Genomic DNA, 57,671 nt, shown 5'->3' with positions numbered 1-57,671 from the left:
GTGCCCTTTTTCCGCCAAACGTCAAGTGGGCGAAAATGTCCCCCACCCCTTCCCTCATGTTCAAGGGATTACCCCCCCATCTTAAAGCTTGACAGCAGAAGCAGCGCCGGAGCCCCCTCCCGGCAGCCCGGCCCCTAGTGTGTCCCGGGGTTGTCCGGTTTTTCCGGTTTTTCCAGTTTCTTGAGCCGCTCCTGAAAGGCGCGCCGCTGGGCCGGCGTCAGCTCCGCCTCAATGTTGCGATGCAACTGGCGCAGCGCCTGCTGCAGCTCCTGGCGGGTGTTGGACTGGATGCGGCCCACTTCCTGCGTAAAGGCCTGATAATGTTTCTCGATGGCTTCGGCCTGCTCGGCAGTGGGGCGTATGGCCCGCAGGTAGCTGGCCTTGCGGCTTTCCCCCCAGCGGCGGGTCAAATTATCAGCTCGCGCCGTTTTGTTGGTGGGGGCGGGCGTGTTGACCGCCGCCGGCGGAGGGGACGGCTCCTCGGCGGCGCCCCCACGCCGGGCCACCACCCAGCCCGTGGCCACGCCCAGGCCAAAGAGCGCCGCCAGCGCAAGTCCCGTTTTCCATGCCACCCAGTTGATCACGGCAGGGCCTCCTCAAGCACCACTTCCGCCAAATCAGGCTCCCAATCCGTACCCGGCAGGATGAGCCAGCACAACAACACGATCACCGTGGCCACCGGCAGCGCGCGCACCGACATCTCCCACCACAATTCCAAGGGCACCGTCTGCGCGCGGGCCAGCCGCGACATTACCCGGCCATGAAAGCCCAACGGCGGCGCCCCGGCCGGCGCCGGCCGGGGCCAGCGCCGCCGCGCCACCGTGCTTAGCTGCTGCCACGGGGACAGATCGGTTTTCATAGCCTGCTTCCCAATCGTTGCATCCATTGCCGCAATTTGCGCCGGGCCCGAAAGGCGCGCACCCGGATTGCCACGCTGGACCACCCGGTCAACTGCTGCACTTCAGTGGCCGTGCGGCCTTCCATATCCAGCATCTCAATAACCACCCGCTCCTCCGGCGTCAACCGGGCCAGCAGTTTTTGCGCCAGCTCCACCGTCCCGGTCTGCAGATCCGCCAGCCGCTCCGGCGACACCAGACTATGCTCCAGCGCCTGGGCTTCTTCTTCCGTCAAATCCGCCAGCCGCCATTCCTTCTTGCGGCTTTCGGCCCGCAGATAATCAAGGCATTGGTTGGTGGCGATGCGCGCCACCCAATGCCGCAGCGGCGCGCGTTCGCTCCACGCGCCCAGTTTTTCAAAAAACTTGACCAGCACTTCCTGCGCCACATCCTGCTCCGCCGCCGCCGCAATGCGCCGGGCGCGGATAATGGCCATCACCGTGGGATACAGGGCGTCAATCAACGCCCGGGCCGCGGCCTCATCGCGCCGGCGCAGCCACGCCTGCACCCAGCGCTTGAGGTCGGCCTCTGTCGGTTCTCCATGAGCCGCTGCATCCCGGGACACCCCATCAATCTAACGAGAGTCGCCCCCCAAGTGTTACTAAAAAATCCAGGATGCCCCCCCCTTAACCAGGAGCTGGAATACGCGGGTTTGCCGCACTGACCCGGCAAAACGCCCCCCGGCTGGCTTTCCGCCAATGCGCATCGGCGTCCCACCCCCTCCGGCAGCAGGGGCTCAGCCCACGTCAGGGGGTCTCCACCTCACACCAGCTCCGGAAACGCCTTCTCCGGATCCACGCCCAAATCGTGGATGGCCTGGGTGACCACTGCCGGTTTAATTTTGCCACGCAGGCTCAACGCATACAGCGTGGCAATGACCGTGCACTCGGCGTCCACCTCGAAGAACCGGCGCAGCCGGGCGCGCGTGTCGCTGCGGCCAAAACCGTCCGTGCCCAGAGTAAAGAGGCCGCCCGGTACCCAGGGCGCAATCTGATCCGGCACGCTCTTCATGTGATCGGAAACGGCCACAAAAGGACCGCTTTCTTTCTCCAGCAGAGTCTCCACATACGATTTCCGCGGCGCCGCCTCCGGATGGAGCATGTTCCAGCGGCGCGCCAGCAGGGCATCCGTGCGCAGCTTTTTGTAATTGGTGGCGCTCCAAACATCGGCGCCCACGCCGTACCGGGAGGCCAGGATCTCCTGAGCCTTGAGGGCGGAATGAATGATCGTGCCGCTGCCCAGAATGTGGGCCTTGTGCTTCAAGCCCTCCGGCGCCGCCTTGTACTTGTACAACCCCTTGAGGATGCCCTCCTCCGCCCCGGCCGGCATCGGGGGCATGGGGTAATTTTCGTTGTACAGGGTGAGGTAGTAAAAAATATCCTCGCCCTCCTGATACATCCGGCGCAAGCCATCGCAAATGATGACAGCGATCTCGTACGCGAAGGCGGGATCGTACGTCAACAGCGTGGGGATGGTGCTGGCCAACAGCAGACTGTGGCCATCCTGGTGTTGCAGGCCCTCGCCATTGAGGGTGGTCCGCCCGCAGGTGGCCCCCAGCAGAAAGCCCCGGGCGCGGATGTCGCCCGCCAGCCACATCAGATCCCCCACGCGCTGGAAGCCAAACATGGAATAGTAAATGTAGAACGGCACCATCGGGATGCCATGCGAGGCATAGGCCGTGCCGGCCGCGATGAAGGAGGCCATGGAGCCGGCCTCGGTGATGCCCTCCTCCAGAATCTGGCCATCCCGCGCCTCCTTGTAATACGAGAGCGATTTATGATCCACCGGCTCGTAGAGCTGGCCTTTGGAGGAGTAAATGCCAAATTCCCGGAAGAGCGGATCCATGCCGAAGGTGCGCGCCTCATCCGGAATGATGGGCACGATGTGCCGCCCCAGGTTTTTATTGCGCAGCAATCCCACCAGCAGCCGCACAAAAGCCATGGTGGTCGAGGCCGGCGTGCTCGAGCCTTTAAGAAACTCATTGAAATCACTCAATTTGGGCGTCGTCAGCGGCGCGGCTTTGACCTTCCGCTGCGGCAGAAAACCGCCCAACGCTTTGCGCCGCTCCAGGAGGTATTTGCTCTCCGGACTGTCCGGCGGCGGCCGGTAAAACGGCGCCTCGGCAATCTCTTCGTCGCTGATGGGAACGCCAAAACGGGCGCGAAACTCGCGCAGCTCCTTTTCGTTGAGCTTCTTCTGCTGGTGTGAAATGTTGCGGCCTTCGCCGGCCTCGCCCAGGCCGTAACCTTTGACGGTTTGCGCCAGGATCACCGTGGGCTGCCCCTTGTGATGCACGGCCGCATGATAGGCCGCATACACCTTGCGGCGATCATGCCCGCCGCGCATGAGCTTGCGCAACTGCTCGTCAGTCAGATGATTGACCAGCTCGAGCAGCGGCGGGGATTTGCCGAAGAAATGCTTGCGGATATAGCTGCCGGGCTCGACGGAATATTTTTGCGATTCACCGTCAATGGTCTCCTCCATCCGCCGCTTGAGCAGGCCGGTTTTGTCGGCTTTGAGGAGCTTGTCCCAGTCGGAGCCCCAGATGACCTTGATGACGTTCCAGCCGGCGCCGCGGAAGGCGCTTTCCAACTCCTGGATGATCTTGCCATTGCCGCGGACGGGGCCGTCCAGCCGCTGCAGGTTGCAGTTGACCACCCAAATCAGGTTGTCCAGATTCTCGCGCGAGGCCAGCGTGATGGCGCCCAGCGTCTCCGGCTCGTCCGATTCGCCATCGCCCACAAAACACCACACCTTGGGCTCCTCGCCCTTCAACAAGCCGCGGTTTTTCAAGTACCGGTTGAAACGCGCCTGATAAATGGAATTGATCGGCCCCAAGCCCATGGACACAGTGGGGAATTGCCAGAACTCCGGCATCAAATAGGGGTGGGGATACGAGGACAACCCGCCGCCCTCCGCCAGCTCCTGGCGGAAATGGTGCAGGTGCTGCTCGGTGAGCCGGCCTTCCAGAAACGCCCGCGCATAAATCCCCGGCGCGGCATGCCCCTGAAAGAAGACCATGTCCGCCGGGCGATCCCCGTCACCCCCGCGGAAGAAATGGTTGAAACCCACTTCATACAGCGTGGCGCAGGAGGCGTAGGTGGAAATGTGGCCGCCAATGCCGTCATTGTCCTTGTTGGCATTCACCACCATCGCCATGGCGTTCCAGCGGATGTAGCTCTTGATGCGCCGCTCCAGCTCGGGATCGCCAGGATAATCGGGTTCCTCCTCCGGCGGGATGGTGTTCAGGTAGGGGGTCCGCACCACGTGGGGCACTTCGAGACCGGCCTTGCGCAACCGCTCGATGAACGTGCTCATCACCATGCCGGCCTCTTCCGGCGGTTCTTCCGCCAGCGAGACTTCCAGGAGGTTTTCGCAGCAGGCCATGGCGGCATTCAGCGCCGCCCGCGTGGCCCGGCTCATGCCGGGGACGCCTGCGCCCAGGGGATCCGTTGCTTGTTCCGGTTTCACAGCGTTATCGTGAGGGGGCACCACGTCCGCAAAGAGGGGAAAAGCTCAACACGAGCGCCGTCTGAACGGGCATCGTCCGCCCTCGAGTGCCCCAATATATCCGCCCGGCCGGCGGTTGACAACAGCAGGCCCACCCGCCGCCAGGCCCCGCAGCCGCTTCAGCGCGGCGGCTGCATCTGCTTCATCATCACTCCCTGCATCAACTCCATCATGCCGGGGTACTTGGTATAATCCGCCGGCAGGGCAAACGTCTCGGCGGCAGGGCGGTCCAGCTTGATGTCCTTGTAAAGGATGGTGACTTCGTTGCCTTTTTCGCTGGTTTGAATCTTGACGGGAAAATCCTTGAGTTTGGCCGCCTGCCACACCATGACCTCGCGCTTCTTGCCCTGATCGTCCTCGAAGGTGTAGCGGTATTTGGCGCAGTCGTAGCCTTCAACTTTTTCCTCTCCCAGCTTGGTGCGCTCGATTTTGGGTTCTTTGTCCAGCGCCTCCGCCTGTTCCTTGGGCAGGGGCATGTCCGCGTAGGCTTTGGCGGTGGGATAAATGAGCTGCAGGCGCTTGGTCTGCTTGTCCACAATGGTGGAAATCTTGTCCATGCCCATGGCTTTCAACTGGGCCGCCATGTCCGCGGAAATGTCCGGGCCCTTGATCTGGCCCAGATCCATGTCCAGGCGGATCTTATCGTCCAGCAGGGCAAAATTTGCCAGCAACGTGGTGATGCCCTTGGCTTCTTTCATCGCAATGTCCGCCTTGGCACTGAACCCTTTGATGTCACCGAAGAGCTTCGTAAAGGCGGCGTCAAAGGCGGAGCCGGGACCCGCCCCGCCCACTTGGGCGCGGCCCACCAAAGGCAGGGCAAGGAAACACACTAGAAGGACTGCTGGCCGGAATATCTTTTTCATAAATGTAAGTTTAACTTAGCCGCTTTTTTGGGCCTGGCCAGTAAATTATTGGCCGCCCCGCCGGGCGCCAGCCCCCCTCCGGCATGCTCCCAAATTCGGGGATCCCAAGGCCGGGGCCGGTCAATCCACCTCGCCCACCCGGTAAAAGCGGCGCGGAGCCAGCCGCGGATCCGGCGTGACGTAGTGCATGGGGTTGTTGGTCGCGGTGATCAAGTCCAGGCTCTGCCACGGGCCGGTGATGTCATCCGCATACAAAATCTCGTAGTTGTAAGCCGGGAAGGCCGGGAAGGTCAGACGGAACTGGCGGTTGGTCAGCAGCGTCACCCCGCTGATCGTCTGGTTGGTGGACAGGATTTTCAACGTCACCCCCCCCTGCGCGCCATATTGGCCTTCCACAGAGATGTTGTAAGTGGTGTTGGACGTGACGTTGAGCATCAGGCGGCTGTAGCGGGCGCCTTCCTTGGCAAAATCATTTTGCCCCAGCAGGTTGGCCACGTTGAAGTTGACCCCGCGGAAAACCGCCAGCACGGTGTCAATGCTGCTCCCTTCCGTGGTAAAAATTACCCGTCCGGTAAAGGGCGCCGTCCAGCTCCACCAAACGGAGCCGCCCCCCACCACGCTGGGGTTGGAGTATTCGCCCGTTTCCCGCGTGGCATTGACCGTGGTGCCCGTCACCACCGCGGGGAACCCCACAATCGCCAGGCGGTTGGAAAACATGTCATTGGGGGGCGCCGTAAGCTGCTCCAGTTGCAGGTTGATCACCCCAAAATCCAAGGACGGCGGGTCACTCACAAGAGCCGTGTCCACCGCGATGTAATACGTCCGGCCCACCACAGCCGTGAAGGTCACCGAGCTGTTAGGGGCGAACAGGACATCATCATTATTGGTGGCCACCACCGTCAAAGCATTCAGCGCCGTACCCGTGTACACCGCCAACACTGTGTCCAAGGGCGCCCCGGAATTGTCTGGATGCCAGGACAGGCTGTCGTAGGTGTTGATGGTGGTCACCCCGTTGCCCGGCGCCGTCCAGCGCCACCACAGGGAGCGCCCCCCGGCCACGCCGGCGTGATTGGGCTCGCCAGCTTCCTTGGTCGCAATGAGATTGGTGGCGGTCACCTGCACCGATGAACCGGACAAGGGCGCGGCATTGGCCCAGTTGTCATTGGGCAAAGCCGGCATGGGTTCAAAATACAAATTCACCACCGCCTCGCCGTACTCGCTGGCGGCCACGCCCGTGACCTGAATCTTGTACTCGCGGCCGGGTATCGTGGGAAAACTCACCCGGCTGCGGAAATCGTTGGTGCCATAAACATTCCAGGCCACGAGCTGGTAATCCGTAAAATCAGCATTGTTGCCCGTCCACACCCCCAACAACGTGACAAAACTGCTGTCGGCGGTGTCAATCGTCACCAGGCCGTTGGTGGGCGCCACCCAGCCCCACCAGAGGGTGCGCAAATCGCGCTCCGCGTTGGGCGGCAAGGGCTCGCGGTTTTCCGCATTGGCGCGGCCATTGTAACTATAGCTGGTGGCCCGATGACCGGTGAGCATGATCCGGTTGGCTACCATGTTGTTGTCCGGCACGATGCCCAGCTTGATAAAACCGTAATTCTCCGTGTTCACGTCATACGCGCCATCCACAAAAATGTAATAAGTCTGGTTGGTGCGGGCGTTGGCCAGGGGCACCAGACTGGTGACATCGAAGGCCGAGGCTCCATTATCATCACTGGTATCAGGCCCCACCGCCCATGCCAGGCCGGCGATGGTGGGAGGATTCTGGGAGTTGGTCAGCACGCCTAAAAAGGTGTTGAACATGCTCCCGTAGGTTGTGATTAGATAATTGCCATTCGCCGGCGGGGTCCATTTCCACCAAACCGACTGCCGCGGGAAGAAGCGCGTGTTGAAAGGATCATCCTGCGTGGCGTTGGTTTTGTTTTCCTCCCCATCCTCCTTGGTAGCCAGGCCGTTCATGCCGGTGGCCCGGACCACGGCGCCCGTCAACGCAATGGCCTGGCTCAGGTGGTCATTGTGCGGTTGGATGCGCAGAGTGATCTGGCCGCTCTGGGTATTGGTGACCCCGCCGTCCACCCATTGGGCGCCGTCCACCGCAATCCGATACACATCGGCCGTGCTGGTAACCGTCACCGCGATCAAATTGCCAAACTGGTCAATGGATGCATCCCCCCCCCAATACACCTCGGTATCGGAAGCCACCTTGACAATATTTGTGATGGCCGGGCCGGTGGCCCGATAGACCGAAAGCACCGTCTGGCATGTGCTAGGATAGGTGCTGATCAGGTAATTGCCAGGCGCCGGCGGCGTCCACTCCCACCACAACGATTTCCCGGGGGGATTGGTGCCGCGATTGATCGAGCCGGTGGCGTGGGTATGCTCATAAGGCTCCTTGCCCGCCTTGCCGTTGTAGGAAATCTGCTCGACAAAGGCCCCCCGCACCACCCGCCGATCGGCAAACAAATCGTTGTTCGGCATAATGGACAACCGCACCATCCCCCCGCCACCTGCCCCCACACCGTCCACCACAATTTTGTAGGCCACACTGGCGCTCGCGTTGGTGAGCGCGATCAAATCCCCCATGGGCATCCCCCACGGATCCACGCCGTCATTATCCACCGCCACCAGGCTCAGGGCATTGACACTGTTGCCGGTGAATATGCCCAACACCGTGTTGAAGGAGCTGCCATAGGTGGTGATCAGGTAATTGCCGTTGGTGGGCGGCGTCCACTCAAACCAAACCGTCTGGCGGCTGGCGCTGGGCAGCAACACCGGCTCCCCGGCCTCGGCAGTGGCCCCCAGGTTGTCCGTGGTCACATCCACATAATTCGTGCGGGGCAGCACCCAACGCTGTTGGAACCGATCATAAGCCGGTGCCGCGGCCGCGGGGAGCAGGGACACCAAAAGCACGCATGCCAGCCATCCGGCGGGGTTATGTTTCAGAGCCATCATGTGTCCACCAGCATGGCACAAAAAAGCCTGAATTTCAAACCTTTCCTGCCGCTGGCGCCTCTCCCGCGCATGTTCGCCGCCCTTTATTTGCCCAACCGCCAGAGCTTGGGAAAACCGCCCCCAGACCCGGCCATTCTTCCGCCCAGCCACGGCAGGCAGCCGGCCCATCACCCGCCCCCCTGGAGTTACCGATTGGAGTTTAGACTTGGAATGGCGGCAGGGTGGCGATACCAAAAGGCCATGCAAACCATGACTCCCCGCGAGCGTGTGCGCACCGCCTTGAATCATCGCGCCCCGGACCGCGCGCCCATTGACCTGGGCAGCACCTGGGTCACCGGCATTCACGCCAGCACCTACAGCAAGCTGCGACTGGCCCTCGGCCTGCCCCCCAAACGGGTCAAAGTGGACGAGCCTTACCAAATGCTGGCGGAGGTGGAGCCGGAAGTGGCCGATCTGCTGGGGGTGGATACCGTGACCGTCAAACTGCCCACCACCATCTTTGGTTTCCGCAACCAAAACTGGAAGCCTTTCACGCTCTTTGACGGGACAGAAGTGCTCGTGAGCGAGTTCTTCAATGTGACGGTGGATGAGCAGGGGGATCTCCTGATGCACCCCCAGGGCGATCTCAACGCACCGCCCTGCGCCCGCATGCCCCAGGGCGGAGATTTCTTTGATGCCATCGTGCGTCAGGCACCCGACGCCGAGGAGCATCTGGACCCCCGCGAATTCGCCGAGCAGCAGGTCAGCCGGCACACGGACGAAGACCTGGCTTTCTTGCAGCGGGTGACCGATGACCTCTACCGCCACACCGATAAATCCCTGGTGGGCTGCTGGGGGCAGGGCGGCTTTGGGGACATCGCGCTGGTGCCCGGCCTGAATGTCGCCCATCCCAAGGGCATCCGCGATCCCCAGCGCTGGTATGAAATGCTGGTGGAACGCCCCGATTACATCCGCGAAATTTTCGAAATCCAGTTCGAGATCGTCTTTGAAAACCTGAAGCTCTACCGACAGGCGGTGGGCGACAAAATTGATGTGCTGGTCATCAGCGGCACGGACTTTGGCAGCCAGCGCGGGCCGTTCATCTCACCCCAGATGTACCGCGAGCTGTTCAAACCCTACCACCAACGGCTCAATGAATGGGTGCATCAAAACACTCCCTGGAAAACTTTTTATCACTCCTGCGGCTCCATTGTCGCTTTTTTGGACGATTTCATCGAGGCGGGCGTGGACATCATCAACCCCGTCCAATGCTCCGCCGCCGGCATGGAGCCGGAGAAGTTGAAAAGCCGGTACGGCGATCGCCTCGTCTTCTGGGGCGGGGGCGTGAACACCCAACAAACCCTGCCGTTTGGCACGCCGGACGAAGTGCAGCAGGAGGTGGCCGAACGCCTCCGCGTCTTCAATCAAAACGGCGGCTTCGTGTTCAACACCATCCACAACATCCAGGCCCGCACGCCCGTGGAAAATGTGCTGGCCATGTACGAAACCGTCCTGGGACGCAGCTTGCGGCGCGCGTGAGGTTGGGGCTACCTTCCCCTCGGCATGACGGCGCGCGTGGAAATCATCAATACCGGCTCCGAGCTGCTGCTGGGCCGGGTGCTCAACACTCACCAGCTTTGGCTCTGCCGGCAACTGATAGATGCCGGCTTCCTCGTTCATCGGCAGGTCACCGTGGCCGATACCGGCCCGGAGATTGCCCAGGCCGTGCGCGAGGCCCTTGCGCGGGCGGAAATCGTCATCACCACCGGCGGCCTCGGCCCCACCTCGGACGACCTGACCCGCGACCACGTGGCCCAACTGCTGGGCCGCCGCCTGCAGGAAGACGCCGCTGTGCTGGCCCACATCGCCGCCTGGTTTGCACGCCGTCAGCGCCGCCAGCCCCCCACCACCCGCGTCCAGGCCCTGGTGCCCGAAGGCGCCACCGTCCTGATGAATCAATTTGGCACCGCCCCCGGACTGTGGCTGGAGGTGCCGGCGGGCCGCTTTCGCGCGGAGGGCGGCTCGGTGCTCATCATGTTGCCGGGACCGCCCCGCGAGCTGCAGCCCATGTTTTGCGATCAGGTGCTGCCCCGCCTGCGCCAGCATTTCCCCGGCCGGGAGGAATACGCCGTGGTCACGCTCCGCTCCACTGGCCTGGGCGAATCGCGCGTGGAGGAAATGATCACCCCGCCCTTGCAAGCGCTCCTGCAGCAAGGCCTGGAGCTGGGCTTCTGCGCGCGCCCGGCCGAGGTGGACGTGCGCCTCTCCGCCCGCGGCCCCCAGGCGGCGGAGCGGGTCAGCCAGGGCCGGCAAATCGTGGAAAAACTGGTGGGCCTCTGGATTTTTGGGGAAGGCGATGAAAAGCTGGAGGAAGTGGTGGCCCGTCTGCTGTTACAACAAAAAGTCCGGCTGGCGCTGGCGGAGTCCTGCACCGGCGGGTTTGTGGCGCATCGGCTTACCAACATTCCCGGCATCTCGCAGGCGCTCTGGGGCGGAGTGGTGGCCTACGCCAACGAAGCCAAAAGCGCCTGGTTGGATGTGCCCCCCGAGCTGCTGGCCGCCCATGGGGCGGTGAGCGCCCCCGTGGCCCAGGCCATGGCGCAAGGAGCCTTGCGCCGCGCCCAGGCCGACGTGGCCGTGGCCCTCACCGGCATTGCCGGGCCGGGAGGCGGCACCCCGGAGAAACCGGTGGGCACGGTCTTCCTGGCGCTGGCGTGGCGGGACGGGATTCACGTGCAAGCGCACCTGAATGCCATGGACCGCGAGACGTTCAAATACGTCACCTCGCAACAGGCCTTGGACTTGTTGCGGCGCCGGCTGCTGGGCCTGCCCCTCGAACAGGGGCGCCCATGAAAAAACCCCGTCAGCCGGGCGCTGGCGGGGTTGGATAAAAATCAGTCCTACCGGCTTACTCACCATCACTGCCGATGGCTTCCACCGGGCAGTTGGCAATCGCCTCTTCGCACTGTTTGACTTCTTCCTCGTTTTCCGGTTGTTTGAACACGTAGGAAAAGCCGCCTTCCTCGTTGCGCTTGAAGTTGTTCGGCGCGGTCTCCCGGCACAGGTCACAATCAATGCATTGATTGTCCACGTAATACTTGCCCGGCGCGTTGATCGGGTATTTGTTTGCTTTGTCAGCCATAAAAGATTCCGTGTTAAAAGCGTTAAACTAACGGACAAATCTTGCGGTTTCCCCCCTGCTTGGCAAGCCACTTTTGGCAAAATTTTGACGTTTTTTTGCCGTCTAAAAACCGCTCGCCACGCCCCGCGCCGCCGGGTTATGTTACTGCGGCAAGCCGTATGCGCAAGTCAGGTCCCGCATCTTCCTGGATGGCCGCAATCCTCGCAGCCCTGAGCTGCAGCGCCTGGATACTCTGCGCGGCCGAGCCCGCCTCCCCCCCACGCCCTTTTGCGCTGCAACGCGGCTTGGTGGCCCTGCCCGGAGACCGCGGCGCGCAAACCGCCCTGCAGCTTTGCCGCGGCTCCGAGCTGCTCTGTTATGTGCAGCTCCCCACGGCCGCCGAAGTGGAAACCGCCCGCCAAAACGCCGCCCGGGCCGGATGGTACGGAGTGCGCATTTTCATCGAGGAAGGCCCCCTGGACCGCCTGCACCTGGCCGATCACCTGGCGGATGTCACCCTGCCCTTGGGCGCAGCCTTGAAGATGCCCGAAGCGGAGGCCCTGCGCGTCACCCGCCCCGGCGGGCAGCTCATTCTGGGGCAGAAGACCCTCATCAAACCCTTTCCTCCCGGCGTGGATGACTGGATCCACCCCTATCACTCCCCGGATAACAACCCGGTTTCCCGGGACCAGGTAGCCCGGGGCCCCTATCTCACCCAATTCCTGGCGGATCCGCGCTACGCCCCGCTCCCCCAGGTCGCCGTGGCCGCCGCCGGCCGTATTTTCAAAGCCTTCGGGCACATCGCCTTCAAGGAACGGGAGGAGCCCTGGTTGAACACGCTGGCCGCGTTCAACGGTTACAACGGCACCCTGCTCTGGCGGCGCGAAATCTCCCCCGCGTTGATGGTGCATCGCAATACGCTCATCGCTACGGCCGACCGTCTCTATTTCGGCGATGATCGCTCTTGCAAAGTCTTCGCCGCCGCCACCGGCGAGCTGGTGGACGAAATCGCTCCCCCCGCGGATGTGGCCGGCGGCACTTTCTGGAAATGGATGGCGCTGGAGGACGGCGTGTTGTACGCCATGATCGGCCCCCAGGAAAAGCGGGATCCGGTCATCCGCGCCCGCAGCACCGGCCACGGCTGGCCCTGGAATCCGCTCTCACCCGGCTTCAATCAACCGGAGAATCCGTGGGGCTACGGTCACACGCTGCTGGCCATTCACCCCGAAACCAAGCGCATCCTCTGGCGGCATGTGGAGGAAAAACCCATGGATGGCCGGGCCATCTGCCTGAAAAATGGCCGCCTTTTTCTTTTCAGCCACGGGCAATACCTGGTGGCCCTGGAGGCCGCCACCGGCAGGGTAATCTGGCGCAAAACCCCGGAAAACGCGCCCGACTTGTTTCAAGCGCTCGGGCCTTACCTGGGACGGCAGGACTGGCGCACCAACTGGCGCACCACCGCCCTCATGCGCGCCGGCGACCAGGCCCTTTATTTTGCCGGACCCGCCATGGCCAGACTGGCGGCCGTGTCCACGGACGACGGCCGCCTGTTGTGGACGCAACCTTATGACAATTATCAACTGGTGCTCTATAACAACGCCCTGTACGGCATCAGCGGAGAAATTGACAAGGAAATCAGCCGCAAGTTTGATCCGCTGACCGGCCAGGTGCTGGCCGAGATTGCCATCAACCGCCGCGCCTGCACGCGCCCCACCGCCACCCCCGACGCCATCTTTTTCCGGGCGGGAGAAGGCTCGGTGCGGCTGGACACCACCCAGGACCGCCCCCAGCTCGTTTCCCCCATGCGCCCCAACTGCCATGACGGGGTGACCGTGGCCAACGGCCTGCTCTACTGGTGGCCCTCGGTGTGCGATTGCAATTTGAGCCTCTATGGCATCACCTGCCTCGGCCCGGCGGGAAACTTCGACTTCAATCAACCCGCCCGTGAAAGTGAACGCCTCCAGCGTTTCCGCGCCCCCGGCAATCCCCCGCCTCTGGTGCCCGCCCGTGGGGATTGGCCCGTGTTTCGGGCCGATGCGCAAGGCTCGGTGCACACTCCCGCCACCGTGCCCGAAAAGGCCCGCCAGCTCTGGGAAACAAACCTGCCGCCGCAGGTCATCCCCACCCCGCCCACGGCGGTGGAGGATTTGGTCTTCATCGGCGGCTCGGATGGTGTGGTGCGCGCCTTGCAAACCACCACCGGCCGGGCCGCCTGGACCGCTTTTACAGGCGGCGAATTACGCCTGCCACCCACCCTGGCCGGCGGCCGCGCCCTGGCGGGCAGCGGTGACGGCTGGGTCTATTGCTGGCGCGCCCGTGACGGCGCATTGCTCTGGAAATTCCGCGCCGCCCCCCTGGAGCGGCGGATTCCTGTCTATGGCAAACTCCTGTCCACCTGGCCCGCCGCCAGCGGGGTGCTGGTGCAGGACGGCGTGGCCTTTGTCGCGGCCGGTTTGGCCAATTACGACGGCACGCATGTTTATGCCCTGAATCTGAACGACGGCAGCCTGCGCTGGCAAAACAACACCTCCGGCCATCTGGATCGTGACAGCCGTACCGGCGCCGGTGTGCAGGGGCATCTGCTGCTGCTGGACCAACGCCTGTTCATGGCGGGCGGCAACGCCGTCTCACCGGCCGTCTATGACCTCGCCACCGGCCGCTGCCTCAATGAGGAGGATTTCACCCAGAAACAAAAACGCGGCAATCTCATCGGCTCGGTCAGTCCCCGCGGCTGGGAGCTGTACCTGGCTGGCAACGAAGTCCGCGTCGCCGGCAAGCCGTATTACGCCCACCCCCAGTGGCCGGTGTTCGACGACTGGGTCCTGAAAAAGACCCTCTACGTGACGGCGCAAGGGGTTGACCTGGCCTGGGCCAACACCAGCAAGCTCATGTGCTTTGACGATTTGGGCCAGAACCGCCCCGCTTTTCAACGCGCACAATGGGGCAAAACGGACATTAAAAATCCCGCTCCCCGCTGGAGCCACGACACGCCGGATGGCCGGGCCATGGCCGTGGGCGCCAACGCCGTGGTGGTGGTTTCCGGGGCGGAAATGGTGGCGCTGCGGCTGCAGGACGGCGCCACGCTATGGAAACTGCCGCTGCCCGCCGCCGCCGTGCCGTGGGGCCTGGCCCTTACCCGTGACGGGCGCATCATCGTTACGCTGGAAAACGGCCGGGTGCTGTGCTTTGGGTAGGCACGCAGTTTTTCACCCCCTGCGTTGAATACCCCCTGACAACGGCGGTTATTCCAACATCGCCGGCACGGGAGGGGGGCTTTGGCGGAAAGATTGGTAATAGCGCTCAAGGTACTCCCGCCCGGCCGCCTGACTGGTGATCAGCAGATCCCAATCCATTTCCGGCCGCTGTGGCAGTGGCCGCGGCGGCAGGGACCGGCCCTCCACACAGCGGGACAGCCGGTAAAACTCACGTCCCCAGGCCTTGGTCTCGCCCTGGGCCGTCATCAGCCCGGTCAGCTCGCTCACATCGGTGGCTTCCGGCTGATCATAAAAACCCCAGTTCAGCCAACCGGTCACCAGCCCCGCCGTAACTTCCACCAGCCGGCGGCACCAGCGGGCCTGCTGTTCTTCGTCCGCGGCGGGATGCCGCCCGCCATCAAAACGTGGTTTGGCCCCGCCATACCAGCCCATCTCGGCAATCACCACCGGTTTGCCGGCCCGGGCCACCTCCCGCGCCAGACATTCGGCATACGCCAGATTGCGCCATTCCTCCTCCGCCGAGCGGTATTCATAGGCCCCTTGTGCCAGCGGATAAAAATGAAATTCCAGGAAGTCCAAAAAGGGCGCCTGCCGCAACGGCTTGAAGGCGGAATAATGCCGCATGGTGGGCAAGACCGCCGGGATGCTCCACTGAATCAAGCCCACCGTGACGAGGGCGTTGGGATCCACGCTCTTGATGGCCGCCACCTGCCGGCGCGTCCATTCATCCGCCACGGACTCCCGAAAATGCTGGTAATCCAACAGCCACGCGTTGCGCGGCTGATCCTTGGCCTCCGGTGCCCGCAGGCCGTTGGCAAAAAAATTCTCCGGCAAACCCCATGCTTTGGCGGCCTGGGCAGGCGTGCCATACCGCGCCGTCACCCATCGGCCATAACGCTCCTGCAACGCCGGCGAATCCCAGGGCAATTCCGGCTCATTGAGCAAATCATAAGCAAAAATGACCCCGCGCCCCTTGTACCGGGCGGCAAACAGCCGCCAGAATTCCTCCAGGGCGGCGAGGACTTCCTCGCTGGCCATGCGATCCCGGGCCGCCCACGGCGGCAAGCCTTCCCAATGATCCGGCCCGGTGGGGTGCAGGTAAATCCCAAATTCCTCCCCCAACGCCAGCATTTGCTCAAACCGCTCCAGCCCCTCGGGTGACAACTTTCCCTTCTCCCAATAAAACGAGCCGTAGGTGAGAAAAACGCGCACACAATTCACCCCATGGGCCTTCATGCGCGCGAAATCCTGCCGCGTGGCGGCGGCATCGAATTTCTTCCAAACCTGGGGCGCCCACCCCGTGCCGGGGCGGTAATAGTTCACCCCAAAAGGCACATAAGGGCGGCCCGCAGCCGTGATAAAACCGCGACTGTCGGGCGCAATGCGAATGGCCGGCAACACAGCGGCCCCAGACGCAGCGGCCCCCCCACCAGCCAGGAAAAGGAAGACTGCGCCCTGGAAGATGTGAAGAAGGGCTGATTTACTCCACCGGGACTTTCTTGCTGACACGTTTTTTACGGGCTTTTTTGGCGGGCGCTTCCGCAGCGGCTGACGCGGCCTCCGCCGGGGGTTCAGGTGGCGTTTCGTCAATGTACAAATACCGGCCGCAATTGGCACAAAGCTGAATGTCATCCTGGCGCCGTAACGTGGCCAGAATGCCCGTGGCCACCACCATGTGGCAGCCGGCGCACACCCCGTTGCGCACCGGCGCAATACTCTTGCGCCCCCGGGCGCGCATCCGGTCATGATGGCCGAGGATGTTGGGGATCAATTTCCCCCGGATGATTTCAATTTTGGCTTGGATTTCAGCCTTGCCCGTACGGGCACGGTCCAGTTGCTCTTCCAGTTGGTGAAGTTCCAGCAGATTCTGAATGGTCGCAATGACAACGTCATTCATAACCCCATAGTACTACTCCTGCCTCCGTTGAACAGTCCAATTAAAAAAAGTCCGCCCGCTCCAACCGGGCACCGCCATGCGGCCTGCCGGTCTAAAATCAACAAAATGAACCTCTCACCCCTTGCGGCTTATGGTCTGCAGTACATGCCGGATTTCCCCTCCTTAACCGGCCAAACCACGCAGCGCCTCCACGCGCCAGCCCGAGCCAATTACCTGGCACGTCTGCGGCCGTTCCGGTGCTTTAATCTGGCAGTCTCATCATTTCGTCTCCGGTTTCTGTGCCTCGGGGACGGGACCGAAGTCGAAGAAAATCTTTCGGGGAATCCTGTCCTCCTCGGTAAACCATCCTCCCGTGCGAAATTCCTTCGTCTGCGGCTGCTGCCCCGCCCGGACCGGATAGGCCGTAATCCTGAAGTGATAACTCCCAAAATTATGAAACGTGCCATCCTTGTCCCCGAAAATCTTGATCGTGCAAGGCGCTTTGCCCACGTACTCGTTGTTGACCTCAATGCGGGCGCCCGGCTCGCTGGACTCCACCTCCACCAAATAGGCTATCGTGCCATCCGGTCCCCGCTCCGGCTTTTGCGCGGTGGATTTGGACGTGGCACAACCTGCCAGCGCGAGCAGGCCACCAAGGATAAGACTGGTTATTAATGCTCTTTTCATAGTTAAAATGGCGTAATGCGCCAGGCCCCCACGGCCCGCTGCTCAGCCACTCAGCCCCAAGAACGCCTCAACGGCCGCAGCGGCGCCGGGCACAAGTTCATTGCCGCGTTTGTCGGCTCCAGCTCAGGGCTCCTCGTACTCAATCATCGCGAGCCGGTCAGGCAGCTCGGTTTCCGCAGGAAGCTGCACCTCCCCGAACGGCGTCTTGAGCGGCAGCTCCAAATCGAGGTAGTGAAAGAAAAAGGCCAGCCGCATGTCACCGCTCCAGAGGTCCGGCCGCTTCATTAGTTCAAAGTCATCCGCCACCACTTTGTCCCCGGACGGACTGAGCAGCTTCTCCAGGTAAGGGCACTGCCAATTATCAGGCGGCTCTCCCGGCACTTCCTGGGTGATGTCCCCGATTTTAAATTTGCCCTGGGCTCCGCGCACCCAAAGCTCAACGAGGTGGACGGGCTGTTCGGCGTCAATGGGATAAACACCGATGATTTCGATTTTTGGCATGGCGTCGAGGGTTGGTTGATGGTTTATGGGAACCGGTTTTTAGTCGCGAACAGCATCGCGCCACCCACACCAGAGTCAAGCGAATATTCCCCCCCGGCGGCCCCGTGGGTCTGCCCCCTCCCCCAAGCTGGGCTGCCCCCTGGCAAACGGAGTTGATTTTTTGTTTTGAAAATTGGCCGCACTCACGCCAGCATCCGGCGTTTTGCAGGTTGCATGGCAAGGCCACGCGACCCCCTGGACATGAAACGGACGCATCATTGTAATGAGCTGCGGCGGGAACACGCCGGGCAAACGGTCACTTTGACGGGCTGGGTCCATTCGCGCCGGGACCTCGGCGGGGTGTTGTTCCTCGACGTGCGGGACCGCGAGGGCCGCACACAGGTGGTGTTTGATCCCTCCGACCTGGCCCCCGCCGTCTTCGAGCAGGCGGCCGCCCTGCGCCCGGAGTCGGTGGTGCTGGTCACCGGCAAGGTGCGTATTCGCCCGGAAGGCACTGCCAACCCCAAAATCGCCACCGGCGAAGTGGAAGTCGTGGCGCGCGAGTTGCAGGTGCTCAATCACACCGAGGTGCTGCCCTTCCCGGTGGACGATCCGGAGGCGGCCTCCAAGGTCAACGAAGAGTTGCGCCTCAAATACCGTTATCTGGATTTACGCCGGCCCGAAATGCTCCGCAACCTGCGCCTGCGCCACAAGGTGGCCACCGCCACCCGGCAGTATTTTGATGAGCAGGGCTTCCTGGAAATCGAAACGCCCATGCTCTTCAAGAGCACGCCGGAGGGGGCCCGGGAGTTTTTGGTGCCCAGCCGCACCAACCCCGGCCAGTTCTATGCCCTGCCGCAGTCCCCGCAGCAGTTCAAGCAAATCCTCATGGTGGCCGGCATCGAGCGCTATTTCCAATTGGCCAAATGCTTCCGGGATGAAGACCTCCGGGCCGACCGCCAGCCCGAATTCACCCAGATTGACCTCGAAATGTCCTTCATCGAACGGGAGGACATTTACGCCCTGATTGAAGGCCTGCTCAAGCGCCTGTGGAAGGTGGCCCTGGGCATGGACATCCCCACCCCCTTCCCCCGCATCCCCTTTGTCGAGGCCCTCAACCGCTGGGGCATTGACAAACCCGATACCCGCTTCGGTTTGGAGCTGGTGGACCTCACCGAAACCTTCCGCGGCAGCAGCTTCAAGGTCTTCAGCCAAGCCGTGGCCGACGGAGGCGTGGTCAAGGCCCTCAACGCCAAAGGGCTGGCCTGTGCCACCCAGGGGCAGATGGACACCTTTACCGAGCTGGCTAAAAGCATGGGGGCCAAGGGGTTGGCGTTCATCAAAGTCGAGGGCGGCGAATGGAAATCACCCATCGTCAAATTCTTCACCCCTGCTGAAAAGGAGGCCCTGCAAAACCGGATGAGCGTGGAGGAAGGCGACCTGCTCCTCTTTGCCGCCGGGCCCTGGCTGACCTCCTGCGAGATTCTGGGCAAGCTGCGCCTCTACGCCGCCGAGCTGCTCAAGTCCATGGGCCGCCTCGCCGTCCCGGCAGACCGTTTTGATTTTCTGTGGGTGGTGGACTTCCCGCTCCTCAGTTTCGACAAGGAGCAAAACCGCTGGTACTCCAGCCATCACCCCTTCACCGCCCCCGTGGCCGAGGACATTCCCCTGCTGAAAACCAATCCCAAGCAGGTGCGCGGTCAGCACTACGACATCGTGGTCAACGGCGTGGAACTGGGCGGCGGCAGCATCCGCATTCATCAGCCTGACGTCCAGAAAACCATTTTCGAGGACATCCTGCAAATCCCGCCCGATATTGCCCAGGCCCGCTTCGGCTACATGCTGGAGGCCTTCCGCTATGGAGCCCCGCCCCACGGCGGCATCGCCCTGGGGTTTGACCGCCTCATTGCCATCTTGTGCGGCACGCCCAGCATCCGGGATGTCATTGCCTTCCCCAAGACCGCCAAGGGCACCTGCTTGATGACCAATTCCCCCAGCGCCGCCGAACCCCGCCAACTGCGGGAACTGCACCTGGAGGTCAAACTGGGCCGGGGACATCATGCGCCCGCCCCCAAACCTCCTCCCGCCGCGCAAGGGTGATAAATTACCAACCACTGGTCAAAACTGTGCCAGCAAATCTTGCCGGCCGCGCCAACCTGACCGTGGCCCCGGCAGCCTCCTACCGCCCAAACCCCTTATTTTTGCGGGTTTAAGGCCCCAAACGCCGCCCGGGCGCTCCTGCTCCTCGGGCCCGTGAGGTCCGGCATGGTTTATGCTTGTTACCACTCGGTAACTTGGTTTATGGTTACTGGACTCACACAGTTGCCGCCAACCGCCGCCGCCCTCATGGCGACGGCAAAACGCCCTCTATACCAATCCCCCTGCGTTGGGTCACACCACCCGGCGCCTTCTTCTTTGGGTGAGTAGTTGTCTGGCGGCCCGGCCGGACACCGGGCCGCCAGTTTTTTTTGCCCGGATGCCTCCGCTGTTCCATTGAACAGCCCCGGCCCCGCCTGCAGGCAACAGACTGGCCCTCTACCCACAGATCGCCCCGCCGCACTGCCATTCCTAAGGGGACCGCGCATGGGCATTCCTGGGGCTCCACACGCGGCCTTCGTCCCAAAGTGCTTGAGGCCACGCTTGACGCGCCGCCCGGCTTTGGCTACCAAAGCGGCACTAACACAGCATAACTCATTCGCCGGCGGGCCGGCCTCTTTTGTCCGCCTGCCGGGGGCAATCGCATGAACACCGAGAAAAAAGGTCTGTTTGTAACTGCCGACGGCAGAAATGTCGCCTTCACCTTCGCGCTGGTCAGCTCGTTGTTTCTCCTGTGGGGCTTCTGCAACGGGATGATTGATGTGATGGACAAGCACTTCCAGAACGAACTGAAGCTCACGCTCAGCCAGTCCGCCTGGGTGCAGTTTGCGCACTACCTGGGTTACTTCATCATGGCGCTGCCCGCGGGCTGGCTGGCCATCCGGCTGGGCTACAAAGGCGGCATTATTGCCGGCCTCCTGATGGTGGCGGTGGGGGGCCTCTGGTTCATCCCGGCCACGCACATTGCCAAGTTCTGGGCCTTCTTGCTGGGGGTTTGCACCATCGCCGCCGGCCTGACCTTTTTGGAAACAGTGGCCAATCCCTACACCACGGTGCTGGGCGACAAACGCTACGCGGCCACCCGCATCAATCTGGCCCAATCCTGCAACGGTGTGGGCTGGATTCTGGGGCCGATTGCCGGCAGTTTATACTTTTACGGCACCGACGAAACCGGGCGCAGCACCGGCGCCGAGACGCTCTGGATACCTTATGCCGGGGTGGCCGTGGTGGTGATCATTCTGGCCGTCATTTTCTATTTCGCCCCCATGCCGGACATCAACACGGAAGACGACTACCATCTGGACGATAAAAACAATGGCGCCGAAGCGGCGGTCAAGCCGGCCTCGCGCGGGCTGGTTTATGGCCTACTGCTCGTCAATGTGGCCATCCTGCTGCTGGTCTTTGGCATGATCTCCTGGTTGATCCTCAGCGCCACCGGCGTGGGTGAATCGCTCAAAGGCCTGGCCTCCGCCCTGCCCCACCCCTCCTCGTTCACCATCAACGCCGATCACGCCCTGACGGTGGTGTTGTTCTGGCTGGGCGTGCTGATTTTTGCCGTGGCCGCCGTGCTCATCGCGCCGCTCACCCGCAAACTTTCCCATCATAGCATCTGGTCCCACCCCCATTTCTCCGGCGCCGTGGCGGCGCAGTTTCTGTATGTGGCCGCCCAGGCCGGCATTTTCAGCTTTTTAATCAACTACGTGACCTCGGAAGTGCCGGATTTGCCCGCCGCGTGGCACCGCGAGAGCACCAAAAAATGGATCGAGGTCAACACCTCCTTCACGCGGGATGACCTGAAGGATCTGCCGGCGCTGGCGGCCCGGTTGAAGGCCAAAAGCGATCCGGTGGCCGCGCTGGTGGCGGAAAAACTATCCTCCGACACCCGGGCGGTGCTGGCGGAGTACATCCCCGGCAAAACCAACCCCAAACTTCTCAGCGTGCCGTTGGTGCAGGATTTGAAAAGCATCGTCCGCGGCACCAACATTTACGATGCAAAAATCTTTGCCGGCGTCTCCCTGAGCGCCGCCACCAAGGAAATGCTGGCGCTGCCGGAGAGGGAGCGCAACACCCCCCTGCTCAACCGCCTGTTGTTGACCGATGGCTTCGCCGGTCTGCTCAACTACACCCCCGGCCGTTACTGCATCAGTGACGCCGGGGCGTCCAACCTGGCCTCCTTCGGCTTCTTCTGCTTCCTGGTGGGCCGCTTCACCGGCGCATGGTTGTTGAAGCGGTTTAGCGCCCACCGGATGCTGGGCTTTTACGGCCTGATGAATGTGCTGGTCTGCCTGCTGGTGTTCTTCAAGCTCGGCTGGCTCTCCGTGGTATGCGTGTTTCTGAGCTACTTCTTCATGTCCATCATGTTCCCCACCATTTTCGCGCTGGGCATTTTCGGGCTGGGCGTGCGCGCCAAAAAAGCCTCGGCCTACATCGTCATGGCCATCATGGGCGGCGCCATTCTGCCCAAGCTGATGGGGTATGTGGCCGACCAGACCAACATGTCCCGCGGCTTCATTGTGCCGATGGCCTGCTTTGTGGCCATCGCCCTCTATGGCTTCTTCTGGAGCCGCCTCAGTCAGGCCGAGTCCCTCCACGGCCTCAAAACCAGCGGGGGGCATTAAGCCCAACCGGCGGCGCCAGCTACACCTTTTCCGGCACGACGTAGGGTGCGCGATACTCGCGGGTCAACAGGCGGTCAGCCTCCGGGCTGCCTATAAATCTCTCTTTTTGCGGATCGAAGTTGAGTTTTGGCCCCACCCACAACGTGGCCTTCTCCGGCTCCACGCCGATCGCCCTCGTGTTTTCCAGCACCGTCATGATGCTCTCGCCCACAACTTCGTTGTCGCTGAAATCCTTGGGCTTCTCAAACGGCCGCTCCTTGGCCAGGCGATAGGAGATGTTGCCCAAATGGCAGCAGGCGCTCGAAAAATGGCCTTCCAGAATGTCCGCATGCAGTTTCTCGCGGTTGCGGCTGCGCACGCACTCAAGGAAATTGGCAAAGATATTGCCCGACCGTGACGGCGCATCCACCTTGGCCAGGGGTTCCCCCTCGGTCTTGCCCTTGGGGAAAAACTTGCCGTCCTTGACCACCCCGGCCTCGAAGAAATATTCATTGGCCACTTTGTTGGGATATTCCTTGAGCTTGCCCACCAGGCCGCGCGTTTCAAACAAAAGCAGCGTGCCATCAAAATCCAGCACCGTCACCATTTGATTGGGGGTCTGCCCCTGATCTTTGTGCCCTTCGCCCTCCACGTAGCGCCCGCCCAGGCTGATGACCGAGCGCGGCAGCGTGCCCCCAATAACCCAGCGCGCCACGTCCATCTCGTGCACGCCCTGGTTGCCAATGTCGCCGTTGCCGAAATCCCAGAACCAATGCCAGTTGTAATGCACCAGGTTGCGGTGAAACGGCTGCCGGGGGGCGGGCCCCAGCCAGAGATCAAAATCCAGGCCCGCCGGCGGCTCCTCCACCGGCTTGAAGCCGATGCTCCAGCGCGGTTTGCAACAATACCCCTTGGCCACCAGCAGCCTGCCATACACCCCGCTTTTGGCCAGCGCCACCATGCGCACATCCCCGCCGGCACGCCGCTGCGTGCCATGCTGCACAATGCGGTTGTACTTGCGCGCCGCCGCCACACACTGGCGCCCCTCGAACACGTTATGACTGCAGGGCTTTTCCACATACACATCCTTGCCGGCCTGACAGGCCCAAAGGGTGGCCAGCGCATGCCAGTGATTGGTGGTGGCGATGGACACCACATCAATCTCCCGGCTCTCCAACATCTTGCGCAAATCCTGATATTTCTGCACCCCCTCCAGCTTCTGCGCCCGCGCCTCCAGCACTTTCAAATCCACATCGCACAGGGCCACCACGCGCACCCCGGGCAGTTTGTTGAATTCACTGATGTGACTGGCGCCGCGGCCATTCAGGCCGACGACAGCCACCCGGATGGTTTCGTTGGCGCCGGCGGCCTGCGCATAAATACGTGGCGCAAGCCACACACCCGCCGCGCCCAGGGCGGCAGTTTTTAGAAAGGCACGACGCGAGGAAGACGAGGTCTGTAACATGGCTTTCATGCCCTCACTCTAATCCGCACCAGCCTCCAAGCAATGCCAAAACGAGCAGGGCTCCCGGCGCCACGGCACTGGTGCCCTCCTTTCCCTGGAGATTGTCTTGCAACAAAACTCTACGCCACCTTCTTTAACCTGAAGAAGCCGAAGCTTGGGGAGGCACACCCCCGTTTGGGTATGCATCAAGCGTCACCGCCGGGAGGCACGCTTTGCACCGTTCATGCTTGACAAATTAGAAATAATTTGTCTCACCTTGTCACAACCAAAACCAGAAGCTTATGAAGAGGGCCAGCGTTTTTAACTCTGACGGTCGTTCCATCGGTTCACCTTGGGATGCTTTATTGCAAATCTCAGCCCTCATAGCCCTGACCACCGCCTGGCTGGGGGGCATGGCCATGAATGCCCGCGCCCAGGAACGGACAGCCAGTTATTACCACCATTCGCTGAGTTTGCTGCTGGAACCAGGTAACAGCCCAAACGGCCAGCGCTATTACTTCAGCACCTACGACGGGCGAGACACTTGGGCCCGGCAGGAAAACAATAAATACAGTGGGGAGATCAAGCCCTCCTCCATGTATTCCCAAACTTACCTCAGTGACTACGATGCCTATTATGTGCCGCAAAGCCGTTATTATGGATATGGCACCTTAACCCTCACCGTGCCTTCCACCGACTCTGACCAGGACGATTTGCCTGATTTCATTGACATCCGCAAATCCGCCTCCCTGACGCTTTCCGGCACGGTGCGCGAGACCCAGGTGGGCGTGGGCACCATGACGGCCAGTGTCAGTGGAGCCATCAATCGCTCCGCCAACTCCTATCGGGGCTCCTACAGCGTGACTTCCTCCGAAGGGGTTAGCGTGAGCGGCGCCTTCAACAGCGTCGGCACCCTGGGGACGATTCGCTATAACCTCAACAACCGCACCGTATTCATCTCCGGGGTGCAATTTGACGGCGCCTTGACCGTCAGCGGCACGGCCACGTACCAGATTGTTAATGCCAATCAGCTCACCGTCTCCTCCTTTCAAATGACCAACAGCACCGGACGATCCGTCACGGTTTACGGCTTCACTCTATCCCGGCGCGGCAACACTTACTACGGGCGCTTCACCATGAGCGATGGCAATACGGCTACCTCCTGGGTGGATTACGAATACAACCATTTGCTCATCATTGACAACAATGACACCGACGGCGATGGCATTCCGGATTTATCAGACACCACCAGTGCCAGCCCTCCCCTGATCACCCAGGCGCCGCAAAGCCAGACTGTGGCCGCCGGCCAGGCCGTGACCTTCAGCGTCCAGGTCAGCGGCAGCGGAACCTTGAATTATCAATGGTTCAAGGATGGTGTGCCCATTGCCGGCGCCGTAACCAGCACGTACAGCATCGCTTCGGCCACCCCGGCGCACCAGGGCAACTACACCGTGCAGGTGAGCAATGCCGGTGGCTCCGTGACCAGCGCCGCCGCAACGCTCACCGTCTTGACCCCGCCGCGATTGGAACAGTCCTTGCAAAATCTGACGGTGGACCTGGGACAGCCGGCCACGTTTTCCATCACGGCCAGCGGTTCCTCCCCGTTAAGTTACCAGTGGTTCAAGGATGGGGCTCCCATCACCGGCGCCACGTCAGCCAGTTATCAGATCGCGGCCGTGCGTCTGGAGGACGGCGGCCGGTACAGCGTGCGCGTGAGCAACGCCGCAGGCACCGTTCAATCCGGTGAGGCCTTGCTCATTGTGCGGGCGCCGCCGGTGTTTGCGAGCCAGCCCCAGTCCGCCTCCCTGGTGCGAGGGATGCCCCTCCAGTTGCAGTCCTCGGTGCAGGGCGGCCTGCCTTTGTCTTATTTTTGGTACAAAAACGGCGCCCTCCTGCCGGGTGTCCATACCTCCACCTATTCTGTGGCGGCGGTGGATTTGCCCCATGCAGGCGCCTATTATCTGGTGGCCAGCAATCAATTCGGCAAAGCCACCAGCCAGGTGGCCCAAATCACCGTGCTCGAGTATGGCAGCCTTTCCCGGTTCGTCGTGGAGCTGGGCAACCCTAACGCCTACGTCGGCGAACCCCTCGGAGTGCGCGTCATCGCGCTGGATTCCTGGAACAACCGGGTGATGAATTTTGAAGGCTCGGCCACCTTCAGCGTGCACGGTTACACCCAGGTGAGCACCAACCTGCTGGGGCAGCCGCAACATTCCGGCGCCCTGAACGCCTCCGGGCTGACGCTGGGCTACGCCTTCACCCCCACCAACAATCTCCAGGTAAGCCATGTCCGCCATTATTGCGGCACCCAGGTTTCACTCTGGGATCAGCAGGGCAACCTGCTGTTCTCCCAGCCGGTGACCAGTCAGAACGGCACCTGGAGGGAAACCGCCCTGGCCCAACCCGTCTGGCTCACCGCGGGCCAGACTTACCGTGTCGGAGTTTATATCACCTCCGGTCAGGGCTATTACCGCTCAGACCTTCCCGCCAGCTTTGCGTTTGGCACCATCCAGGCCGCCTACCTGGGCAATGGAAATGTTTTCCCCACCACCGCCGCCAGCAACCTCAAGTGGCCGCTGGTGGACCTGGTGGTAACCGGCGAAAAACTCTCCACCTTGCCCGCCAACCTGAATTTCCCGGCACAGTTTTCCAAGGGATTGGCCGTGGGCACTGTTACCGTGGGCCGGCCCGCCAGTGCCGCGCAAATCCGCGTCGCTGATGGCGCAGCCCACGAGGGCTTCAGCCCCCTGTTCAGTGTGCGCACCGCGCTGCGTTTGCATTCGCCCTCAGACCTGGCGGAGCGCCAGCAAATCCGCACGCACGGCTTTCGCCTGCGGCTGGCCCTCGCCCCCAACAAAACCTACACCCTGCAATATTCCGAGGATTTGGTGCGATGGCAGACCTGGACCAACTTCACCGCCACCACCGATTCCACCGAGCTTCTCGACACTGCCGCGCCCGGCCGGCCACGGCGCTTTTATCGAGCGTTGACCCAGGAATAAAACGGCCCCCTTTACCCATCTTTAAGGCGGGAGTTTGAGGCCCGGCCAAAAATCTCCAAATAACACTTGCCAGCTTCTCCGCGGGTGCGTATATTCCCCGCTCTTTTATTGGTACGAAAGAGAGCCTGTTATGCGTCGTCCAAAAGGCATAAAGACCAAGAAATCCGTGGCCAAGCGGTTCAAGATTACGGCCACCGGCAAGGTGTTGCGTGCGCGCGCCGGGCGCCGGCACCTGCTGCAAACCAAAAGCCCCAAACGCCGGCGGATGCTTGGCAAGCCTGCGGTGGTGCCGCCGACCGATGCCCACCGCGTTCTGGCCAGCCTGCCCTTTGATCACCGGGGTTGACCGGCCAAAGGACGGCCAAGCCATGCTGCAATCCTGATTTACTGATTCGATCGCTATGCGTGCAACGAATGCTCCAGCCTCCCGGAAGCGCCGTTCCCGCATGCTGCAAGCCGCCAAAGGCTTCCGCATGCGGCGCTCCAAACTTTATCGTTACGCCTCCGACGCCGTGGACCACGGCCGGCAATACGCCTACCGTGACCGCCGCCGCAAGAAACGCGAGTTCCGCTACCTGTGGCAAATCCGCATCAACGCGGCGGCCCGCGCCGCCGGCCTCACCTATGCCCGTTTCATGGAGGGCCTGAAAGCCGCCAAGGTGGCTCTGGATCGCAAGATCATCGCCGACCTGGCGGCCACCGATGCGGCCGCCTTCAATGAACTGGTCACCACCGCCCGCGCGGCCCTTCAGGCCAAGGGCGTCAAAGGTTGATTCAGCCCCCGCTTTCCGCGGCCGGCATCGCGCCGCGTGCCCAACGGGCGCCCCCACCGGGACGCCCGTTTTGCCATTTGTAAAGGCAACGGCGCCAGAGGAACCACGGTCTTGACCCGGAACATCTTTTTCCTGTCCAAACCTGATTTTTTGGCGCATAACGCGCAGGCTGACTTATGGGTTTAATGGATGACATCGCACCACTAAAAGCGGCCGCCCTGGCGGATTTTGCGGCGGCCCCCAATCTGGCGGCTCTCGAGCAGGCCAAAGGCGCTTATCTGGGCGCCCAGGGCCGCTTCACCGCGCTGATGAAGCAACTCGGCACGCTGCCCAAGGAGCAAAAACCCGCCGCCGGCAAGGCCATCAATGAGGCCAAGGCCGAGCTGGAAGCCGCCCTGGCCGCCCGCCGCAGCGAACTGGAACTCCAGGCCGCCCTGCCCAAAGAACCCACCGATCTCACCCTGCCTGGACGCCGGCGCCCCCTGGGCCGGTTGCATCCGCTGACCCAGGTCACCGAGGACATCGTCCGCAGCTTCCGCAAGCTGGGCTTTGTGGTGGCCGATGGCCCCGAGGTGGAAGATGATTACCACTGCTTTGACGCCCTGAACACGCCGGCCGATCACCCGGCGCGCGACACGCAGGACACGTTTTACCTGGAAGCCCACGGGCGGCCGCTGCTGCGCACGCACACCTCCTCGGTGCAAATCCGGGTCATGGAAAAAATGCCCCCGCCCATCCGCATCGTTGTGCCAGGCCGGGTGTACCGCCGGGACAACGCGGATGCGACGCACAACCCGACCTTCCATCAAATCGAGGGCTTGTACGTGGACCGGGGCGTGACGGTGGGCGACTTGAAGGGCACCGTCGAGTTTGTCTTCCGCGAAGTGCTGGGCGACGATGTCAAAATCCGCTTCCGCCCGCACTATTTCAGCTACACCGAACCGAGCTTCGAGATTGATTTCAGCAACGCGCTGGTCAAACGCATGGGCAAGGACTGGCTGGAAATCGCCGGCTGCGGCATGGTGCATCCGCAGGTGTTTGAAAACGTGGGCTATGACGCCGAAGAATGGACCGGCTGGGCCTTCGGCTTCGGCATTGAACGCATCGCCATGCTCCGCTACGGCATCACCGACATCCGCCTTTTCTACGAAAACGATCTGCGCTTCCTGCGCCAGTTCTAAACCCGCTGTTCTATTCTCTCATGAAACTGACCTACCACTGGCTCAAACAGTACGTGGATTTTGACTGGTCGCCCGAGGAGCTGGCCGAGCGCCTCACCATGCTCGGCCTGGAGGTCGAGGGCATCGAGAAAATCGGGGGGGAATTCGAGGGCATCGTGGTGGCCCAGGTCATCACGCGCGAAAAACACCCCAACGCCGACAAGCTCAGCGTGTGCCGCGTGCACGACGGCCGGGGCGAGCGCCAGATCGTCTGCGGCGCGCAAAACTTCCAGCCCGGTGACAAAGTGCCGCTCATTCTGCCCGGCCACACCCTCCCCGCCAAACCGGGTCAGGAGCCGTTCACCATCAAAGTGGGCAAAATCCGCGGCGTGGAATCGCACGGCATGATGTGCTCCCCCAGCGAGCTGGGCCTGGCTGAGGAGTCCGAGGGGCTGCTCATCCTGCGCCCCGATGCCCAAGTGGGCCAGCCGTTTGCCGAGTACCTGGGCCGCGCCCGCGGGGATGTGGTTTATGACCTCGAAACCACCCCCAACCGCCCGGATTGGAACAGTGTCCTGGGCATCGCCCGCGAAATCAGCGCGCTCACCGGCAACCCCCTCCGCCTCCCATCCATCCCGGAGCTGCCGGAGGACGCCGCCCAGCCGGCGGACGCGCTGGTCAGCGTCACGCTTGCCGACCCCGAGCTTTGTCCGCGCTACACCGCCCGCGTCATTCTCGGCGTCAAGATCGGCCCCAGTCCTGACTGGCTCCGCCATACCTTGGAAAAAGTGGGGCTGCGCAGCATCAACAACGTGGTGGACGTGACCAATTATGTCATGCTCGAAACCGGCCAGCCGCTCCACGCCTTCGATTATCACCTGCTGGCCAGGGATGCGCAGGGCAAACCCGCCATCATCGTCCGCCGCGCGGCCGAGGGGGAAAAGTTTATCACCCTCGACGGCCAGGAACACACCCTGACCACCGAAAACCTGCTGATTGCGGACCCGGCCAAAGGCATCGCTCTGGCCGGCGTCATGGGCGGGCAAAATACCGAAATTAACGACCAGACCGTGGATGTGCTCCTCGAAAGCGCGTATTTCCACCCCACCAACATCCGCCGCACCGCCAAGAAACTGGGGCTGCGCACCGATGCCTCCTACCGCTTTGAACGCGGAGCCGATATTGGCATCACCGATTACGCCAGCCGCCGCGCCGCGCAGCTCATGCTGGAAACCGCCGGCGGCCGCCTCGCCCGGGGCGTGGTGGATGCCTACCCCCAGCCCGCCGCGCCGCGCAGCATCAGCCTGCGCCCGGAAAAAGTCCGCGCCCTGCTGGGCGTGGACATCCCGCGCGAAACCTGCGAAAGCCTGCTCGTCGGCCTGGGCCTGAAAGTATCCCGCCGCGTGCCCACGCCCGTGGATGCTCCCCCGCCTGCGCCGCTGCCGCCGCTGGTATTTCAAATCCCCTCCTTCCGCGTGGACTTGAAACGGGAGGTGGATTTGATCGAGGAGATCGCGCGCTTGTACGGCGTGGAAAAAATCCCCGCCACCCCGCCGCGCGGTGCCCTGGGAACCCACCCCTTTGACCGCCGCCACGACGAGCTGGGCGAGATCCGCCGTCTGCTCACCGGCCTGGGCCTGCACGAGGCCCAGGGCCAGACCTTGCTGGGCGAAACCGAATGCCACGGCGTGGATCCCGCGCGGCTGGTGCGGCTCGCCAATCCGCTGAGCAGCGACATGAACGCCCTGCGCCCCTCCCTGCTGCCCGGGCTGATTCATGCCTTCCAACACAACGTCAACCGCAAGACCCCCGATGTGGCTCTCTTTGAGATCGGCCGCGTCTTTGAGTTGCGCCACGGCAAAATCCACGAAGAATGGCGGGTGGCAGTGGCGCTGACCGGCCAGCGCTCCCCGCGCTTCTGGGAAGGGCCGGAGCGCGAAGCCCAGGCAGACCTATTCGACTTGAAGGGTCTGCTCGAAGAGTTCTTTGAGCACCTGGGCCTGCGCGCCGTGGCTTTTGCGCGGCGCGCCAACCCCACCGCCCTGTGGGTGGAATCGGCCGAGGTGCTCCTGGGCGGCAAGGTGCCGCTGGGTGAAATGGGCTGGCTCCACCCCGTGGTGGCCCGCCGCTACGATGTCCGTCAGCCGGTGCTCCTGGCCGAGCTGCAAGTGGATGAACTGCTGGGCCGCCGCAACGCCGACAAACAATTCAAACCCCTCCCGGCCTTCCCCAGCGTGCGCCGTGACCTGGCCTTCCTGGCCCCGGTGGAGCTGGCGCATGCCGCCGTTCTGGACGCCGTGCGCAAGGCGAAAACCCCGCACCTGGAGGCGGTGGAGCTGTTTGACGTGTACCGCGGCGCCCACCTGCCCGCGGGCCAGAAAAGCATGGCCTACTCCTTTACCTATCGGCATCCCGAGCGCACCCTCACCGATGCCGAAGTCAACGCCGCCCAGGAAAAACTGGTGGCGCACTTGAAGCAGACCCTGGGCATCACTGTCCGGGACAGCTAAGGATTTGACTTTGAACCGGCCCCCCGCCGGGCACGTCCAATGAACAACAACATGAAAGGCATGACCAAAAACCTGTGGGCCACGGCCCTGGCCCTCCTGCTCGCCTGCGGGCCGGCCGGCTTTCCTGTGCGCGCGGGCGACCTCCACGATGCCGCCGGCGCCAATGACGTGGACAAGGTCAAAGCGCTCCTGGCCGCCAATCCCGAGCTGGTCAATGACCGCGAGGAAGACGGCGCCACCCCCCTCCATGTGGCCGCCCGCCTGGGGCATGTCAAGGTGGTGGAAGCCCTGCTCGCCGCCAAGGCCGACATCAGCGCCACCAACCGCGTCGGCCTGACCCCCCTGCAAATGGCGCGCATTCGCGGCCATCAAAAGGTGGTGGACCTGCTGCTGGCCAGCAATCCCAAGGCGGAAGACAAACTGGCCACCCTCCGCGATTTGCTCTTTGACACCCTGGCGCAGGGGCAAACCGAAAAAGCCAAGGCCATCATCAAGGACAATCCCGGCCTGGACCTCGTCAATGCCAAAGACCGCCTGGACAACATGGCCATCCACGTGGCCGCGCTCAATGGCAACGTGGAAATGATGCAATTCCTGGTGGAGCACAAATCGCCCGTCAACCCGCGCAACAAGGAGGGCAACACCCCGCTGCATGCCGCCGCCTTTTCCGGGCGCAAGGAGCCGGTGGAGTTTTTGCTCAAACAGGATGTGCCGGTGGATGTGACGAACGACGCCGGTCTGACAGCCCTCCACCTCGCCTGCGACCGCAGCACCGTGGAAACCGTGGAATTCCTGCTGGACAACAAGGCCGATGTCAACGCCCGCTCCAAGGCCGGCGTGACCCCGCTGCTGGTGGCCTGCGACCGCGGCCGGGTGGACATCGCCAAGGTGCTCCTGGACCGCAAGGCACAAATCAATGTGCAGGGCGATAAAAACGCCACCCCGCTGCATTTCGCCGTGCGCAACGGCGACCGCATGCTCGTGGAGCTGCTCCTCACCTACAAGCCCGACCTGACCGCCAAGACCATTGACGGTTTGACCCCCCTGGCCCTGGCGGAAAAACAGGGCTTTGTCGGCATCGCCGAAATGCTCCGCAAGGCTGGCGCCAAAGAATAGGCTCAGGCAACCGGCGGCGGGGCGATTCAACCGCCCGCGCCAGCATGCCCTCCGGCTTCCGGCCCGACTCCAATCTCCAGCGGGCAATGGCAGCCCGGATTTTGGGGATTCCCACTCCTATCAACCCTTGGCGTTGCCGCTCCTCATTTACCCGCCCACGCCGGCTTGCGGTTTTTTGCAAACCACTCCATCAATAACTTCTGGCGTTCTGTAGGCTGGGCGGCGGGACGGGTATTGGCGCGGTTTTCATCATGCTCCACGCTCCAGCCCTGCCACTCTCGAAAGGCATGGTAACTCCAGTCCCAGCCGTGCTTTTCAAAAATCTCAATCACATCTTTCAGATAACGATAGGCGCTCCCCTCGGGCGCCCACCGGATCGCGCTGAATTCGCCGATGTAAATGTGCACATTGTATCGCCGCTGGAAGTCAATCACCGGCTGCAGGGCGGCCTCCAGTTGGCGCGCATCCCAGTACTTGCCCTCGGCCTGGCCCGGATACAGGATCGGCTCGCTGGGACCGTGGACGTTTTGGTGGGTGAATCGGTGCGGAATGTACATGTGCACGCTGTACACGATGTTTGACAACGGCAATGGCACAAAATCCGCCAGCCCTTGCGGGCCGCCCCATGGCGAGGGCTCGACGATGATCGTGCGCCGGGGATCTTCCGCGCGGATGGCCCGCGCCGCCCGCTCCGCCAGCGCAGCCCAGTCGTCACGCCCCTCCTCGACATAATCCTCCACCGGCTCATTCACCAGATCAAATCCCCAAATGACATCCACCCCCTTGTAGCGCCGCGCCGTGCGCTGCCAGAACTCGACAAACTTGTCCTGCGCCGCGCGCTCGGTGAACAGCCGATGATCCGAGCCTATGTACCCCCCGGCGGTGGCCCGGCCGCCGGGCGGTGAATGCAAATCCAGCACCACATACAGCCCGTACTTCCGGCACAATGGCAGCGCGGCGTCCAGTTTCTTCAATTCCCCCTCGGCCCATGCGTCAAAATCCTGGACTTCGTTGACCTGCCCGGAACGGCCTGACCGGATGAGCTGCCAGCGGATGAGGTTGGCATTCCATGCCTGGCCCAAGGTGCGCAAACCCTCCTCGTTGATGTTGGGATGAATCATTGCGCCCCGCAACCGGGGCAAATCGTGGCCCCTGTACATCGGGCCGGGAAATGGCGGCGGCAGTTGGGCGGGCAGGGTTTTGGCCACGCTCACCCCCACGTCATCCAACCACACCTTGCCCGCCACACGCTCCATCCCCAGCACCAGCCACACCTGCGTGGCGTTGGCGGGAATGCGGGCGGTCATGGACACCCGCCGCCAGTCAAACGTCCCCGTCTCCACGCTGGCCTGCGGCCATTGATTGCCGGCAGGCGACTCAATGGCGAGCATGAGTTTGATGCCATTCCAGGGGTTGGGCTTGGGCGTCACCCCCTCGGCTTTCACCTGCGCGCTGACGCGCAGCACCGTCCCCCGCACCTTCTCCAAAGGCAGGGCCAGCCGCGCTGTAACCGACTGATTGGTCAGCCCCGGCGCCTGCTGAAACAACGCCGCCCGGCCCCCCTGGTATCCGGCATCGCTCTCCCAACGTCCCTGCCAGCCTTGCAGGCTGGCCGGGGTTTCAAAATCGTTCGTATAAACCACCTCGCCCCGGACGGGTGCCGCCGGAAGGGCACTCCAGGGCAGGGCGAGAACCACCATGCCAATCCACAAAAGACGCATAACCTTTAGACTGAACCAAGCCCCCGCTTTATCAAACCTTTTTGCCCGGCCTGCCCGGGCGGGCGCCGGGGAAAGCCGCAGAGTGCAAGAGCTGGCCACTTTTCCGCGTTGCCAAATCCCCCGGGCTGGTATTCATTTTCCACAGCATGAAAGCTCTCGCCATGGCGGCGTTGGCCGCCATCTTAATGCTGGGTGGCGTTCTCCCCGTCACCTCCGCCAACTGGCCACAGTGGCGCTACGACGCCGGCCGCACCGCCGATTCCCCCGAGCGCCTGGGCACCAACCTCACCTTGCGCTGGGCGTGGCAGTTTCCCCCACGCACGCCCACTTGGGAAGACCCGCTCAATCAAGACTTGATGCCCTTTGACGTGGTGTTCGAGCCGATTGTTGTGGGCCAGCACCTCATAGTGGGGTTTAATGATCGCGACCGGGTCATCGGCGTGGACATCCGCACCGGCCAGCAGGCCTGGGTCTTCTACACCGAGGGCCCCGTGCGCCTCCCGCCCGCCGCCCAAAACGGCAAGGTTTATGTGGTCAGCGACGACGGCTGGCTTTACTGCATCAGTGCCGCCGAGGGCAAACTCCACTGGAAGTTTCGCGGCGGCCCCTCCCCCCGCAAAGCCTTGGGCAACAGCCGCCTGGTTTCGGCCTGGCCCGCCCGGGGCGGGCCGGTGATTCGCGACAATGTGGTGTACTTCGCGGCCAGCATCTGGCCGTTCATGGGGGTGTTCATTTACGCCCTGGAGGCCGAAACCGGCGAGGTGCGCTGGGTCAATGACAGCAATGGCCCAATGTACATGAAACAACCGCACGCCGCCCCCGCCTTCGGGGGGGTGGCCCCCCAGGGCGCGCTGGTGGCCACCGCCAAACACCTGCTCGTGCCCGGCGGCCGCTCGGTGCCGGCAGTGTTCGACCGCCAGTCCGGGGATTTCCTTTACTACCATCTCACCGAATCGGGCAAGGGCACCGGCGGCTCGCTCGTGCTGGCCAATGACCAGGAGTTTTTTGTGCACACCCGCAAACGCGGCACCCGCGCCCACGAGCTGGCCACCGGCAAACGCTCCAGTTTCATCCTCAATGAGCCGGTCCTCGGCCGCGGCCATTATTACACCGCCAGCGATTATCCCAGCAACCTCATGGCCGTGGTCACCGCCGAGCAAAACCTCGAAGCGGCCGAATACAACGCCATCAAGGCCCGCAAGGATTTTGAAGATGCCCTGGAAACCGGGGACCGCATGGCCATCCGCTCGGCCAGCAACACCCTGGCCAGCATGGAACGCCGCCTGGGCCGCGCCATTACCAACCTGGCCCATGCCCGCACCAATCTCCCCGCCGGCTCCATCCCCAAGGTCATCCAGGCGTGGCGCGCGGACAATAAAACCCTGGTCTGGGAAATTGAAGCCGATGGCTCCGGCGATTTGATTCGCGCCGGCGGCGTGCTCTACGCCGCAGGCTCCAACCAGCTCCAGGCCATTGCGCCGCCGGCAGGACGCAATCCCGCCCGGGTCATCTGGTCCCATCCCGTCACCAATCAAATCCGCCGTCTGCTGGCCGCCCAGGGCATGTTGTTTGCCGTGGGGCTGGAGGGGCACATCCTCGCTTTTGGCACCGGCGGTGGCCCCCCGCAAATCCTGCACGAAACCCCTGAGCTCCTCACCCTGACACCGGAAGCCGTGGCCCGGGCCAAAAGCATCCTGGAACGCACCGGTATCAAGGATGGCTACGCCTTTTACCTGGGGCTGGCGCAGCCGGATGTGCCTGCCGCCCTGGCGGCCGCCTCTGAATTGCATGTGATTGTGGTGGACTCCGACACCAACAAAGTCGAACAGCTCCGCCGCCAGTGGGACAAAGCCGGCTGGCTGGGCAAACGCCTGGCCCTCGTGGCCGCCGACCCCCTCAACTTCGGCGCCCCACCCTACATCGCCAACCTCGTGGTGGTGGAGCCTGCTCTCGCCCAACAACTGGCCCGCACGGCCACCCCGGCGGTGAATGCGGAGGTGGCGGGTGTGCTCAGCGGCGGCCTGGCCCTGGGAGCCGCCACCCCCTGTGATCTGGCCAAAGTTTATGATTCCGTGCGTCCCTACGGCGGCATCCTCTGGCTCAGCGGCGCGGCTCCCCTGGCCGGGACCGTCCGCACCGCCGCCCTCAGCCAGGCCGTCCTCCGCGCCGAAGGAGAAGACCTTTGCCTGGTGCGTGAAGGGCCGCTGCCCGGCTCGGCGGATTGGACCCACCAATATGGTGATGTGGCCAACTCGGTGAAATCCGACGACAAGACCGTCCGCCTGCCAGTGGGTGTCTTATGGTTTGGCGGCAACACCCACCTGGATGTGCTGCCCCGCCACGGCCACGGGCCTTCGCAACAGGTGGCCGGAGGACGCCTGTTTATCGAGGGCATGGACTGCATCAGCGCCCGTGACGTCTATACCGGGCGGCGTCTCTGGAAAACCGTCATCCCGGGACTGGATACCTCGGGTATTTATTATGACGAAACACTCAAAGACGATCCCTTCACCACCCTTTACAACCAACGGCACATCCCTGGCGCCAATGCCCGCGGAGCCAACTTTGTCGTGACGGCCGACCGGGTCTATGTGGCGGTAAGCAATCACTGCACCGTGCTCGATGCCGCCACCGGCCAAATTCTGCAGGACATCCCCATGCCCGGACTGCGCGGCCAGAAGAGCGGCCAATGGACCTACATCGGCGTTTATGAGGACATCCTCCTCGGCGGCACGGATTTCGCGCTGTTCAATCGCCGCTTTGGCGGCCCGCGGCTCTCCTGGCCGCCGCCCCCCACGGACCTCGCCGCCTGCCAGGGATTGACCGCCTTTGACCGCCACACCGGCAAGGTGTTGTGGCAGGTGGAAGCCAAATACAGCTTCATCCACAACGGCATCGTGGCCGGCAAAGGCAAAGTGTATTGCCTGGACCGCTGGCCCAAGAGTGTCGAGGCCAGACTCCGCGCCCAACAACAACCGGTGCCGGCCAGTTACCGCATCGTGGCCTTTGACCTCCGCACCGGCCAGATGGCCTGGGAGCAGGATGACATCGTTTCCTGCTCGTGGCTGGCCTATAGCAAAAGCGAGGATTTGCTGCTGTTGGCGGGGGCCAAAGCCACTGACCGCCTCCGGGACGAGACCAGCTCCAGCATGCAAGTACTGCAGGCCGCCGACGGCAAATCCCTGTGGGCGCGCCGCAATGACTTCCCCCACAACGGCCCGTGCGTGCTGTACCACGATCTCATCATTACCACGCCGGTCTCTTATCAAACCAGCGCCGGCGCCTACCGCCTGCGCGATGGCAAGCCGCACGAAATCCTCAATCCCCTCACCGGCCTGCCCCAGCCTTGGAAGGTTTATCGCACCTACGGCTGCAATACCCCCATCGCCGGCGAATACCTGATGACCTTCCGCAGCGGCGCGGCTGGTTTCTATGACCTGGAGCGCCACAGCGGCCTGGGCAACTGGGGCGGCTTCAAATCTGGCTGCAGCGCCAACCTCATCATCGCCAACGGGGTGGTCAACGCCCCGGACTACACCCGCACCTGCAGTTGCCCCTACCAAAACCAAACCTCCCTGGCCCTCGTGCCCATGCCCGAATTGGAGGTTTGGACCTGCAACCTCTCCGGGCTTACCCTGACCAACAGCGTGCGCATCGCCCGCCTGGGCCTCAATCTCGGCGCCCCCGGCGACCGCCTGGCCGAAGACGGTACCTTGTGGCTGGAATACCCCCCCACCAGCGAGCTTTCCCCGAAAGTCCTGGTCTCTTTTAACGGCGCGGGCGTCACCAACGTCTTCACCAACGCCCCCGTTTTCCGCCGCCACGTCAGCAGCGTGAGCGGCAACAGTCATCCCTATGTGTTTGCTTCGGGGCTGCGCGAAGTCGAATCGCTGGTCATCACCCCCCAAACCGTCCCCGCCCGCCTGCCCGCCCGGCCCTCGAGCAGTGAGGATGACGATGACGACGATGACCCCACGCGCGGCAGCGGCGCCAGCACCAATCAAACGGGCCTTACGCCCCCCAACAACTCAACTTCGGACACCAACAACCCCGCCCTCGCTTCCGCCGCAACCAATCGGCCCCCCGGCTTTCGTCCGCCCGGCCCGCCGCCGCCCGGACGTTTCCGCCCCGGCAGCCGCAGCAGCAGCACCAATGCCCCCGCTCAAATCCACTCCAGCGCGGATTTGCCCGAGCTGGAGCCGGTCCGTTACACAGTCCGCCTGTATTTCTCGGAGCCCGATGAAATCGCCGTAGGACAGCGGGTCTTCGACATCGAAATCCAGGGGCAGAAAGTCCTGGAAAAACTGGACCTCATCCAGGAAACCGGCGAGCCGTTCCGCGGAGTAGTCAAGGAGTTCAAGGGCATTTCCGTCACCAAGGACCTGGCCATTCATCTGCGTCCCGCGCCCGGCTCCCCGCTCAAGCCCGTGCTTTCCGGCGTTGAATTATTGCAGGAAAACTGACAAAAACCTTCCGTGTTTTCGGCAAGCACCAGACGGCCACCACCGCGGCAGCCCCGCCTGAAGGCTTTTCGCTTGCTGGCGGGCCTGGCCGCCTGCATGATCTTCAGCGCCTGCAACTCCCAGTCACCTCCCTCGCCGTCCCCTGCGCCGGCCGCGGAGGACAGCGCGCCCCGGGTGACGCCGGAAGGGCACCTGGACCGCGCCCAGCCCAAGCTCAAGACCATGCGCCTGTATGTTGGCGCGCATGAATTGATCACCGAACTCTGCACCAACGATGTCCAGCGCATGACCGGCATGATGTTTCGCACCAACCTGGCGGAAAATGAGGCCATGCTCTTTGTGTTTCCCTGGCCGCATCGCGCCAGTTTCTACATGAAAAACACGCGGGTGCCTCTCAGCGCCGCTTACATTGATCCCGAGGGGGTCATCCGCGAAATCCACGATTTGCACCCGGGCGATCTACAGGGCCGGGAGGCCCAGGTGGACAACATTCAATACGTGCTCGAAACCACCCAGGGCTGGTTCAAGCGCCGCAACCTCGGACCGGGAGCTGTTGTCCGCACCGAGGAGGGCACCCTGCCCCAGACTTTCTTCAAACGCCGCTAAGGCGTCCCGGCAGTTTGACCAGCCGAGCCCGGCCCGGGCCAGCAACACCTTCCAAGCCCCTGGAGTGGAATTGCGGCCGCCCCTCAGCAACCCCGCCGCACCTCCTGCCGCCCTCCACGTTGACAGAATATTAGCTCCTGTGATAGTTTCCGCGGCAATTGGATGGCGACTATGAATGCGTCGCTCCTAACCCAGCATGTCCTGGTGCTGAATCGGCTCTGGCAGGCCGTCAACGTCTGTTCGGTGCGCCGGGCGCTGACCTTGATCTTCGAGGGCCATGCGCAGGTGGTGTTTGCCACCGAGGAAGGCAACTTCCAAACCTTCAGCTTCAACGATTGGAAGGACTTTTCCCAGCAGGAACCCCATCCGGAAAGCATTGCCACCGTCTCGTTCCGCATCCGCATTCCGCGCGTCATCCTGCTGCTGGCGTTTGACCGGCTGCCGCGCAAGGAAGTCAAGTTCACCCGGCACAACATTTTTGAGCGCGACAAGAACACCTGCCAGTATTGTGGTCGCGTGTTTGACCGCAAGGATTTGAACCTGGATCATGTCATCCCCCGCGACCGCGGCGGCCCCACCACGTGGGAAAACATCGTCTGCTCCTGCATCGAGTGCAACACCCGCAAGGCCAACCGCACGCCCCAGGAGGCCGGCATGCGGCTCATCCGCAAACCCAAGCGGCCCAAGTGGCGGCCCTTCGTGCAGATCAGTTTCGGCGCCGTGGTGCACGACAGTTGGAAGCACTTCATTGACCTCGCCTACTGGAACGTTGAGCTGGGCGAGGAAGTGGAATAGGCCGCCCGCCCCCGCCTACAACTGCCAGCGCCGGCCGCGTTGCACGCCAAATTCGGTAATCTCCGGCGGCATGTGCCGCGCCACGTAAAAGGCAAACACCACCACGCTGAGAAACGTCCCCAGGATCATCCCCGCCACCAGCCAGCTCGGAATCTGCCCCACCGCCAGCGCCTCGTACAACCGGGCCAGCGAGTCAATTTTGTAGGGGGTATGCATGTAGATTTTGGCCAGCCAGGCCATCAAAATGATCATGAAAATGAAGGCGTAATTCCGCCGCAACCGGTGCGCCATGGCCTCCACCTGCGAGATCTTGAAACTGGGGATCAATAAATCCTCCGCCACCAGCTTGCGCCAGTCCCCCTCCAGTCTTTCCGGATTTTGCGCCACCATGGGCGACAAAAAATGCGCCTCCAGCATCCGCACCCGCGCCTGAAACGCATCATAAAAACGATACCGGCGCGCCTCGATCCACAACATCACCCACACAATCGCCAGGTTGAAAAAGAAAATCAGATGCGGCACATCCGGCACGCTGAAGGCCACGGTGAAAATGGTGCCGGTGGACGTGATGGCCCACGTGGTGGTGGTGTCCAGCCGCTGCCGCCACACCATGATGCGCCCAATCTCGCCCCGGTAAAAGTGCGCCATGGCGTTGACGTAACACTGATCCCGCAGCAAATCGCGCGCGGGCGTTTCTGGATTCGGCTCGCTCATCTCGGACTGGCGCCGTCCCTCAGGCGCTGCTGCCGCTGAACTGATCCTGCTTGTGTTTGAACAGCAAATTGAAGGTGGTCATGGACCCGTAACAGCGGGTGATGTATTGCTGCAGCTCCACCTTCTCGCCTTCGGTTAATTGCGCGTGGGCATTGATCTTCTGCTCCAGCGTGCGCAGGTTGTTGCGCATCATCACGATCTTGTGAAAAAACACCTCCAGCGGCACTTCCTTGGTTTGCAAGGTGGGATCAGCCGGATGCAATACCAATTTGCCCCCATGCCAGCGCGCCCCCAGACCCTCCACCACCCCGGCATCGCGCTCCAGCCCCAGCTCCTCCACCAGCGCGGCCACCGTCTCCCGAATGATTTCCGCCAGCGGGCGGGTCATCCCGCTCAATTCCGCCTGCGGCGCCGCCGGCTCCAGTCCGCTCAGCTCCGGCGAGATTTTTTGTTCCCCCTGCGGAAAAACCACCGTGGCCAGCTTCGGCTCCAGGGCCTTCACCTCGCCCATGCCATAGTGCGGATGGCGCACCTTCATCCCCACAAACATCTGCTCAATTCTCATGCCCTGATTCTAGCTTCGCCCCTGTCGGGCCGACAGCCCAAAATGGCACCGGCCCCGCCCCGCCACGCGTCCGGGGTTAAGGCGCCTTTTTACCAGCGCTCTCCAAATATTCCCTGGCCATCTGATGAGCACGCTCCCATTTCAAACGAAAGTTGGCGTTCTGGCCGGCCTTGAGTTCAAATTCCATGCGTTTATTGGCGGCTTTCCAATGGCCAAGCTGCTCCGCCACCACCAGCCACTGCAAGGCCTCCGCTTCCAGCGGAAACCCATCCGCCGCGGTGAACGCCCGGCCTTTGCTGATACCCAGATAGTATTCCAGCTCAAAAAGCAGGTACGCCGCGCGCGCCGCCAGCACGCCGGTTTCCCGGCGCAAAACTTCCTCACAATGTTTCCACACCTCGCTCCGCGCGTGATTGTGCCTGGCCTGTTTTTCCTCCTCGGTCAGTAGTCTGGCCTGCGGCCCCGTGCTCTGGGAGGAAAAGGTGTCCCGGTAAACCTGGGCGGCGTATTCAAGGCGCGCCGGCGCCAGCCCTTTCACGGCGGCCTCCTGCAAGAGGTTGGTGGCCAGCGCATCATCTCCCCGGCGTGCCGGCAGGAGTTCATTGAACACCAAGTACCATATCCGGAATTGCGATTCCAAGTCGCCCGCCCGGGCGGCGGCCTCCCACTGCCGCCGGGCCTCGGTCAGGTTGGGCTTGAAGTCGCGCTCCCGGCTCACTTCGTCCCATCCCCTGCCCCGCCAGCCCAGCGCATGGCGCATGGCCAGGACGGCCGGCGGCACATTTTTGGATGGTGTCTCCGTTTGCGGCGGAGGGCGCACCACGGCGGCGGGCGGTTCATCGGTAATTTCCAGGACCACGCGGAAGCCAATGTCATCCTCCCGTGTGCCCGGCGGTGCCCCCCGGCGGAAGGAGGCCAGCCACGCTGTGGAATAAACGCCGTGCACCACGTCCCACTTCCAGGAGCCGCCGCGCAACACCCGTTCCGTGCTCTGGTTGTCCAGCGTGTCTTCACACCACTCCCACACATTTCCCGCCATGTCATACAGCCCCTTTTCATTGGGCGGAAACATTCCCACCGGCGCCAGCCGGTCAAAATAATCAAAACTCACAAACGGCGGAAAGTTGCCGCAATTGATGCGCGGCGGAAACTCCCGCCCCCACACATACCACGGCGCCCCCATCCGCCCGGAGCGCTCCAATGGGGTGGCTCCCGGCTCCTCCGGCAGGCCAAAAGCCAGGCTCCATTCGGCATCCGTCGGCAGACGATAGCGGTGATTGGCCGAAATGGTTTGCTGCGCCTCCCTCCTTTGCAGGCGGCTGCAAAAGTCGTGTGCCTTGTCCCAGCTCACATACACGATGGGCGCCTGATCAATCGTGCCCTTACCCGTGCCTTCCTTGGTGCCCCGCTCCAGCTCCTCGTAGGGAGCCTGGTTGGCGACGCGCTCGGCCATCACGTTGGTATAATCACGCACGCGGCACTCCCACACCGCCATGAACACCTTGCGGTTCAAATTCACAAACTTCATCCCCAGGCTGTTCGTCCAATAGGGCTCATCGCCTTGGGGACCCGGCCAGAATTGCAGGGCTTGCGTCACCGTCAGGCTGCTTTGCGGACGCAGCCCCAGCACCCGCGCGTCCACCACCAGATTGGTGGGACGGTGATTGGGCAGGCGCGCCAGCAGCGTGACTTTTTCGTCCAGTCCCAGCTCCGGGATTTGGAAGGCCGGCTGCCCCGCCTCGCGCACCAGATTAGTCCCCACCCACAAGCGCGCCCCCGCCGGCAGCGTTTCAAGCGCCACCCGGGCGAAGGGAAAGTCCAGGCTCACGCGATTGGTCTGCGCCGCGGCCACCTCCACCTCCGCCACCACCTGCCAGTCCTCCTTGCCCAGGCCGGGCAAGGTAAACTGGCGCGGCCGCACCGCCGTGACCCGATAGCGCCCGGTGGGCAGCCCCGTGAAACCCCCCGGCCCGGTGTGCTCCCGGGGTGCGATTTCATTGCTTAACCGGGCCTCGGAGGCCAGTTGCTCCACCCGCCAACGCCCGTCCGGCGGATGCAGCTCGACGGCCAGGGCGCCAGTGCTGCGCACCAAAGCCGGCAGCTCCAATTCCGCAGGCCCTCCGGGGGTGATAGTCAAGCGCCGCTCCACAGCCTCATGCCCCGGCGCCGTCACCTGCACGCGGTAAGTCCCCGTGGGCAGACGGTCGAAGCTAATTCCGCGTCCCCCGCTTTTTTGCTGCTCCACCTTCTCACCCTCCATTAGCGGCGTTTCCGGCCCGCTCACCTGAACAACCGCCGTAGCCGGGCCGGCAAGGCTCACCCGCAGCCCCCCCAGCAGCCGGCTCAAAACTACTGGCGCCGGCTGCGTGGTCTGCTCCGCCCGGATATTCAGGCGGGCCACATAATTTGAAAAACCGGGCGCGCTCACCCGCAGCTCGTATTCTCCCATCGGCAACCCCGGCGCTGGCGCACTCAACCGGCCCGCCTCCTGATTGGTCAGGCTCAGCGACAACGGCGCGTCCACCGCCACCAATTCCGCCCGCGCATGGGCCGGCGCAAAGGTGACCTCCATCCCACCGCGCAATGGCTCCAAACTTAAAATGCCGAGATTGGTGACCGTGCCTGAGACGACCATGATGCGCCGCCGCAGCGGTTGATAGCGGGGCAACCCCACCTCCAACTCATATTCCCCCGTCGGCAAATCCACGCGCTCGTTGTAACGCACCTGGGCCACATCGCTGCCGGGCAGATCCCGGCTCAGATAGCGCAGGTAATTGGTGGCTTGCGCGGGCAGCACTCGAAACACCAGCCCGCCCAGGCTGCGATTCAGCCGCACCACGCGCTGGTTGGTTTGCCGCTCCAATACCGTCAAGCTCTCCAGCCGCGTGTCATAGCCCGGCAGCTCCGCCTGCAGGGTGTAGGGCCCGATCGGCAGCTCCAGCAAGTCCCCCGAACGCAACAGCCGGTTGGGCTGCAACGTCAGCACCGCCGCCGAAGGCTCCACCACCACCCGCAGCCAGCCGGTGACCCGCTGCAGCTCCAGCCGCCCCAACGCTGTTGGCTGCTCGGCCACAATGGCAAACTGCTGGGTGCGCCCATAATACCCGGACGCCTGCAATATCAGCGTGTATTCGCCCACCGGCAATTTCTGACGAAATTCCTCGGTGATGCTCCCGCTCAGCTCCACCGGCCCCCGCAACTCAAAGCGCGCCTGGGGGACGGCCACACTGAAAATCAAATCCCCCTGCAACCGGCTCAATTCCCCCACCACGGTGACCGTGGCGTCTTCCGGCACCATCACATTGGTTACAAAACCGCCATATTGCGCCGCCTCCAAACTGACCCGCCACGGCCCGGAAGGCAGATTCGTCAGCAGCGCCGGGCAAACCCCCGTCAGCCGCTGGCCCTCCGGGCCGGTCAGCGTGTACTGCGCGGCGGACGGCCGCGAGTCCACCCGCAACTGCCCCATGCTGCGCGCCAGAGCCGGCTGCAACACGACCGTTGCCTGAGCCGCCAAGCTTACATTCGTGCTCCAGGGCCGATACCCCGACCGCGTCAAGGTCACCTCGTATTCTCCCACCAACAGTTTCTGGTTGAAATCGGCGGCGCGTTGCTTCAAGGCCGCGGGGAGTTGCCCCGTTTCTGTGCGCCGCGCCGTCACCGTCACCTGCGCATCCTCCGGCACCGGCTGCAGGATCAACGTCCCCGTCTGCGGCGTCAAACGCACCGTGACCTTGTGAAAACGCGCATACGGCGTGCCCTCCTTGGGCTGCAGGCTAAGGCTATTGGTGGACGGCCAATAGCCCGCGCGGCGGGCAACCAGCTCATATTGACCCGGCACGACCTGTTGGAAAGCACGGCTGCCGGCCGGCAATTCATAATTTTGGGGGCCGCGCAGCTCCAGATGGGCATCGGAAGGCTCGGCGTCCACCACCACCTGGCCCGGCGGTGATTTCACGCGGAGGTAATATTGCCAACCCCACACGGCGCCCAGAACCAGTAGCGCCAGCAACACCACGGCTGCAGCGGCCCGGGCCACAAGGCGCAATCGCCGCCGGGCCTCCGGCGAAATCCCGGGCTTCTCGCGCCTGACGGGCTCTGCCGGGGCGGGCGGGGGTTGCTCGGGTGCCGCAGGCATTGGCTTCCCCGCGGGCGCAGACGGCACCTCCACCCGAATGGGTGTCTTCCGGGGCGCAGGCTTGGGTTGAACTGCTGCAGCCTCCCGGGATTCGGTTGTTGGCGGCAGCGCAGCGGCAGCCGGGGCCTCCGGCGGAATAACGGCCGCCGCGGGAGTCGTAGCTGGCGGCGGAAGCGGGGGAGGCAGCGCCGGTTTGGCTGTCGGCGGCGATGGGGCTGCCGCTGTGGATGGGGGAGCGGCGGCGGGGGCAGGAATATTGGGGGCGGCCGTCGGCGGCGAAACGCTGGCAGGCGGCTTCTCGGTGGTTTTTTCCGGCGGCTCGGCAGGTGGGGTGGTGGGCCGCGCCGTAGGGGGCTGCGTCATCAAAGGCGGCCCCGTCAACTCGGTCTCCACCTCAATCACCACCCCTCGGCTGGGCCGCCGGGTGGAGCGTTTCGGTTTGCTGGCCGGCCCGGTGCCAGGCGGCTCAGTACCGGGCGACTTGGCCGGCGTTTTCGGCGGCGGCTCGGCCACCACAGTAGGCTCATCCGGGGCCACCACCTGCACAGCACCAGGCTTGACGGCAGCCCCAACCACCGCCGGCCGGCCGCTCAGATTCAGGCGCTCAATAATTTCCAGCGCCGACGCCGGCCGCCGGGCCGGGTCTTTCTGCAAACAAGCGGCCAGCGTGCGCTCCCACACCACCGGGATGTTTTTGCCTTCTATCCCCAGCTCCTTGCGCCGTTGTTGTACTGAGGGCGGCACCTTTTCCCGCACCTGAGCCAGGATTTCGCCCGAATAAAACGGCGGCTTGCTGGTCAGCAGCTCATACAAGGTGGCGCCCAACGCGTAAATATCATCCGCCACGGAGGGTGGCTCGCCCATGGCCTGCTGTGGGCTCATATAAACCAGGGTGCCGGAAACCCCTCCCCTGTGCATGGTAGCCCGCGTCAGGCTCTCTGCCACACTGCGGGCAATGCCAAAATCCGTGATCTTCAACCGGCCCTGCACGTCCACCATCAGGTTGGCGGGCTTCAAATCCCGATGCACGATTTTGACATCGTCATGCGCGTAATGCAGCGCATCACAAAGCTGGATCACCCACGACTGCAGCTCCTCCGCTTCAAACACCTTGCCGGGACGCGTCAGGCGCAAATTGGCCAGCGTATCCCCCGCCACGTATTCCATCGAAATGCCCGCGCAGTTCTCGTCCTCGAAGAAATAATAGAATTTGACAATGTTGCGATGGGACAAATCCAGGCTGCGGCGCGCCTCGCGTTTCAGCTCTTCCAGCGCCGTGCGGTCCTTGGCCAGCACTTCCGGAAGAAACTTCAGCGCCACATCGAAATTCAGCGTTTCATCATGCGCCAGCCACACCACTCCCATGCCCCCCCGCCCCAACACCCGTTGCAAGGTGAAGCGATTGAGCACTTTCTGGCCGGGCACCAGCCCGCGCACGGTGATGCCCAAATCCAAATCAGATAACGGGTTGATGTTTTCGGCACTCATGCGTGCCCCTGGCCAATGCTGCTGGTCCGCGTTCTGTTATCGCTTTTCCGGCTTGCTGACATACAGCATGACAGAAGAGACCGTTTCTGGCAATTCCAAGCTGCGGTTGTGTTCCCCTGCCAGCCAATGGCCAGTCCGCCGGGATGGCCAAAGGAGAAGTAAAAACCAAAACCCTTTGAGCCACCGCACGGCCTGCTTGTTTCATCCGGGGGGGCAGCCCGGCAGCACTCCGCAGATTTGCAGGGGCAAGGCGCCCAACGATTAGGGGTTTGACAACCAGCGCGTTAATTATTACTTTATTTTTAATTCGTAACACGATGCAAATGTTGCGCCATCAGTGTCAGCCGTCCGGCCGCGCCGCCCCTCTGCGAGGCTCCGGCTTTACGCTGGTGGAGCTGTTGGTGGTCATTGCCATCCTTGCGCTCCTGGCCGCCCTGCTGTTGCCGGCCTTGGGGCGGGCCAAAGAAAAGGCCAAAGTCACCAAGGTGCATGCCGAGCTTTATGGCGTGGGCCTGGCTCTGGAGATGTATAGTCAGGATTACGGCGGCCGGCTGCCGCCGGTGCGGGTGAATTGCAATTCTGACCTGGCCATGCACTATTGCCAGTTTCCCCTGGAACTCGCCACCGAAGGCTATTTGCCCAAGGGCGACCGCCCCGGCATGGCCGCCAACATGGAAGACCCTTTTAATCCGGGCCATACGTATAAATATGCCGCACCGGGTCCCTCGTTGATGAATGATACGCCGGATGCCGATTACCGCGTATGGGTGCCGGATGATTTCCCCCGCTGCGCCAGCAGCACCGGCAAATATTACAGCTCCCCGGTCAACAGCCCCGTGCGCTGGGTAATTTGGAGCTTGGGGCCGCGGCCTGACAGTCCCAAAAGCATGGACTCCCGTGCCCCCATGGCCGCCCGCACCTGGTATCGTCAGCCCGGCGATGGGGGGGTCATCGCCCGCATGGCGGCGCGGGATGGTACTCAATATAAAACGCCATGAGCGGAAAAAAGGAGGGAGATGGGGGCTGGCGGCCCCGGCTGAGCTGGTGGATCATGCTGCTGTTGCTGCCGCTGGCCGCATGCCATCCGCGCTCACGTCCCGCCGAGCTGGCTTGCGGTTCTTCTTATCTCGAGGCCGCCGCGCGTGATGTGACCCAGCAGCCGGTGCCCTTGCTCCGGCTGGCCGAGCCGGGCACGTGCCCGGGGCACTTTGACCTTCGCCCCAGCCAGGCTGAAGCGCTTCGCCGGTGCCGGCTGTTGCTGCGTTTTGATTTTCAGCAAGCCCTTGATACTCAGGTGCAGGCCGGCGCGCCGGGCGGCCCGGAAGTGGGCGTGGTAAGCGTCCGCGGCGGCATGTGTGTGCCAGCCACCTATCTGGCGGTTTGCGAGCAAATCATCCCCCACCTGGCCCGTTGGCAGCAACGTCCCCCGGAAGCCTATCAGCCCCAACTTTCCGCCATCCGCCAACGTTTGCAGACGCTCGAAAAAACGCTGCATCTCCAGGTGCGCGAAGCCGGGCTGGCCGGGGTTCCCGTCATCGCCAGCAAACGCCAGCGCGACTTCTGTGAATGGCTCGGTTTGCGGGTGGCGGGCGATTTCACCGGCGCGGACATCGCGCGCCCAAGCGAATTGGAAAAGGTCATCAATGCCGGCCGCGCCGCAGGTGCGCGACTGGTCATTGCCAACCTCCCCGAAGGCCGCAAAGCCGCAGATTTCATTGCCGATGCCCTCGGCGCCAAGGTGGTGGTCTTGGGCAACTTCCCCCTCCCGAGCGCTTCCGGTCCGGATTTCGACGCGCTGCTGCAGGAAAACGTCCGCGGTCTGTGCCAAACCGCGCGCTCTCCATGAAAATGCCGGTGATTGAGGTGCGGGATTTACGCGTGACGACGCGGGGCCGGAACGTGTTGGACATGCCCCGCCTGAGCGTGGCCGAGGGTGAATTTGTGGCTCTCATGGGGCCAAACGGCGCAGGCAAAACCACTTTTTTGCGTGTGCTCCTGGGGTTGCAGCCGATGGCCCAGGGACAGGTCCACGTGCTGGGCTCTCCTCCCCACCTCCTGCCCTGGCGCCCCCTGGCCCAACTCCGTCAAAAAATAGGTTATGTCCCCCAACTGCCTCCAGTTACGGGCGACATGCCGCTCACCGTCCGCGAAGTGGCGGCCATCGGCCGCACGGCCGCCGCCGGGTTGTTGCGCCGCCTCACCCCCGACGACTGGCAAAAGGTGGAGCACTGGCTGACGCGGCTGGGATTGGCACCCCACGCCCACCGCGCCTTCCATGAATTATCCGGCGGTGAACAACGCAAGGTATTGCTGGCCCGCGCCCTGGCCCAGGCGCCTGAACTTCTTTTGTTGGACGAACCCACCGCCCACCTCGACCTCGGCTGGCGCGAGCAATGGGTGCAACTGTTGCAACAGTTGCACTCCGAAACCGGTCGCACTTTTCTGCTGGTTTGCCATGAATTGGAGGTGCTGCCGCCCGCCTGCCGGCGCGTCCTGCTCCTGCGCGAAGGCCGGCTGCTGGCCGATGGGCCGGTGGAGGCAGTCTTTACGCCTGCCATGCTTCGCGAGCTTTACGGTCAAAACCTGGAAGTGGCGCATCGCGGGGGGCGTCACGTCATCATGCCGGGAGGCACGCCATGATGCTGGCCATTTTAGACCTTGGGCTGTGGGCGCCGGTGATGCTGGGTGGGGCCTTGGCGGGGGCTTCCAGTGGCGCCCTGGGGGTTTATATCGTCGGCATGCGCATCCCTTTTCTGGGGGTCTGTGTCTCACATGCGGCTTTGGCGGGCGCAGTGTTTGGCGCGCTGGCGGGCTTGAGCGGGCCGTGGATGCTCCTTCCCGCGCTGGCCGGCGCAATGATCTCCGCCCTGGCACTCGGGCTGGCCCGGCCGGAACGACTGCGCACGGATAACAACACCGTGATGAACCTGCTCTTCACCGGCTCCATGGGCCTGGCTTTTCTGGGGCTGGGACTGTTTCCCGTCTTCGGCAAAAGTGACCATGACGTGCGCGCCCTGCTCTGGGGCAGCTTGAATTATTGCCGCTGGCACGATGTCTGGCTCATGGCAGGAGGGGCTGCCCTGCTCTTTTTGTTTCTCGCGCTCACCGCCAAAGAAATGCGCGCCATCCTCTTCTCCCGCACGGACGCCGCCGCCGCCGGCATTCACGTCACCCTGGTCTGGACTATTTTCCTCGTGCTCGTGGCGTTGGTGCTTACGGTTAATTTTCAAACCGTGGGCGGACTGATGATCTTCAGTCTCATGACCAACCCCGCTGCCGCGGCGTTTCTGCTCGTGCGTGGCGGCAACCGCACCCTGGCCGTGGCCGCCGCGCTGGGCGCCTTCAGTGGATTGGCGGGCTTTATTATTTCCGCCCTCACGGACTTGCCCACCGGAGCCACCATTGTGCTCCTGTCCGCCGGGGTGGTGGGCGCCGCCGCCCTGTACCGCGCACGCCAGCCATAAGGCGCCGGCCGGCCTCGACCCCGGGCCCCACAAAATCCCTCTTGGTATTTTCATGGCCAAAGGTTAAATCTCACGCCCGATGAGTGTGGCATGTTGACGCACACCTCCAACCGACGCACCGCCCTGGCGGCGGGGATTGCGCTGGCGCTGGACCAGTTGACCAAGCTGGCCGTGCTCAAATTCCTCGGCTTTCAGCAGGAATATGTGGTGCTGGACGGCTTTTTCAAATTCGTGCACTGGGGCAACACCGGCGCGGCGTGGAGTTTGTTTCGTGACAATAATGCCCTGCTGGCCATGGTGTCCCTCATCGCCCTCTTGATTCTCCTGGCGGGCCGCCGGCATTTCGACACCGGCACCCGCCTGGGCGACTATGCCATGGGCATGGTCTTTGGCGGCATCGTGGGCAACATTATTGACCGCTTCGCCCACGGCCATGTGGTGGACTTCCTTTACTTCCATCTCTACCGCCGCAGCGGGGAGGAGCTCGGTTTCCCCGCCTTCAACCTGGCCGACAGCGCCATTTGCATCGGCGTACTCATCCTTTTCATCCTCTCTCTGCAAACCAACGGGCAATCTGCCGCCAAACCGGCCGATACTTCTCCGAAAGCCTGACGGTCATCTCAGCCGCGCAACCGCCCCAAAACCGCCCCTCCCACCCGGCCCCCGTTGGGCTTTTCGTGGCCCCGCCCCTTGGCGCTCATGGGGGTTGATTCGTGCTTGTCGTCGCGGTTCGTGTCTATTCGTGGTGGCTACCAGGCCCCGGGGAAGGGGGCGCTGCCACGGCCATCGCCGCCATGCCGTCACCATTATTTTTCCTGTTACCCTTGCCCCGCCTTCGTATAGTAATGCCGGGCTATGAAACAAAAGCGGATATTTGATGACATTGACGACGTGCTGGAAGACCTCCGGCGTGGCCGCATGGTCATCGTGGTGGATGATGAAGACCGCGAAAACGAGGGGGACCTCGTCATGGTGGCCGAGAAGGTCACCCCCCAGGCCGTTAACTTCATGGCCAAGTATGGGCGCGGCCTGATTTGCGTGCCCACCACCAGCGAACGGCTCAAGCAGCTCGGCATCGAGCAGATGGTGGTGCAGAACCGTGACACCTTCAAAACGGATTTTCAGGTCAGCGTGGACGCCGCCCGGGGCATCACCACGGGCATCAGCGCGGCCGATCGCGCCCGCACCATTCAAGTGATGGCCGATCCTACAGCCACCGCTTCCGACCTGACCCAGCCGGGCCACATCTTCCCCTTGCGCGCCAAACCGGGCGGAGTGCTGCAGCGGGCCGGCCACACCGAGGCGGCGGTGGACCTCTGCCGCCTGGCCGGCTGCCGCCCCTGCGGAGTCATCTGCGAAATCATGGATGATGACGGCACCATGATGCGCCTGCCCCGCCTGCTCCGCTTTGCCCGGCGGCACAAACTGCGCATTTGCTCCATCGCCGATTTGATCCATTACCGCCGCGTGCGGGAAAAGCTGGTGGAGCGCCTGGAAATGGTGAAGCTGCCCACCGACTACGGCGAATTTGATCTTTATCTCTACCGCTCGCGGGTGGACGGCCAGCATCATCTGGCCCTGGTGAAAGGCGAGGTGGCCGGCCGCCGCAATGTCCTCGTCCGGGTGCACAGCGAATGTCTCACCGGCGATGTTTTCGGCTCGCGCCGCTGCGATTGCGGGCCGCAACTGCATCAGGCCATGCGCCTGATTTCGGAGGAGGGCTGCGGCATCATCCTGTACATGCGCCAGGAAGGCCGCGGCATCGGCCTGCCTGCCAAAATCCGCGCCTACAAATTGCAGGAGCAGGGCCTCGATACGGTGGAAGCCAACCTGAAATTGGGCTATCCCACGGACTTGCGCGAGTACGGCCTGGGCGCGCAAATCCTGTGTGACCTGGGCATCAAAACCATCCGCCTCCTCACCAACAACCCGAAGAAAGTTGTGGGCCTCCAAGGCTACGGGCTGGAAATCGTTGAGCAGGTGCCCATCCGCATCAAACCCAACCCGCACAACCTGAAGTACCTCAAAACCAAACGCGAGAAACTGGGCCATCTGCTCTAAGGGCAACCCCATTGCTTATGCTGCGACGTGTTGTTTCAGCTCGAAAATCCGCCCAGGGCGGACGCTTCGCCATCGTGGCCAGCGAATACAACGGCCGCTACGTCAACTCCATGCTGCGCGCCGCCCGCCGCGTGTTGCAAGAGGCGGGCGCGGCGCGCATCCGCCTGGTGCGGGTGCCGGGCGCTTTCGAGATCCCCGTGGTGGCGGCCGCGCTGGCCCGCCAGCAACCCCGCTGGTCCGCCATCATTTGCCTGGGCCTCATCCTGCGCGGCGAGACCGTCCACGCCCAGCAGATCGGCGATACCGTCAGCCGTCTGCTGGGTGAAATCAGCGTGGAAACCGGCGTGCCGGTGATTCACGAGGTGTTGCTGCTCGAAAACACCGCGCAGGCCGACAAGCGCTGTCTTTCCCCGGAACACAACCGCGGGGCCGAAGCCGCCCACACGGCCGTAGCCATGGCCCGCGTGATGCAGAGCTTGTAACTCCCCGGAGCCTCGGCCTTCCCCGGGTTCGATAATTGCTGGTCAAGGGGCCGCTTTTGCGGCATCTTAATCTTGTGAGCCCGATGGAGCCTATCGTGCGCCTGTTGCGGGAAGCCACCCGCCTGCGCCTCTGGCGCCAGGCGTGGCGCGGCGCTTTCCAAGGCCTTCTGGCGGCCAGCTTCTTCTGTCTGGCGGGCCTGCTCGCGTGGAAATTACTCCCCCTGCCCTTCTGGGTGCCCTTGCTGGCTGTGGCCGCCCTGCCTCTCGGTCTGCTCGCGGGAGCACTGGCCGCGGCGGCGCGCCGCCCCGGTGAACTGGAAATGGCCCAGTGGCTGGATCGCCGCCTGGACCTGGATGAACGCCTGAGCACCGCTTGGGAATGGCAAAAGCAGCAACATCCCTGGCGGGAGATGCTCTGCGCGGACGCCGCCCGCCATGCCGCCGAATGCCCGCCCGAGCGTTTGAAGCAACTGCTGCCCCCAAAGGTGCCCGCTCAAGGCCGCTGGGCCTTGCTCAGCCTCGCCCTGGCCGCAGCCCTGGGTTTTGTGCCGGAGTACCGCTCGCCCGCCCGCCAACAGGCGGCCCTTGAAAAAGACAATCTTTCGGAAACCGGAAGGCGCCTGATGGAGTTGGCCAAACACCAGATGAAGTCCACGCCTCCGGCCCTGCCGCCCACCCAAAAGGCCCTTGAAGCCGTAGCCGAACTGGGCAGCCAGTGGAACAAAGCGCCCCCCACCCGCAACGAGGCGCTTTCGGAGGCCGCCCAACTGGCCGCCGAGCTGCGCAGGCAGGTCTCCGAGCTGGAAAAAAATCCCGGCTTGAAAAAATTGGAAAAAGCCGCGCGAGAAACCGGTCTCCGCGAGTCGGCGGACCCCGCCGCGTTGCAGCGCCAGGTGGAGGAGCTGCAAAACAAACTCGGGGCCGCCGCCGGTCAGGGCGAGAAGCTCCAGGACCTGCAAAAGCGCCTGGAAAAAGCCCGGGCCGCCGCAGAAAAGCTCGCCCAGGCCAAGGGCGACGAGGCGGAGGCGGCTCGGCAACAACTGGCCCAAGCTTTGAGTGCCTTGCAAAAGGAGGCCATGCAATTGGGGCAGAACCTCGAAGGCCTGGACGCCGCCCTCAAGGCACTGGCGGAGGGCAAGCCCGATCAGGTCTTGAAAAACCTGGACCTGGCCACGCTGGATTTGGAGCAACTGCGACAGTTGGCCGAAAAACTGAAGCAGGCGCAAAAGGCCTTGGAGCAGGCCACGGGCAAAAACCTGGCCGAGCAGTTGGAACTGGGACAGGCGGGCGCGGCCATGCGCACCCTCGAGCAATGGCGGCAACAATTGCAATCCGGCAACCCCTCGCCAGAACAGCTCCAAAAAATGATGGAGGATTTGAAAAAGGCCCTCAAACCAGCGCAGGATTACGGCCAACTGCGGGCCAAACTGGAGCAGGCCCTGCAGCACTTGCAGTCAGGCCGGCGCGAGCAGGCCGCCCAAAGTTTGGGCGAAGCCATCAAGGAACTCGAAGACTTGCTGAATCAAATGAACGACGCCGAAGCCCTGGCGGAGTGTCTGCAAGGGCTCCTCCGCGCCCAGGAAGCCATTGCTCAAGGCCAGTGCATGGGGCTGGGTCGCGGCAACCAGGCCAGGGCAGGCAAGGCCGGACGGCCGTCAGCCCGGGGGGTGGGCGACTGGACCGATGAAGGTTGGGATCCGAAAGACCTGTTGCAGGAAGAACTGGCCGATAATAGCGACATTCAGCGGCCCGACAAAGACCCGCGCGGGCACACCGAGCGAAACGTGGAAAAGCCCGCCAACTTGGACCCCGCCAAGATCCAGGGCAAGATCAATCCGGGCCAGCCCATGCCTTCCATCACGCTCAAGGGAGTGAGCATCAAGGGCGCCAGTAAGATCGAATATGAAGAGGCCGCCGCCGCCGCCCAGGCCGAGGCCCAGAACGCCCTCAACCAGGACCGCGTGCCCCGCGCCTACCGCCAACAAGTCAAAGAATACTTCGACGAGCTGAAATGAGAGCCTGCGCGCGTTGAACGAGACCGGCTTTCACTGTTCCTCACGGCCGGTCCAATCGCCACAGCATCACGCCATGGCGGGGGATGTCGGCGGTCAGGGCGCGATCGGCCTGGCCCATGTCTTTCTGCCGCCACAAATCCCGCACCCGCCACGGCCCGCTCAAGCCAAGTTCAGCCCAGGTCACGCGCATGGTTGCGGGCAGAGGGCTTAAGTTAAACAAGCCGACCGCCCGGGCGCCGTCCGCCAATTCCTTGAGCATCACCAGCCGGCGGCGGTCCTGGGCAATGATGCGCGCCTGTCTGCCCAGGGGATCCTGATCCACCGCGATCACTTCATGATTGCACAAAACATTCAACGTGAAGGCATCCAGCTTCGCCATGTCCCCGCTGAAAATCAGCGGCGCCGCCATCAAACACCACAGGGACATGTAGGAGTATTGTTCATTGGGCGTGAGCGTCGTGGGTTTGCCTTCCCCGGTGGTATGCGCATCCCCCACCCACCCAATCAGGATGTAGTCGGGATCATTCCAGCGGCCCGGCCCGGCGTATTCATGATGCCGCCCGTTGCTCAAGCCGATGCGATAAAAACCGGGCAGCGCATCGCCGCGCTCCAGCCCCAAATCCCCCGTCGTGCGCCAGCAGTGTCCCACCTCCCCGCCCCATTTCCAGACCTCGCCCATGCCGTACTGGCAGAGGTTGAAGACGATGTCGCGCTCCTGTTTCTCCAGCTCGGCCCACATGACCTGATAAGGCTTCTTCAAGTGCTCCAGCGTGTTGCCGCCGGCCACGCGGCCGTAGGAGCACCAGTCGTATTTCAAAAAATCAAACCCCCACTCGGCAAACGTTCGCGCATCAAGGGCCTCATGTTGATAGCTGCCCGCGTACCCCGCGCAGGTGGAAGGGCCGGGCGAGATGTACGTGCCCGCCTTCAAACCCTTGGCGTGAATGTAATCCACCATCCCGCGCATGTCGGGAAACCGTTTGTTGGGCAGCAGCCGCCCCTGCGCATCGCGGGCGGGACCGCCAATTTCGGGATCGTTGGAGTTCAACTTGACCATCCAGCAGTCATCAATGTTGACGTACTCATAGCCGAAATCGGCCATGCCGCTGGCAATCATCTGATCCGCCGCCTCCCGCAGGGTTTTCTCGCTGACGCGATGGTAGTGGATATACCAGCTATTCCACCCCATCGGCGGTGTCAGGGCAAGGTTGTGCAGGCTGTTGGAGGAAATCAGCGTCAAAGTCCGCCGCGCCTGCCCATGCCGGTTTTGCGCGGTGATGGTCATCGTATAACGGCCCGCAGGCGGAGTTTGACCGCGGAGAATCCCCGTCGCCGCATCGAGCTGCAACGTGGCCGGGAGGTTTTGCACGGCAAAGGTGATGGGACGCTCGCCGGTGCAGGGGATGCGATACAGGAACGGCTTGCCCGGCCGCCCCCCATACACCAAAGGGCCATTGAGGCGTGGCGCGGCCGGTGGCGGGGGTGTCAGCAGCACCCGCTCTTCTGGTAGCGCCGGCGGCAAACCGGCCTGAGGGGGTGCGCCTTCGTACTCGATGTACGCCTCCGCCCAGTTGGCATGATCAAAATCCCGTCCATCGCCGGCATCCGTTACTTCAAGCGCCAGGAGCTTGACGCCGGCCAGGTTCACCCGGCAGGGCCGTGGCGCTTCATTCCATCGGCAAACCCCGCTGCGCCACAGCTCTTTTTCATCCCCATAAACGATGAACTCCAGGGAGGCCCGGTCATTGCCCGCGGCAGCGTCCACCCCCACCTGGGCCAAGAACCACGTGGCCCGGCCGTCCAGGCGCACGTAAAACTCGCTCGGGGCATGTGTGCCCACGCCGCGGTTGAAGGTTTGCCGGCCCATGGTCAGGGGTTTGCCGGTGATGGAGGCATTGGTGCGGGCCTTGCCCCACCCGGCCGTCATGGTGGTGAGATCCATTTCGTGCAGTCCCACGGAGGCGGCGTGCATGGATGCCAGCGCGGGCATGAGCCAGGCCAGCCCCGCAAGCAGCGGGAAGTTCACACCGCTCCAGAAAGGGATGGGCGCCTGTGTTTTCATGAAAAATCAGGACGGGATTTTTGTTTTGAATTCATCGGGATGATGCCATGGCGTGGCCGAAACTTTCAAGCGGGAAGAACTGGAGGAGAAACCTGGAGGAGTTGTGGACATAAAAAAAACCGGAAGCTTTTTCGGGCTTCCGGTTTTTCAAAAAAAAAACAGGCGGCAACCTACTCTCGCGCAAGCTATACATGCACTACCATCGGCAATGCCACGTTTTACGGCCGTGTTCGGGATGGGAACGGGTAGGGCCGTGGCTTCATGGCCACCTGAAAATTGTCCAAAGATCATCCGGGCCGGGGAAGGCGGGTGTTCGTTGAGAACCACACACAGACGGTGCTGAGGCTTCAAGGCCCGATGCGGGCGCCGAGTTAAAAATCGCCCATCCTGAGAAGGATTAAGCGATCAAGCCGCACGACCGATTAGTATCAGTCCGCTAAACGTGTTGCCACGCTTACACGCCTGACCTATCAACCCGGTAGTCTGCCGGGGGTCTTCAGGGACTTGCGTCCGGGAAACCTGATCTTGGGAGGAGCTTGGCGCTTAGATGCTTTCAGCGCTTATCTCTTCCGCACATGGCTACGCAGCGATGCCCCTGACGGAACAACTGCCACACCAGAAGTGCGTCTTTCCCGGTCCTCTCGTACTAGGGAAAGAATCCCTCAAGTTTCCTCCGCCCACAGTGGATAAGGACCGAACTGTCTCACGACGTTCTGAACCCAGCTCGCGTACCGCTTTAACCGGCGAACAGCCGGACCCTTGGGACCTTCTCCAGCCCCAGGATGCGATGAGCCGACATCGAGGTGCCAA

39 protein-coding genes and 2 rRNA genes are annotated in these 57,671 nt (G+C 63.0%); 22 read left to right on the top strand and 19 right to left on the bottom strand.

Annotation, left to right across the window (positions count from 1 at the left end):
* Positions 1 to 134 precede the first annotated feature (134 nt).
* The 6 genes from N3J91_00845 to N3J91_00820 all read right to left on the bottom strand — a co-directional run bounded on the left by N3J91_00845 (position 135) and on the right by N3J91_00820 (position 8,230).
* Positions 135 to 572, bottom strand: a complete 438-nt coding sequence (locus N3J91_00845) for a hypothetical protein (GenBank protein MCX8154991.1) — start codon at positions 570 to 572, stop codon at positions 135 to 137.
* 8 nt (positions 573 to 580) lie between these two features.
* Positions 581 to 859 carry a hypothetical protein gene (locus N3J91_00840; GenBank protein ID MCX8154990.1) on the bottom strand — a complete coding sequence of 93 codons (279 nt, stop codon included), beginning with the start codon at positions 857 to 859 and terminating at the stop codon, positions 581 to 583.
* Positions 856 to 1,461 carry an RNA polymerase sigma factor gene (locus N3J91_00835; protein MCX8154989.1) on the bottom strand — a complete coding sequence of 202 codons (606 nt, stop codon included), beginning with the start codon at positions 1,459 to 1,461 and terminating at the stop codon, positions 856 to 858. The genes N3J91_00840 and N3J91_00835 overlap by 4 nt, the downstream gene beginning before the upstream one ends.
* 197 nt (positions 1,462 to 1,658) lie before the next feature.
* Positions 1,659 to 4,283, bottom strand: coding sequence for a pyruvate dehydrogenase (acetyl-transferring), homodimeric type (aceE, locus tag N3J91_00830; protein ID MCX8154988.1), 2,625 nt, complete (start codon positions 4,281 to 4,283; stop codon positions 1,659 to 1,661).
* A gap of 242 nt (positions 4,284 to 4,525) precedes the next feature.
* The gene (locus N3J91_00825; GenBank protein MCX8154987.1) at positions 4,526 to 5,269 is read right to left on the bottom strand and encodes a DUF4412 domain-containing protein; all 744 of its coding nucleotides are present in this window, start codon (positions 5,267 to 5,269) and stop codon (positions 4,526 to 4,528) included.
* A 120-nt stretch (positions 5,270 to 5,389) separates the two neighbouring features.
* On the bottom strand, positions 5,390 to 8,230 hold the full coding sequence (locus N3J91_00820) for a hypothetical protein (protein MCX8154986.1): 2,841 nt from the start codon (positions 8,228 to 8,230) through the stop codon (positions 5,390 to 5,392).
* Between the two features lie 240 nt (positions 8,231 to 8,470).
* Between N3J91_00820 and N3J91_00815 the strand changes: the two genes are divergently transcribed.
* Together N3J91_00815 and N3J91_00810 are read left to right on the top strand one after the other, a co-directional pair.
* Positions 8,471 to 9,748: a uroporphyrinogen decarboxylase family protein gene (locus N3J91_00815; protein ID MCX8154985.1), complete on the top strand. Its 1,278-nt coding sequence runs from the start codon at positions 8,471 to 8,473 to the stop codon at positions 9,746 to 9,748.
* Between the two features lie 24 nt (positions 9,749 to 9,772).
* Positions 9,773 to 11,062 carry a competence/damage-inducible protein A gene (locus N3J91_00810; protein MCX8154984.1) on the top strand — a complete coding sequence of 430 codons (1,290 nt, stop codon included), beginning with the start codon at positions 9,773 to 9,775 and terminating at the stop codon, positions 11,060 to 11,062.
* A gap of 55 nt (positions 11,063 to 11,117) precedes the next feature.
* Here N3J91_00810 and N3J91_00805 read toward each other — a convergent pair whose 3' ends face one another.
* The gene (locus tag N3J91_00805; GenBank protein MCX8154983.1) at positions 11,118 to 11,351 is read right to left on the bottom strand and encodes a ferredoxin; all 234 of its coding nucleotides are present in this window, start codon (positions 11,349 to 11,351) and stop codon (positions 11,118 to 11,120) included.
* 188 nt (positions 11,352 to 11,539) lie between these two features.
* Between N3J91_00805 and N3J91_00800 the strand changes: the two genes are divergently transcribed.
* On the top strand, positions 11,540 to 14,524 hold the full coding sequence (locus N3J91_00800) for a PQQ-binding-like beta-propeller repeat protein (GenBank protein ID MCX8154982.1): 2,985 nt from the start codon (positions 11,540 to 11,542) through the stop codon (positions 14,522 to 14,524).
* 48 nt (positions 14,525 to 14,572) lie between these two features.
* Here the strand turns inward: N3J91_00800 and N3J91_00795 are convergent, their stop codons facing one another.
* From N3J91_00795 to N3J91_00780, 4 genes are all read right to left on the bottom strand, one after another.
* The gene (locus N3J91_00795; protein MCX8154981.1) at positions 14,573 to 15,946 is read right to left on the bottom strand and encodes a cellulase family glycosylhydrolase; all 1,374 of its coding nucleotides are present in this window, start codon (positions 15,944 to 15,946) and stop codon (positions 14,573 to 14,575) included.
* A 79-nt stretch (positions 15,947 to 16,025) separates the two neighbouring features.
* Positions 16,026 to 16,442: a C4-type zinc ribbon domain-containing protein gene (locus N3J91_00790; protein ID MCX8154980.1), complete on the bottom strand. Its 417-nt coding sequence runs from the start codon at positions 16,440 to 16,442 to the stop codon at positions 16,026 to 16,028.
* A gap of 258 nt (positions 16,443 to 16,700) precedes the next feature.
* The gene (locus N3J91_00785; GenBank protein MCX8154979.1) at positions 16,701 to 17,108 is read right to left on the bottom strand and encodes a PEGA domain-containing protein; all 408 of its coding nucleotides are present in this window, start codon (positions 17,106 to 17,108) and stop codon (positions 16,701 to 16,703) included.
* A 123-nt stretch (positions 17,109 to 17,231) separates the two neighbouring features.
* On the bottom strand, positions 17,232 to 17,609 hold the full coding sequence (locus tag N3J91_00780; protein ID MCX8154978.1) for a hypothetical protein: 378 nt from the start codon (positions 17,607 to 17,609) through the stop codon (positions 17,232 to 17,234).
* Between the two features lie 240 nt (positions 17,610 to 17,849).
* Here N3J91_00780 and aspS point away from each other — a divergent pair, with 240 nt between their 5' ends.
* Both aspS and N3J91_00770 read left to right on the top strand, forming a co-directional pair.
* Positions 17,850 to 19,688 carry an aspartate--tRNA ligase gene (aspS, locus tag N3J91_00775; GenBank protein MCX8154977.1) on the top strand — a complete coding sequence of 613 codons (1,839 nt, stop codon included), beginning with the start codon at positions 17,850 to 17,852 and terminating at the stop codon, positions 19,686 to 19,688.
* Between the two features lie 641 nt (positions 19,689 to 20,329).
* Positions 20,330 to 22,303, top strand: coding sequence for an MFS transporter (locus N3J91_00770; protein MCX8154976.1), 1,974 nt, complete (start codon positions 20,330 to 20,332; stop codon positions 22,301 to 22,303).
* A gap of 19 nt (positions 22,304 to 22,322) precedes the next feature.
* Here N3J91_00770 and N3J91_00765 read toward each other — a convergent pair whose 3' ends face one another.
* The gene (locus tag N3J91_00765; protein ID MCX8154975.1) at positions 22,323 to 23,756 is read right to left on the bottom strand and encodes a Gfo/Idh/MocA family oxidoreductase; all 1,434 of its coding nucleotides are present in this window, start codon (positions 23,754 to 23,756) and stop codon (positions 22,323 to 22,325) included.
* Between the two features lie 335 nt (positions 23,757 to 24,091).
* Between N3J91_00765 and N3J91_00760 the strand changes: the two genes are divergently transcribed.
* From N3J91_00760 to N3J91_00735, 6 genes are all read left to right on the top strand, one after another.
* Positions 24,092 to 26,728 (top strand): immunoglobulin domain-containing protein, encoded by a 2,637-nt coding sequence (locus tag N3J91_00760; protein MCX8154974.1) that lies wholly within the window; start codon positions 24,092 to 24,094, stop codon positions 26,726 to 26,728.
* A gap of 130 nt (positions 26,729 to 26,858) precedes the next feature.
* Complete coding sequence (gene rpmI / locus N3J91_00755) at positions 26,859 to 27,074, top strand: 50S ribosomal protein L35 (protein ID MCX8154973.1); 216 nt, start codon at positions 26,859 to 26,861, stop codon at positions 27,072 to 27,074.
* A 55-nt stretch (positions 27,075 to 27,129) separates the two neighbouring features.
* Positions 27,130 to 27,501 carry a 50S ribosomal protein L20 gene (rplT, locus tag N3J91_00750; GenBank protein ID MCX8154972.1) on the top strand — a complete coding sequence of 124 codons (372 nt, stop codon included), beginning with the start codon at positions 27,130 to 27,132 and terminating at the stop codon, positions 27,499 to 27,501.
* A gap of 176 nt (positions 27,502 to 27,677) precedes the next feature.
* Positions 27,678 to 28,682, top strand: coding sequence for a phenylalanine--tRNA ligase subunit alpha (pheS, locus tag N3J91_00745; protein ID MCX8154971.1), 1,005 nt, complete (start codon positions 27,678 to 27,680; stop codon positions 28,680 to 28,682).
* A gap of 20 nt (positions 28,683 to 28,702) precedes the next feature.
* Positions 28,703 to 31,171, top strand: a complete 2,469-nt coding sequence (gene pheT, locus N3J91_00740) for a phenylalanine--tRNA ligase subunit beta (GenBank protein ID MCX8154970.1) — start codon at positions 28,703 to 28,705, stop codon at positions 31,169 to 31,171.
* 60 nt (positions 31,172 to 31,231) lie between these two features.
* Positions 31,232 to 32,287 carry an ankyrin repeat domain-containing protein gene (locus N3J91_00735; protein MCX8154969.1) on the top strand — a complete coding sequence of 352 codons (1,056 nt, stop codon included), beginning with the start codon at positions 31,232 to 31,234 and terminating at the stop codon, positions 32,285 to 32,287.
* Positions 32,288 to 32,430: 143 nt separating this feature from the next.
* On the opposite strand, the gene N3J91_00730 is transcribed toward N3J91_00735, so the two are convergent.
* The gene (locus N3J91_00730) at positions 32,431 to 34,008 is read right to left on the bottom strand and encodes a glycoside hydrolase family 5 protein (GenBank protein ID MCX8154968.1); all 1,578 of its coding nucleotides are present in this window, start codon (positions 34,006 to 34,008) and stop codon (positions 32,431 to 32,433) included.
* A 146-nt stretch (positions 34,009 to 34,154) separates the two neighbouring features.
* On the opposite strand from N3J91_00730, the gene N3J91_00725 reads away from it, so the two are divergent.
* The 3 genes from N3J91_00725 to N3J91_00715 all read left to right on the top strand — a co-directional run bounded on the left by N3J91_00725 (position 34,155) and on the right by N3J91_00715 (position 39,872).
* Positions 34,155 to 38,471 (top strand): PQQ-binding-like beta-propeller repeat protein, encoded by a 4,317-nt coding sequence (locus N3J91_00725; GenBank protein ID MCX8154967.1) that lies wholly within the window; start codon positions 34,155 to 34,157, stop codon positions 38,469 to 38,471.
* Between the two features lie 72 nt (positions 38,472 to 38,543).
* Complete coding sequence (locus tag N3J91_00720) at positions 38,544 to 39,077, top strand: DUF192 domain-containing protein (GenBank protein ID MCX8154966.1); 534 nt, start codon at positions 38,544 to 38,546, stop codon at positions 39,075 to 39,077.
* 171 nt (positions 39,078 to 39,248) lie between these two features.
* On the top strand, positions 39,249 to 39,872 hold the full coding sequence (locus N3J91_00715) for an HNH endonuclease (protein ID MCX8154965.1): 624 nt from the start codon (positions 39,249 to 39,251) through the stop codon (positions 39,870 to 39,872).
* Between the two features lie 15 nt (positions 39,873 to 39,887).
* On the opposite strand, the gene N3J91_00710 is transcribed toward N3J91_00715, so the two are convergent.
* The 3 genes from N3J91_00710 to N3J91_00700 all read right to left on the bottom strand — a co-directional run bounded on the left by N3J91_00710 (position 39,888) and on the right by N3J91_00700 (position 46,777).
* Positions 39,888 to 40,586 carry a DUF2270 domain-containing protein gene (locus N3J91_00710; GenBank protein MCX8154964.1) on the bottom strand — a complete coding sequence of 233 codons (699 nt, stop codon included), beginning with the start codon at positions 40,584 to 40,586 and terminating at the stop codon, positions 39,888 to 39,890.
* Between the two features lie 19 nt (positions 40,587 to 40,605).
* Positions 40,606 to 41,151 carry a hypothetical protein gene (locus N3J91_00705; GenBank protein ID MCX8154963.1) on the bottom strand — a complete coding sequence of 182 codons (546 nt, stop codon included), beginning with the start codon at positions 41,149 to 41,151 and terminating at the stop codon, positions 40,606 to 40,608.
* Positions 41,152 to 41,227: 76 nt separating this feature from the next.
* Positions 41,228 to 46,777 (bottom strand): protein kinase, encoded by a 5,550-nt coding sequence (locus tag N3J91_00700; protein ID MCX8154962.1) that lies wholly within the window; start codon positions 46,775 to 46,777, stop codon positions 41,228 to 41,230.
* Positions 46,778 to 47,094: 317 nt separating this feature from the next.
* Between N3J91_00700 and N3J91_00695 the strand changes: the two genes are divergently transcribed.
* From N3J91_00695 to N3J91_00660, 8 genes are all read left to right on the top strand, one after another.
* Positions 47,095 to 47,775 carry a prepilin-type N-terminal cleavage/methylation domain-containing protein gene (locus tag N3J91_00695; GenBank protein ID MCX8154961.1) on the top strand — a complete coding sequence of 227 codons (681 nt, stop codon included), beginning with the start codon at positions 47,095 to 47,097 and terminating at the stop codon, positions 47,773 to 47,775.
* On the top strand, positions 47,772 to 48,623 hold the full coding sequence (locus tag N3J91_00690; protein MCX8154960.1) for a hypothetical protein: 852 nt from the start codon (positions 47,772 to 47,774) through the stop codon (positions 48,621 to 48,623). The genes N3J91_00695 and N3J91_00690 overlap by 4 nt, the downstream gene beginning before the upstream one ends.
* Positions 48,620 to 49,417 (top strand): metal ABC transporter ATP-binding protein, encoded by a 798-nt coding sequence (locus N3J91_00685; GenBank protein MCX8154959.1) that lies wholly within the window; start codon positions 48,620 to 48,622, stop codon positions 49,415 to 49,417. The genes N3J91_00690 and N3J91_00685 overlap by 4 nt, the downstream gene beginning before the upstream one ends.
* A complete protein-coding gene (locus N3J91_00680; protein MCX8154958.1) occupies positions 49,414 to 50,241 on the top strand; it encodes a metal ABC transporter permease in 828 nt (275 codons plus the stop codon). The genes N3J91_00685 and N3J91_00680 overlap by 4 nt, the downstream gene beginning before the upstream one ends.
* 90 nt (positions 50,242 to 50,331) lie before the next feature.
* Entirely contained in the window at positions 50,332 to 50,853 is a 522-nt protein-coding gene (gene lspA, locus N3J91_00675; GenBank protein MCX8154957.1) for a signal peptidase II, read from the top strand.
* Positions 50,854 to 51,111: 258 nt separating this feature from the next.
* A complete protein-coding gene (locus N3J91_00670) occupies positions 51,112 to 52,302 on the top strand; it encodes a bifunctional 3,4-dihydroxy-2-butanone-4-phosphate synthase/GTP cyclohydrolase II (protein ID MCX8154956.1) in 1,191 nt (396 codons plus the stop codon).
* A 17-nt stretch (positions 52,303 to 52,319) separates the two neighbouring features.
* Positions 52,320 to 52,784, top strand: coding sequence for a 6,7-dimethyl-8-ribityllumazine synthase (gene ribH / locus N3J91_00665; GenBank protein ID MCX8154955.1), 465 nt, complete (start codon positions 52,320 to 52,322; stop codon positions 52,782 to 52,784).
* 74 nt (positions 52,785 to 52,858) lie between these two features.
* The gene (locus N3J91_00660) at positions 52,859 to 54,799 is read left to right on the top strand and encodes a hypothetical protein (protein ID MCX8154954.1); all 1,941 of its coding nucleotides are present in this window, start codon (positions 52,859 to 52,861) and stop codon (positions 54,797 to 54,799) included.
* Positions 54,800 to 54,839: 40 nt separating this feature from the next.
* On the opposite strand, the gene N3J91_00655 is transcribed toward N3J91_00660, so the two are convergent.
* The 3 genes from N3J91_00655 to N3J91_00645 form a co-directional block, all read right to left on the bottom strand.
* A complete protein-coding gene (locus N3J91_00655; GenBank protein ID MCX8154953.1) occupies positions 54,840 to 56,861 on the bottom strand; it encodes an NPCBM/NEW2 domain-containing protein in 2,022 nt (673 codons plus the stop codon).
* A gap of 157 nt (positions 56,862 to 57,018) precedes the next feature.
* Positions 57,019 to 57,134, bottom strand: a 5S ribosomal RNA gene (rrf, locus tag N3J91_00650).
* A 128-nt stretch (positions 57,135 to 57,262) separates the two neighbouring features.
* Positions 57,263 to 57,671: ribosomal RNA gene (locus N3J91_00645) — 23S ribosomal RNA — on the bottom strand; the annotation flags it as partial.

It is taken from the genome of Verrucomicrobiia bacterium (assembly GCA_026414565.1).
Lineage (GTDB): Bacteria > Verrucomicrobiota > Verrucomicrobiia > Limisphaerales > Fontisphaeraceae > Fontisphaera.
This window is presented reverse-complemented; position numbering and strand designations above follow the sequence as displayed.

What these genes read in the sequence shown, in the direction of transcription:
- ribH (MCX8154955.1), top strand. Translation starts at nt 52,320, where the DNA reads ATGCTGCGACGTGTTGTTTCAGCTCGAAAATCCGCCCAGGGCGGACGC.
- N3J91_00700 (MCX8154962.1), bottom strand. Translation starts at nt 46,777, where the DNA reads ATGAGTGCCGAAAACATCAACCCGTTATCTGATTTGGATTTGGGCATC.
- N3J91_00805 (MCX8154983.1), bottom strand. Translation starts at nt 11,351, where the DNA reads ATGGCTGACAAAGCAAACAAATACCCGATCAACGCGCCGGGCAAGTAT.
- N3J91_00790 (MCX8154980.1), bottom strand. Translation starts at nt 16,442, where the DNA reads ATGAATGACGTTGTCATTGCGACCATTCAGAATCTGCTGGAACTTCAC.
- N3J91_00765 (MCX8154975.1), bottom strand. Translation starts at nt 23,756, where the DNA reads ATGAAAGCCATGTTACAGACCTCGTCTTCCTCGCGTCGTGCCTTTCTA.
- rplT (MCX8154972.1), top strand. Translation starts at nt 27,130, where the DNA reads ATGCGTGCAACGAATGCTCCAGCCTCCCGGAAGCGCCGTTCCCGCATG.
- N3J91_00820 (MCX8154986.1), bottom strand. Translation starts at nt 8,230, where the DNA reads ATGATGGCTCTGAAACATAACCCCGCCGGATGGCTGGCATGCGTGCTT.
- aspS (MCX8154977.1), top strand. Translation starts at nt 17,850, where the DNA reads ATGAAACGGACGCATCATTGTAATGAGCTGCGGCGGGAACACGCCGGG.
- N3J91_00785 (MCX8154979.1), bottom strand. Translation starts at nt 17,108, where the DNA reads ATGAAAAGAGCATTAATAACCAGTCTTATCCTTGGTGGCCTGCTCGCG.
- N3J91_00715 (MCX8154965.1), top strand. Translation starts at nt 39,249, where the DNA reads ATGAATGCGTCGCTCCTAACCCAGCATGTCCTGGTGCTGAATCGGCTC.
- N3J91_00725 (MCX8154967.1), top strand. Translation starts at nt 34,155, where the DNA reads ATGAAAGCTCTCGCCATGGCGGCGTTGGCCGCCATCTTAATGCTGGGT.
- N3J91_00690 (MCX8154960.1), top strand. Translation starts at nt 47,772, where the DNA reads ATGAGCGGAAAAAAGGAGGGAGATGGGGGCTGGCGGCCCCGGCTGAGC.
- N3J91_00810 (MCX8154984.1), top strand. Translation starts at nt 9,773, where the DNA reads ATGACGGCGCGCGTGGAAATCATCAATACCGGCTCCGAGCTGCTGCTG.
- N3J91_00655 (MCX8154953.1), bottom strand. Translation starts at nt 56,861, where the DNA reads ATGAAAACACAGGCGCCCATCCCTTTCTGGAGCGGTGTGAACTTCCCG.
- N3J91_00825 (MCX8154987.1), bottom strand. Translation starts at nt 5,269, where the DNA reads ATGAAAAAGATATTCCGGCCAGCAGTCCTTCTAGTGTGTTTCCTTGCC.
- lspA (MCX8154957.1), top strand. Translation starts at nt 50,332, where the DNA reads ATGTTGACGCACACCTCCAACCGACGCACCGCCCTGGCGGCGGGGATT.
- N3J91_00710 (MCX8154964.1), bottom strand. Translation starts at nt 40,586, where the DNA reads ATGAGCGAGCCGAATCCAGAAACGCCCGCGCGCGATTTGCTGCGGGAT.
- N3J91_00730 (MCX8154968.1), bottom strand. Translation starts at nt 34,008, where the DNA reads ATGCGTCTTTTGTGGATTGGCATGGTGGTTCTCGCCCTGCCCTGGAGT.
- N3J91_00800 (MCX8154982.1), top strand. Translation starts at nt 11,540, where the DNA reads ATGGCCGCAATCCTCGCAGCCCTGAGCTGCAGCGCCTGGATACTCTGC.
- N3J91_00705 (MCX8154963.1), bottom strand. Translation starts at nt 41,151, where the DNA reads ATGAGAATTGAGCAGATGTTTGTGGGGATGAAGGTGCGCCATCCGCAC.
- N3J91_00735 (MCX8154969.1), top strand. Translation starts at nt 31,232, where the DNA reads ATGACCAAAAACCTGTGGGCCACGGCCCTGGCCCTCCTGCTCGCCTGC.
- N3J91_00695 (MCX8154961.1), top strand. Translation starts at nt 47,095, where the DNA reads ATGCAAATGTTGCGCCATCAGTGTCAGCCGTCCGGCCGCGCCGCCCCT.
- N3J91_00770 (MCX8154976.1), top strand. Translation starts at nt 20,330, where the DNA reads ATGAACACCGAGAAAAAAGGTCTGTTTGTAACTGCCGACGGCAGAAAT.
- rpmI (MCX8154973.1), top strand. Translation starts at nt 26,859, where the DNA reads ATGCGTCGTCCAAAAGGCATAAAGACCAAGAAATCCGTGGCCAAGCGG.
- N3J91_00780 (MCX8154978.1), bottom strand. Translation starts at nt 17,609, where the DNA reads ATGCCAAAAATCGAAATCATCGGTGTTTATCCCATTGACGCCGAACAG.
- N3J91_00815 (MCX8154985.1), top strand. Translation starts at nt 8,471, where the DNA reads ATGCAAACCATGACTCCCCGCGAGCGTGTGCGCACCGCCTTGAATCAT.
- pheS (MCX8154971.1), top strand. Translation starts at nt 27,678, where the DNA reads ATGGGTTTAATGGATGACATCGCACCACTAAAAGCGGCCGCCCTGGCG.
- pheT (MCX8154970.1), top strand. Translation starts at nt 28,703, where the DNA reads ATGAAACTGACCTACCACTGGCTCAAACAGTACGTGGATTTTGACTGG.
- N3J91_00685 (MCX8154959.1), top strand. Translation starts at nt 48,620, where the DNA reads ATGAAAATGCCGGTGATTGAGGTGCGGGATTTACGCGTGACGACGCGG.
- N3J91_00680 (MCX8154958.1), top strand. Translation starts at nt 49,414, where the DNA reads ATGATGCTGGCCATTTTAGACCTTGGGCTGTGGGCGCCGGTGATGCTG.
- aceE (MCX8154988.1), bottom strand. Translation starts at nt 4,283, where the DNA reads ATGGCCTGCTGCGAAAACCTCCTGGAAGTCTCGCTGGCGGAAGAACCG.
- N3J91_00840 (MCX8154990.1), bottom strand. Translation starts at nt 859, where the DNA reads ATGAAAACCGATCTGTCCCCGTGGCAGCAGCTAAGCACGGTGGCGCGG.